Below are 51,525 nucleotides of genomic sequence, written 5' to 3' on the forward strand. Positions count from 1 at the left end.
GCGATGCTCCCCGGGTCAGTGGTGTCGATCTGGACGGTGTGGATGCCGGGATGCTCGGCCGCGATCCGTTCGAGCAGTTCGGCGCGCCGGCCGCCGACGATGACGGTGTTCCCCCTGGCCCGCAGCTCAAGGGCGAGCGCGAGACCGATGCCGCTGGTGGAGCCGGGGATGAAGATGGTGTTTCCGGAGATGTGCATGTACCGATCGTTGCCGAACCGTCGAGGCGCATGCAGAGATGGCTCATCGGGGGATCGGCGATCCCTGCCTCGCCCGACGACCGCGCACCATAATCGGTCATATGGACCGTGCAGCACTGGCCGACTTCCTGCGCCGCCGCCGCGAGGCGCTCCAGCCCGGGGACGTCGGCCTTCCCGAGGGCGCGCGCCGGCGAGCCCCCGGGCTGCGGCGCGAGGAGGTCGCCTCCCTCGCCGTCATGTCGACCGACTACTACACGAGGCTTGAGCAGCGGCGCGGCCCCCAGCCCAGCGAGCAGATGCTCGCCTCCCTCGCCCGCGCGCTGCGGCTGACCACCGACGAGCGCGACTACCTCTACCGGGTCGCCGGGCACAACGCGCCCGTGTCGCTGTCCGGCTCGACGCACGTCGCGCCCGCGCTGCTGCGGGTGCTCGACCGGCTCGACGACACCCCGGCGCTCGTCCTGTCCGACCTGGCCGAGACCCTGGTCCAGAACAGACTGGCCGCCGCCCTGTTCGGCGACGCCTCCAAGCACACCGGCCTCGCGCGCAGCGCGATCTACCGCTGGTTCACCGACCCCTCGGAGCGCACGCTCTACCCCGAGGCCGACCGCGACCGGCAGAGCCGGGCCCAGGTCGCGAACCTGCGCGTCGCGTACGGCCTGCGCGGAGCCCGGTCGCGCGCCGGTGAGCTCGTACGCGTCCTCGGCAAGGCGAGCGAGGAGTTCGCCGAGCTCTGGGCACGGCACGAGGTCGTCCGGCGGTTCGAGGACCACAAGACGCTCGTCCATCCCGAGGTCGGGGCGATCGAGCTGGACTGCCAGGCGCTGTTCACCGAGGACCAGTCCCAGACGCTGCTCGTGCTCACCGCCACGCCGCGCACCGAGGACTTCGAGAAGCTGCGACTGCTCGCCGTACTCGGCCACGGCCCCTTCGCGCAAGCGGAGCGCTGAGCCCCATACCCGTCACCGGGTCGGGCGGGTGCCGCTCGCTCCGGCTCGGCTTGATCTGATCGAGGATCGGCCGGTTCGGACCCGTGAGCTTCGGAAGGGGCCAGAATATGCCGATGACGATCTCCACTGACGACTCCGGTCGGGTCCGGATCGTGACGGCCGTTCTTCGCGACGGCGATCGGGTGTTGCTGTGTCACCGCAGCGCCGGACGCCGTTGGTATCCCGACGTGTGGGACCTGCCGGGCGGTCATGTCGAGGAGGGGGAGGATCCGAAGGAGAGCCTTGTACGCGAGCTTCGGGAGGAGTTGGGAATCACGGCATCGCAGCCGTCCGGCCCGCCGATGCACGAGATCGGGACCGCGACGTTCGACATGCAGATCTGGTTGGTCGACAGGTGGACGGGAACACCCGTCAACGCCGAGCCGGAGGAGCATGACGCTGTGGCGTGGTTCGAGACGTCCGACCTTGCCGGCCTGCGTCTCGCCCATGAGTCGTACCTCTCGATGCTCACCGCCGTGCTTGTCACGTGACGTCGCTCCGGAAGCCGGAGGAATCACAGCGAGATGCCCCGGAGAGCGAGAGCCGCTCCGCTTGCCCCAGTACTGTGGCTTCGCATGACCGGCACCGAGATCGAGATCACCGCAGGCCTGGTCCGCGACCTGCTGCAGGAGCAACATCCCGACCTTGCCGGACTGGCCATCCACGAGGTGGCGGGCGGCTGGGGCAACCAGATGTGGCGCCTCGGGGACGAGTTGGCCGTACGCATGCAACGCATGGACCCCACCCCGGAGCTCCAGCTCAAGGAACGGCGGTGGCTACCCGTACTGGCCCCGCGCCTGCCGCTCCCGGTGCCGACCCCCGTGCGATTCGGCGAACCGTCCGAGCGCTTCCCCAAGCACTGGACCGTGATGACGTGGGTTCCCGGCGAGCCGCTGGACCACGGCTCGATCAGCCGCGGCGCCCACGCGGCCGACACGCTGGCGGGCTTCCTCCGGGCGCTCCATGTGGAGGCGCCCGCCGAGGCCCCGGCCAGTTCGGACTTCGGCGCTCACCCCAAGAGGTGCACGGGTGGCTTCGAGCAGTTCTTGCAGGCCATCGACCCCGACGCCGTCGGCGATGTGCGCGCCGTCCGGGCCGTCTGGGCCGACGCCGTCGCGGCCCCCGAGTGGGAAGGCCCGCCGGTGTGGGTGCACGGTGACCTCCATCCCGCGAACGTCGTCGTCTCGGACGGGACGCTCTCGGGCGTGATCGATTTCGGTGACTTGTTCGCCGGCGATCCCGCGTGGGACCTCGCCGCCGCGTGGGTGCTGCTCCCTGCGGGCGAGGCCGCACGCTTCTTCGACGCGTACGCGCACGCGGACGAGGCGACGATCCGGCGCGCCCGCGGCCTGGCCGCCATGAAGAGCCTCTTCCTGATGCTCATGGGGCAGAACGGAGATCGGGGCCTTCCTGGCGGTAAGCCTCACTGGGAACCTGCAGGCCGGGCAGCACTCGATCGCGTTCTGAAGGGCATTTGACGCACACTTCCTGAACTTGCTCTCGATCTTGGCTGCGGCAGCCCCTCTCCTCGGCGCCGGCCAGGCTGGTGCCTGGAGTCCTTCAACCTCGCCGAGCCAGCCTTATAAGGGCGCTCGGATGGATCCTGAGGTCTCGCCGCCATCAAGTGGCGGTTCATCACGCGGCTTCTCATCGGCGGGGTCTCGCTCCTGGCAGGCGGGTCACAGCCGGATCAGGTCGGCGACCTCCTCGGGGAGGCCAGGTGAAGTCATGACATGGCCCATCCCCGGCACGATATGCAGTACCGCGCCAGGAATCGCGGCAGCCAGGGCCTCACCGTGACCGAGCGGAAAGACCGGATCCTGGTCACCGTGCACGATCGAGGTCGGCGCGGTGATCGACGACAGCGGGGCGAGCAGGTCAGGGGCCTCCATCCACGCGGCCCGGTCATGGTTGGCCGCGGCCGCCGGGTCGGTTGCCCGCGACAGCGCCAGCTCCAGCATCGCCCGGGCGGCCGGCTCGTCGAACGGCCGAACCGTCCCGTTGAAGACCCGGAACAAGGCCACGTCGGATTCCACACCCGGCGGCAGCCCGGCGGCCAGATGCGCGAGAAACTCTGGCGACGGCGGCGGCAGATCATCCGGGTCGGCCGGCTCCCCGGCCCTCGCCCGTGCCCACACCGGCCTCAGATCATGACCCATCGGCGAGCTGGACATCACCGTCAACGACCGGACCCGATCCCGCGCGTGCACACCCAGCCACTGCGCGATCACGCCACCCATGGAACACCCAGCTACATGAGCGGAACCCAGTCCATGACCGTCGAGCACGGCCAGGCAGTCGCGAGCCATGTCTCCGATCGTGTACGGATGCGTATCAAAGTCGACAACGCTGGACTGGCCGGTGTCCCGATGATCGAACCGGATCACCTGAACCCCACGCTCGACAAGCCGGCCGACCAGCGCATCAGGGCAACTGACACCCTGAGCAGCCGATCCCATGATCATCAAAACGGCGGGAAGCCCAGGATCCCCGACTCGCTCAGTCCAAATCCGCAGCGGCCCGGAGGCCACAAATCGCTCGTGCCTATTCAACATGGAGGCACGGTAGCGGCTGTCTACTGCCGAACGCCGACATTTACCGGTGCGGCCGAGGTGTCGCAACCGATAGAACCGGCCGTATCTCAGTAGCTGCCTCCGTGCCCGGGCCGCCCGACGTCTGCTGCGGCCTGCCTCCGCTCCAGTGGCGCGGTCGTGCCGATGCCTCGACTCTTCTGGCAGTGCCTCGACTTGGCCGGCTGACGACAGCGGGCACGCCAACTCTCACGAGACCGCGCCAAGTCCCACGAGATCGGGCACCAGCTGTCCTGTCCCTTTTGAGTTGGCGTGCCGGACGGAATGTCCAAACGACCTGGCGTGTGATCATGGAATGGTGTCGTTCATGCTCGTGAGCCGGCCAGGAGGAGGAACAGGGGGACGCGCCGGCGACGCGCATATTCGGCCATGTCGCCGTCGAAGCGATCGTGACGAGGAGCGCACTCGCGCAGTGCGGTGATGGCGAACTGCGCTCGTGTCAGGGCGGCGACGTAGTCCTCAACGGTCCGGTGATACCAGGTGACGGTGTTGCCCATCCAGTTGCGCTGGCGTGCGCCGGTGTCGAAGTAGTCGTCGACGACCCAGTTGGTGCGCGCCTCGTTCGTGCTCTGGCGCGCTTCATGGGAGGTGATGACGGGGTGAACGACCGTGATCAGCAGCCGCCCGCTCGGCGACAGAGAGCGCCGGCAGGCCGACAGAACAGAGTCGAGATCGTCAACGTAGTGCAGCGCCAAGCGGGAGATGATCAGATCGAAGGTGTGCGGTGGGGCGGAGAACTGCTCGATGTCCATCCTGTCCACGCGGCCCGAGGTTCCTGCGAGGGTGGCGTTGGCCGCTCGCGTCATCTCGGTCGAGCCGTCGATGCCGAGGTAACTGCGGCAGCCGGCGGCGAGTAAGGTGCGGCCGATGGCGGCGTCCCCGCAACCGAGGTCCAGCACGCGGAGGCCGGCGACCGGCCCCAGTTCGTCAAGGAATGCCGGTTCTTCCATGACGTGGTTGGGGCTGTGCACCCCGCTGTGGCGGTGCTGCAGGTAGCGGTCCAACACCTGTGGCGCGTCGTAGAAGGCGCCTCCTCGAATGGGCCCAGGCTCCTCAGCCGTATGCGATGTGATCACATTGCGGAAGGATATGCCGGATCAACCAAACCACCTGGTGCGTGATCATAGAGCGCGCGCCGACTAGGCCAGACCGTCACCATCTTCCTTACGCGGCGCCTAGCTGGCTTCGAGAACGAAGAACAAGAAGCAGAGGAACCTCGTGCGAGTGGGCTCGATCTTGCGGAGTTCCTCGGGGAACAGTTCGCGGGCTTCCGGCACGAACGGCGGTTCGCTGATGACGCTGATGCGAAAGCCCGCCGCGGTGAAGGCTTCGGTCATCGCGTGCAGCGGCCGGTCCCAGAACCGCATCTGGACGGTCTGTCCGCCCTTGGTCCATTCGTCGGTCCGGCTGCGGGTCTCGAAGTACTTGGGCTTCTCCCCGGCCAAGTGCTGAAAGAGAGCGACGCTGAAAGGATGGTCGACCGAGACGAGGAGTCTGCCACCAGGCTTCAGCACGCGTCGCAGCTCGGCCAGCGTCGGTCCCCAGTCTTCCAGGTAGTGCAGCACCAGGGACGCGACGACGTCGTCGAACGCCTCGTCGGGGAAGGGCAGTGGGCCGGCCAGGTCGGCGACCTGCAGATCCGCGTCGGCGCCCAGCCGCTGCCGGGCCTGCTCCAGCATCCCGGCGCTCGCGTCGATGCCGGTCACGATGGCACCTCGATGGCGCAGTTCGGAGAACAGAGGGCCTGCGCCGCAGCCGGCGTCGAGGATGCGTCTTCCGGCCACCTTCCCGGCAAGCTCCAGCATCGCGGGCCGCTCGTAGTACGCGTTCAGGAGGCTCGTCTCGTTCTCGGCCGCGTAGCCCTCAGCCATCCTGTCGTAGTCGTTGATGGGGGAGGGCTGTGCGGTCTCAGCGTGATCTGCGGGCATGGTAGACATGCGGGCCATTTTGGCCCAGCACTCTCGGCGGCACAGACATACGGCAGATCTTGATCAAACACGACACCGGCATGTCATCCCTCTCGCCAGCGAACGCAGCAGATCGAGCCGGCCCGAAGTAGTCTCTCCACGCTGCTCGTATGCGCGGAACTCCGCAGTTCAAGCGCACATCCGCCAACTGAAGCGCTCAGTCACCCCTGCCTGGCGGACACGCGGGGCCAACTGTCGCCCCCATGGGCCAAGTAGCGCTCCCAACGTCAGCAACTCCGATGGCCCACCGGCAGGTCCGCTTCCAGATGACGTGATGGACCGTCATCTTCAAAGCCGTCAGACAGACACCTCGTGTTTGGACCCAGCGAAAATGACAGTGGGACCGGCTCCCGACCTGGGCACCGTCACAGTCATCGAAGATGACCGTAATCAGCCGAAGATCACGTGCTGTGACCTTGGGCGACTCAGGTAGAGGCCATGGCTCCAGGGTTCGGGATTGTTCTGGTCCGGGATGCCAGCGGAGCCTTCACGTGGTCGGAACGTCGTGCGCCTGGAGCTGAGAGATGATCACCGCTCGGAGCGCCTCGACCTTCTGGCACCAAGATCGGCTCAGCGGGCGCTCCGCTTGGTGAAGTCGGTCCGGGGCGCGGTTCCGGTCTTTCGAACGGCCATCCCTCCGGATCGACTTCACCACGGACTTGGGGACAAACCTGAAGAGATCCGCTTGGCTGGCAGGCGGGCTAGGAGGCGGTGGGCGGGGTGTCGGTCGGGCCGCTGGTCAGGACAGCGGTGTAGCCAGTACGTGTGCCGCCGGGGCGTTCGTACGACTCCAAGGCGAGCGACTGCCCGGTCTCGGGATCGAGGATGATGCGGCTGGTGCCCATACCGCCGTCCAGCCCGTCCGCGGTGCGGGTGAAGGCCTGGCCCTGACGGCCCTTGGGGTCGGTGGCCTGGCCGAGCGACTGTACCCCTGGCAGGTCGGCCAGCATCCGGTAGACGGCCGCGCGGACCGTCGGGGAGAGCGGGCCCTCCGGCTGGAAGAGTCCCCGGTGACCTGCGGCCAGGTCCGACATTGTCTGGACGCAGCGAAGATGACAGTGGAAGCTGCTCCCGACCTGGACGCTGTCATTTCGATGGACGTCGAAATATCGGCGCTCGTGTCATCGGCCGACCGGCGCCATCATGATCAGAAACGTCAATACACTATTGACATGCCGAAACGCGCGGAGCCGATTGTCACTAAAACCGCAGGTCAGAGGGCCATTGAGGACATTGTAGAGCGACGCCGCAAGGTACACGATCCCGATCTGGAGGTGCTGCTGCGCGACGATCCGGCCGATCATCCGCTCACCGTGATCCGCTACGTCCTGACCCGGCGGCGGGTGCCGGACTGGGTGCTCGTCGGTGACGTGATCGACGGTCTGTGGGTGCTGGCCTACGTCCGGCGATACTGCCCGCACCTGCCGGACGAAGCAGACCGCTTGGAACATGAGCTCCTCGAGCTGGGCTGTACCAAGCAGATCGCCATGATCCGGATGGCGCCCCCGCTCAACGTACGCAGCAGGCAGGCCGTGGAGCACCGCATCCTGCGCCATCGCGCCGCCAAACTGGGGCTGGCCCGTAACGAACGAGCGGAACGAGCACACCGGCGCTCCCCCACCCCTTCCGCCACGAGCTCGGCGGAGGCGACGTGGTACGACCGTCACGCGCTGCCGTTGTGGGAGGCGGCAGGAGAACTGGTGGCCTGTCGTGCGCGACTCGACCATCTGCTGGACGACGAGCTGGCCGAGAACCTGATCGGCCTGCGCCGTGCCGTCAGAGAGATGCAGTGGCCGCTGACGCCGGCCCAGTATCCGACGCTGCGCGAGATCGGCTGGTGGCTGGAGGAGATCCTCGACGCGCTGCCAGCGGAGCGCTATGCCGCCTTTCGGGAGCAACTGTCGGATCTCCTCCCCCGGCTCACCTTGCTCGCCGAGCAGCAGCACGAGGCACGCTTCGGCAGCTGACCTCGTACTGGCTCGCCGGCTCGCGAAGTCGCCGCTCCTGTTGGCGGCGTTGGTTGGCAGGAGGACCCCTCAGCCAGGCGGGCCCTTACATGGGTAGGAGGCGCATCAGGGCATTGCGCGGGCCTGTCAAGCGATCGGCCCCGGCCAGGCGGGTCATCCACCGGGACGCGGTGACGATCCGCTGGGTTGCCGGACGCCGCTTGGCGTCGTACGCGCGCAGCGCCTGCTCGACGTCGCCCGGGTGGTCGCGCAGGCAGGCGGCGAGCTCGATCGCGTCGAGCAGGGCCTGGCAAGCGCCCTGTCCCAGGGCGGGCGTCATCGCGTGGGCCGCGTCCCCGATCAGCGCGACGTTCCCGGTGACGTAGGAGGCCAGCGGCGGCGCCAGGTCGTGGACCTCGTGCCGCAGCACGGTGCCTTCGTCGGCCGCGGCCAGCACCCGGGGGATGGGGTCGTGCCAGCCGGCGAAGCGGGCGCGCAGGTCGTCGAGCGTCTCGCGAATGCCGGCAGGGGTGCGCACCGGGGCGTACCAGTTGGTGACGCCCGGCGCCTGCGGGGTCATGCCGAACATCTGCCCGCGCCCCCAGGTCTCACCGTACTCCTGCGGCTCGAAGCCCTCGACGACGCCGCGCCAGGCGACGATGCCCGCGTAGCGGGGTCGCGTGCCGGGACCGAAGAACGCCTGCCGCACCGCGCTGCGGACCCCGTCGGCACCGATCACCAAGTCATGTTCCGCCCGCAGGCCGGCGGGATCGGTGATCTCCACGCCGGTGCTGATCGTCTCCGGGTCCACCTCCTCCAACAGCAGCTCGATCAGCGAGACCCGCGACAGCATGCGGACGGGCTCCCCGCCGCGCCGTTCGATGCGGCCCAGCGGCAGGTCAGCCAGACGCCTGCCGCCGGGGGTACGGATCTGCGCCCACCGGTAGGGGACGGTGCGCTCGCGCAGCCGTTCGCCCAGTTTCAGTGCGGCCAGGCCGGCTTGGGCGTCCGGGCGCAGGCCCAGCGCGGTGCCCTCGGCGACGACCCGTGGCCACCGCTCGAAGATCGAAACCTTCCAGCCGATGGCACGCAGCGCGATCGCGGCGGTCAGCCCGCCGACACCGGCGCCCACGATGAGGGCACTTCTCATTCCAATCACCACACCTGAGGTACCACAGATGTGGTGGTCATGTCGAGTGGAAACATAGAGACCCATGGCGGAGAACAGTGACCGGCGCGACCGGTTGCGCGACGCGGCGATCGAGGTGCTGGCGGCCGAGGGCGGCCGGGGCCTCACGCACCGGGCGACGGACCGGGTCGCCGGGCTGCCGGAAGGCACGGCGAAGAACTACTTCCCGACCCGCGGCAGCCTCCTGCAGGCCGCCGCGGAGCGGTGCGTGGATCGCTACTTCGACGACCTCCAGCAGGCCGAGGTCCACACCGTCGACCAACTGCTCACGCTGCTGCGCCGACTGGTCGACAAAGCACTGACGGACAACAGGTCACGCGTCCTGGCCTACCTCGAACTGAACGCGGAGGCCGCCAGGAACGCACAGGTGCGGCAGACCATGGCCCGGCTCGCGCGCGCCGACCTCGACCTGCACCTGGTCCTGCAGCAGGCGGCCGGCCTCCCCGCCACCCGGGACGGCGCCGCCCTGGTCACCCTGGCCATCAACGGCGCGCTGGCCCACCTGCTCTCCCAGCCGCCCGACGTGCTGGCCTCCTACGGCCTCGACGACATCGACGCCTTCCTGCACCGCCTCATCGCCGCCACCTACCCCGCCTGGACGGCCTGACCGGCGGGCCGGCAGTACCGGTCACCGCGCTATCTCCGCATCCCCGCACGCTTCCAGGGCCTCCTCATAATTCCCGTGTATTGCCGCCCGGCGCCAGCCGACGTCTTCGTTATTTTGCGTATGGCATGCATGAGATGAGGGAGTAGTCGGCAGCGCACTCCCGGCCGCGCTGTGCAGGGCGAGCCAGGAGACCTTCCTTAAGGGCTCACGACCGGTCCTGAGTTTCACATGTCGGCGCGCCATCGGGCTCGCCACCCCCGTCGGGGAGATCACATCACCCCAGGTCGGATCGAGTAATAGGTGTGCAGACAGGTCTGTCGAAAGGTATAGAGACAGGCTTGCAGCTATCTGCATCAGAAGTACCAGGGATAGTGATATGAATAGTGTCTCCGAATGGCCTGAAGATATTCACATCGATAGTGGATGCGGCAGGCAGAGTGCAAGGGAGGCCGAAATGACAGGAGACAGTGCTGTAAAGCGTCTTGGCAGATGTTCTGCAGAAAGTCCTATCACGTCATAGGTCAATCGGTGATGCGAGCACCGTGCCGACAGCCGAGCAGACTGATGACCAGATCGGGTGTGACAGCAGATGGAGGAGCCGTATGTGATCAGGGCAGAAGGTCAGGCCGTGACGAGGCCAGCGGATGCACTCGTCGGCGGATAGCGCGGGTGAGCGATCCTTCGTCGAAGTGACTGCCGGGTGGCCGCATCAGGTCACCGAGCGGGCGACGGGCGGAGGGGGCAGCGGAAGGGGAGGCCCGTTGAGGGATTGCCCAGGGGAGCGGGAGAACGAGCGCGGCGACACGCCGGAGCTGAAGATGACGTTCAAGGGATTCATCTGTTAAGAAAGGGACGGAAGTTCCATCAGCTTCGTCACGTTACCGGGAGCTTGCGCCTCTGCAGGAACAAGGGACCTTCCGTCCAGTCCTAGGAATGCACAGGAGAGTAGATCCATGAGCTTCCCCCTCTCTGCCACTCAGGCCCGTGGGATGACCACGCAGGAGATCATCGAACAGATCCGCCCCAAGCTGCGGCGGGTACTCATCGTGTTGAACAACAAGGGGGGCGCCGGGAAGACCACCACCACGGCCAACATCTCGGCCCAGCTGGCAGCCGCGCTCCACCAAGCGGGATCGTCCAAGCGGGTCCTCGCCCTGGACCTCGACCCTCAGGGCAACCTGGGGCTGGATCTGGGCTACCAGGGCAGGCCCGGGGACGACGAGGGGCAGAGCGTCATCAACGTGGTGGAGGGCACCGGGCCGTTGCACATCGTGCGCGACGTACGGCCTCAGCTCGACGTCGTTCCTGGCGGCAAGGTGCTCAAGCGAACGACCGCGTCGATCATCGGCACCAGGTCCATCGATCCCCGCAGGGAGATCCTGCTGAGTCTGGCCCAGGCACTGGCGGACGTGTCGGACGAATACGAGTGGATCCTCATCGACTGCCCGCCCAACATCGCCGACCTCCAGCACCTGGCTGCCGTCGCCGCCGAGTACGTGCTCATCCCGGTCTGTTTCGACCAGGGTGCAATCCAGGGCCTTGAGGGCGTCAGCGAAGTCTTCGACGTCGCATCTCCGCTCAATCCGGCGCTGACGCCGCTCGGCGTGCTGCTGTTCGGCTTCGACCGCCAGCATCTGCGCAAGGTCAAGGACGAAGAGGGGGAGGTGGTGGGTGTGAAGGAGATCGGCTTCCTGGCAAAGAAGCGGCGCGAGATCGAAGGCGTGCTCGGCGACTCGGGGATTCCCATCTTCCAGACCGTCATCACGCGGGCCGTCAACGTCGCCGACCAGTGCCGCAAGCACGGCCGGGTGTTCGCCGAACTGGCGGATCTGACCGCCGGCGCGGACTGGAAGAAGCACGCCCGGCAACACCAGCTGTCTCTCAGCTCGGAGTCGGCCGAGACCTCCGCCATCGAGATGGAAGAGGCCACCATGGAGATCATCGCTCGGGCGCTGGAACTGGAAGCGGAGGCGTACGCATGACGAGCGAGTTCTTCGACGACAAGCCGCCGCAGCCTCGCCTCAGCGGGATGACCCGGGCGCGCGGCAAGCGAGGACAGAGCGGCTTGGCGACGCTGGTCGGCAAGCCGGCCGAGGGGGAGCGGAAACAGCCTGCTCCGGAGGCTCCGGCGGCCGCCTCAACCACAGCCACAGCCACGGCAGCGCCGGCTCCTGCGCCGGCTCCTGCGCCGGCCGCCACGCCTGCCTCTGCACCGGCCGCGGCGGCGGCCTCTGCACCGGCGCCACCTGCTCCCGCTCCGGCTCCTCACGCAGAGCCGGTGGCGGAGCCGGTCGCAGCCGAGCCTGCGGCGGCAGCACCGGTCGCAGCAGAGCCCGCCGAGGTCGAAGCTCCGGCGCCACCGGTCGCTCCCCCGCCCGTGGCTCAGGAGGCGGAGAGCGCCTCCGCCGGGCTCGCCGTCGAGACGGCCACGCCGCAGACGCCCGCGAAGCCCGTAAGCGCGGTCGTTCCACTCACGGACACGGACGCGGACGCCCGGCCAGAGCCGTCGGGATCGTCCGGCAGCTCCGCAGGCTCGCCCCTCGCGGCCCCTGAGGCGGCTCCACAAGCCCGTACGGCGGACGACGCGCCGTCGATGTCGCCGCCGCGTCCTTCTACGCCTCACGCGACCAAGCCGCGCCGCCAGGCCGCTCGTCCCGCGCAGGCCGCCGCCCGCCGCGCGCCCGTTCCGGTCGACGAGCCCTCGCCGACCAGTGCGTACCAGACGCCTGAGCAGGTCAGCATCTATGTGACGCCCAAGGTGAAAGAGCGGGCGCGCGAGATGAGCCGGGCCGAGGGCATCGAGTACGCCCAGCTGGCGATGGACGCCATCGACCACTACCTGACCGAAGGCGTACTGGGGGTCCTGGTGCAGGCACGCCTGGAAGTGAGCCGGCCCAACGGCTCGCGATTCCCACCTCGAAGGAACCTGCGGTCACGGTCGAAGGCGGGCATCCGCCGGGTGCTGTGGCCGGTGCAGTTCCGCCCGGCCGAGCTCGACATCCTGACCGAGCTCGTCGAGGAGACCGGTGCCGAGCACCTGTCCACGCTGGTCTCCGTCGCGGTGGAGGCATATCTGCTCGACGACGACGAGGACGGCGCGCTCACCGGGGCGTCCGGCGTCAGGGCTCTTCCCGCCACCTGAGAGCCGCGTGAGAGCACGTGAGAAGGGTGGCCCGGTGCCCTGTCGGTCAGGTCGAGCTCGACCGCCGCGGCGCCGGACTCCTCTTCCAGGTGCTCACAGCGGGTGCATCCAGAGCTGACCGGCGAGCGATGAGTTCGCCGGTCCTCGGCGGTCCGGTCGTACCGAAACCGAGCTCGAACGCGTCGAGGTCGGCGAGGGTGAAGACGTCACACCGCTCCTCCTGGCAGACAGGCGGGCGACGACGGGGTGTGACGAATCAGTGTCGGCGGCAGATGTCATACATGTGAGCATTGTCGCGACGATCGAGATGACGCGTCAGCGGACCTGCGTGACCTGCACGCGTGGTTGACCGAGGATCAGGAGCTACGGGCCTGGGTGGAGCTGGTGGAGAGCCCGCCGCCGGAGGGCACGCTGGGACCCGTGGCCGATCTGGTGCAGATCGCCGTGGAGTCGCCGGAGGTCGTGGCAGGGGTCACCAGCGTGATCATCGCCTGGCTGCGTTTTCGGCGGAGCGACGTGAAGATCAAGATCAGGAACACCAGGTCCACCAGTCAGGTGGACGTGAGCGTGACCCGGGTGAAAGGGCTCGACGGCGCGCAGCTGGGCGAGCTTACCGGGCAGATCAAGCGGGCGATCAGCGGAGAGCCTCCCAACGAGATCCCTCCTGACGGCGGGGCCGGTGGATGAGCCGCAGCCGCAGCAACCACCACAGCGCCCGCAGCCCCCGCTGCCGCCGCTGCCGCCGCTGCCGCCGCTGCTGCTGTCGGCGGCCGGCGCCCGGGCACTGCTGGTCGGCACCGCCCACCACCATCCGGCGTCCAAGCTGGGCGAGGTGCCCGCGGTGGCGCGGACGGTCGCGGACCTGTCGGCCGCGCTGGTCGAACGGGCCGGGCTGGCTCCGGAGGCGATCACCGAGCTGATCGACCCGGGCAGCCCGGGCGAGCTGGCCGGTGCGATCGACCGGTTCGGCCAGGGCCGGCCGGACGTCCTGTTCTTCTACTACGTCGGCCACGGGCTCATCGGACCGCAGGGCAAGCTCTACCTGGCCACCGGAGAGACCGTTGACCTCACCCGCGGAGCGGCGGCCTACCAGGCACTGCCCTACCAGGAGGTCCACCGGCTGCTGTCGCAGAGCCGCGCCCGGCTGGCCGTCGTGGTGCTCGACTGCTGCCACGCCGGCCTGGCGGAGGCGTGGCGGGGGAGCTATCTGCTCACCGCGACCGGCAGGGAGGAGCAGGCCTGGGCGGTGCCGGGGGAGGAGCACACGGCGTTCGGCGGGGCCTTGATCCGGGTGCTGCGCGACGGCGATCCTGCCGCGCCGCCCGTGCTCACCGTCGAGGACGTCTACCGCTGTCTGACCCGCGCTCTCGACGGGCGTCCCCGGCCGCGCCGCGTCGCGGCCGACCACGGCGCCCGCCTGCCCTTCGCGCTCAACGCCGCCCGGCCGCGTGAGGAGCGGGCGCTGCCCGCCGTCGCCTCCCGCGGGGACGAGCACTGCCCCTATCCGGGGGTGCGTCCGTTCGGTATGGACGAGAAGGCGTTCTTCTTCGGCCGTGACGAGCTGACCGCACGGCTGATCGACCGGCTGGAGCGGCGGGACGGCGTGCCGCTGCTGGTGGTCGGGCCGTCGGGGGCCGGGAAGTCGTCGGTGTTACGGGCGGGGCTGCTCAACGCATGGGGCGCACGACCGTACATGATCATGAAGCCGGGAGCGGAGCCGCGCGTTCCCGGCGGCGTCCCGGACGGCGGGCTGCTGGTCGTCGACCAGTTCGAGGAGGTCTTCACCCTCTGCGCGGACGAGTCGCGCCGGCGTGGCTTCGTCGCGGAGCTGGTGCGGCTCTGCGACCGCGCTCATGTCGTGCTCGGGCTGCGCGCCGACTTCTTCAGTCACTGTACGGACCTCCCCGAGCTCGTCCCGGCCCTGCGCCGCCCCGAACCGGTCACCGCGATGACCGAGGACCAGCTGAGGGACGTCATCGCCAAACCCGCCCTGGCCACCGGGCTCACCCTGGAGGACGGCCTGGTCGAGCTGCTTCTGGAGGATGTGGCCTCCGCCGGGATCTCCCTGCCGCTGCTCTCGCACGCCCTCTTCGCCACCTGGCTGCGCAGCGCCGACGGCGTGCTCACCCTGCGGGCCTACCGGGCGACCGGCGGCATCGCCGGCTCCCTGGCCCAGGCCGCCGACCGGGTGCTGGACTCGTTCGGCGAGGCGGACCTGGCTACCGCCCGCACCATCCTGCTCCGGCTGGTACGGCTCGGCACGAGCACCGAGGACACCCGCAGGCGGGTGCCCATCGGCGAGCTCCCCGGCCGCCACGTGCTCGACGTCCTGGCCAAGGCCCGCCTGGTGATCGTGGACGAGGAGAACGCCGAGCTCGTCCACGACGCGCTCATCCGCGGCTGGCCCCGGCTGCGCGGCTGGATCGAGGCCGACCGCGCCGACCTCACCGTCCAGCACCGGCTGGCCGACGACGCCGCCCAGTGGGACGCCGCGGGACGCCAGGCCGGCTACCTCTACTCCGCGCCCAGGCTGGCCGCCGTCGAACCCGTACGCGACCGCCTCGCCGACGAGACCGCCCTGAGCGCGACCACGCTGGCCTTCCTGCGCGCCTGTGACCGGGCGGTCGCGCGGGCGGCCAGGATCCGGCGTACGGTCATCGGCACGCTCGCGGGGCTGACCGTGCTGTCCCTGGTGGCGGGGGTCATCGCCGTCGTGTCGGCGAACACGGTGGCCGCCGAGCGGGACAACACCCTCTCCCGGCAGTTCGCCCAGACGAGCGTCGACCTGATCCGGACCGAACCGGAGTCGGCCCGCTGGCTCGCCGCCGAAGCCTGGCACCTCGCGCACACCCCGGAGGCCCGGCACAGCCTGTTCAACGCGCTGGCCCACCCGATCAGGATCGCGCTCAACCCCGGCGTACGTACCGACGCCGCGGTCTTCAGTCCCGACGGGCGACTGGTGGCCATCGGGACCGATGCCGGCGCCGTCGAGTTCTGGGACACCCGTACGTACGAGCAGGTGGGGGAGACCATCAAGGCCCACGACCGGCCGGTGAACGCGCTGGCCTTCCGCCCGGACGGCCGGGCGGTGGTCAGCGCCGGGGGTGACGGGGTGGTCCGGCGCTGGTCGGTGCCCGGCGGCGAGCCTGTGGGCGATCCGATCGACGTCGGTACGGGCCCGATCTTCGACGTGGCCTTCGGTCCTCAGGTGCTGGCCACGGCGGGGGAGGACGGAGCCGTACGCCTGTGGGACGACCGTACGGGTGCGCCGTCGGACGCCCCGTTCGTCGGCGGAAGTCCCGTCACCGCGCTGGCCTTCAGCGGGACCGTGCTGGCCGGCGGCGACCAGAACGGCGTCCTGAGGCTCTGGGACGTGGCCGCGCACAAGGCCGTCGGGCGGCCTCTCCCGACGAAGGGAGGCCCGGTCACCGACCTCGCCTTCCGCGGCCGCGAGCTGCTGTCCGCGCACACCGACGGAAACCTCCGGACGTGGGACACGCCCCGCCTTCGCCCGATCGGGCAGGCGCGGCCGGTCGGAGCTGTCAGGTTCAGCGCGGACGGCCGAAGTGTCGCCATGCCGTCGGAGCAGCTCATCGCGATCCGGGACGAGCTCTGGCGCACGCCGGCCACGCTCCCGGCGAGCGCCCACGATCTGCTGGCGTTCGATGCCAGTCCCGACGGCCGGACGCTGGTCACCGCGAGCGTCGGCGGCAGCGCCCTGTGGCGCGTCGGCACGCATCATCCTCGGGGCGTCCCGCTCCCCGGCGGTGACCAGGAGATCACGGCGACGGCGTTCAGCCCCGACGGGCGTCTTCTGGCGGCGGCCGGTTCCGACGTCCGCCTCTGGGACACCGCCACGTGGCAGGAGGCCGGCCGGCTGACCGGCCACACGAGGCAGGTGACCGGGCTCGCCTTCACCGCCGACGGCCGCCAGCTGGCGACCGTCGGCGACGACAGCACCGCCCGCCTCTGGGACGTGTCCACGCGCCGGCAGATCGGCGAGCCCTTCCTGGGACACACCGGGTCGATCAACGCCGTGGCGGTGAGCCCTGACCAGCGGACGCTCGTGACCGTGGGCGCCGACGACTCGGTCCGCCTCTGGAGCACGGCCACCCATCGGGCGGCGGGTCCGGGCATCATCGGGTCCCGCGAGTCGTACAACGACGTCGTCTTCAGCCCCGACGGACGCAGGCTCGTCGTCGCGGGAAAGAGGGTCCGCGTGTTCGACGTACGCACCTTCGACCTGCTCCTCACGATCGACGCCCGCTCGTTCCCCGTGATCAGAGCGGCCTTCGCCGCCGACGGCAGCCGCCTGGTGACCGCCGGCGGCGACGGGACCGCCCGGATCTGGTCGGTGGAGGAGTCCGGCCTGGTGGCGGAGGGTGAACCGCTGACCGGCCACACCGGGCCGGTGCTGTCGGCGGTCTTCGGCCGGAGTGGCCAGGTGGTGGTGACCTCGGGGAGCGACGGCACCACGCGGGTGTGGGACGTGGCCACACACCGCCAGATCGGCGCGTCCCTGACCGGCCTCCCCGGGGAGGCACAGACGGTGGCCGTCGACCCCGGCGAGACGACGGTCGTCACCGGGGACACCAAGGGAACCATCCACCGGTGGGAGGTCGGCCGCCCGGCTGACCCGTTCGCCGACGTCTGCCGGATCAGCCGCCGGTCGGTCCTCGACGGGCGGGTGGACGATCGCCGGCTCGACATGACATTCGGAGAGGTCTGCCCCGATGAAGCCACTTCTCAGCCCTCTCGCGGCGTCGCTCTTGTTGATCGTGGCCGGATGCTCGGCGCCGCCGGCCACGCCGCCCGTCACGCCGGCCCCTGCGTCTCCCAGCTCGGTGGAGAGCGCGCCGGCCGCCCTGTCGGGACAGGTGCGCTCCGTCGGCGCCCTCTTCCGGGTCTCGGAGGGCGACGCCGTGCACTGCGCCGCGACCGCCGTACAGTCCCGTGAGCAAAACCTGATCATGACCTCGGCCCGCTGCCTGGTCGACCCGCGTACCCGCAAGGGGTACAAGGGCCTGGTCTTCATCCCGCAGTACCACGACAAGACCGCTCCGCAGGGCGTCTACCTGCTGAAAGACCTGTTCGTCCCGCCAGGTTTCCTCGACGACACCAGCGACCCCGCCTACGACTACGGCTTCGCCACCGTCTACAACGGCGCCGGCTCTCATCCGTCCGGCCGGGCCGTGGACGTCGGCCCGCTCGGCGCCAACGTGCCCACCCAGGGCCTCGAGTGGAACCGGCGCGTCAGCAACCGCTACCACGCCTTCGGTTACCCCAGGACGCCCACCGGGGAGCCCCGCCTGTTCCCTGGCAGCGCCCTGCAGTGGTGTGAGGGCACCTCCGGCCGGATGTCCGGCCACGAGGCACTCACGATCGAGTGCCGCATCGACCGCATGGCCCCCGGCGGTCCGGTGATCGACGCCTTCGACCAGCGCAAGGGGCTCGGCTACGTGGTCGGCGTCGTCAGCGGCCTTCTCGGCGACACCCCCGGCGAACGCCCGGGCGGCGTCGCGTTCGCCTACTTCAACTCCCTGTTCGCCGACATCTACGCGAAGGCCTCCACCCACACGACCGGACAACCCGACCTGGCCGCCATGAAACCCGTCCTCTATGAGCTGAACCTGAAGACGGACTAGAAGATCCAGGCCGGGCTGAGGCCGACGCCGCGTCAGGCGAGCTTGCGGTAGATCCGGGACGGGATCGCCTGGGCCGCGCCCTCCCGGCCGAACTCCTGGTAGACCTTCGACGTGATCTCCATGGCCTTGGGGGCGTAGGCGGGGTAGAAGTCCTCACCGCACCGCAGGTCCTTCAACGCCGTCTTGATCTCCTTGTCCAGGTACGGCCTGGCCTGGGCGGGCTTGAGGGTGGGCCGGAAGATGACGGTCCTGCCCTTGGGCGCCTCGGGCAGCTCGCCCTTCCACGCCTTCTTGGCGACGTCCGATGCCTGCCGCACGATCCTGGCGTGGCTGAGCCCGTCCAGTGCGGTCGGCTCGCTCCGGCTGACGCCCAGGCACGCGGCGAACTTCTTGCCCAGCTGGACGAGCTGCTTGTCCTGGTCGAGAACGCTCAACGACTTCCGCACCGCCGCTTCGAGCCGGTCGTGGTAGTCCTCCTGCGAGGTGACGGTCTTGCCCAGCACCTGCTTGACCGCCTCGGAGAAGCAGGACTCGTCGGCGGCGCGCCACTTCTTCAGCCGGTCGGCCGAGAGCGACATCAGCATCTTGTCGTTGGGGTTCTCGTGCTGGACGGGGTTGACGGCGGCGTCCTTGGGATAGACGTTCGCGGACCAGACGCCGAAGCCGTACTTGGCCCGGTACGCCCGCAGCGCCTCCACGTCGCCCGCGAGCCGCTCCCGCTCGCCGGGCTGCCACGTGTGCCGGGGCTCCGGCGAGGCCACATAGTCCAGGCCCCGCTCCTTCATGCAGGCGACGCGCTCGGCCTCCAGCCGGGTCTGCTTCTCGTACGCGGCGGCGTCCCCCGGCAGCGGGGAGGTGAGGCCGCCGAACGCGCCGGCGAGCATGGTGGCCGCGACGGCCTTGGCGATGAACATCGATGTTCTCCTTCTTCTTTGAGGGCATGCGAAACAGAACTCACGGCCACGGAAGGCCGGAGCAGGTGGGGGAGAAGTCTCAGCAGGGGATCTTCATGCGGGACGCCTTGGGCGACGCCTCGGGCAGGCCGGGGGTGAGTTCGACGGCGAGCACCGCGGTGCCGTTGATCGCGCCCTTCTTCTCGGTGTACTCGCGGCCGGGGGACACCTTCACCCTGCGGTCCCTGGTGTTCACCGTGCGCTCGCCCAGGTAGCGGTAGGTCGTCCGATCGAAGATCAGCTCGGATCGGGTGCCGTCGCCCTCGTCCATGGCGACGGCCAGGCCGGGGCGGCCGGCCGCGTCGACGGCGTCGCCGATGAGCACGATGCCGTCCAGTCCGGCGGCGACCTGGTAGAGCGAGGCTCCCAGGCTGGGGCGGACGACGGACTCGCGGATCAGGCTCTGGAGTGAGCGCCAGATGCGCAGCGGCTGCTCGCCCGTGTCGGCCACGATCTTCGCGCGTACCTGGGCGGGGTCCGTCGGCCAGGCACCCAGCCGCGCGTACGCCGGTTGGCCTGGGCAGGCGCCCGGCTCGGACACGATGTCCTCGACGCCGTGGTCCCAGTACTTGCGGGGCGCCGGTCCCGTGGCCGACAGGTTCTGGCGACGGCTCAGCCAGGGCTTGCCCACGTCTGCGGCTTCCCAGCGCTCCTCGCTGACCAGCACCTTGGTGTAGAGAGTCCGGCCCGAGTCGTCCTTGGTGTAGAGGCTGTGCTGGGCCAGCGTCCTGGTGTGGACGTACTGGTCGCGGGCCGGAACCGTGTCGGGGCGGCCCGCGGCGGCCGACGCGGCCAGGGTGAGCAGCGTCCTGGCGTCGGCCGGAGGGGCGGCGATCAGGTGTCCAGGGGCACGCGGGTCGGAGCCGCCCAGACTCACCTGGGTGACGACGATGCCGCCGGTGAGCGTCACCGCCATGGCGCCGACCAGGGCGACGCGCCGGATCGGCCGCATGGCCGGCCGGCTGCGGCGCGCACGGTCCACCCGCGCCGCCTGTGCCTGGCGGGTCAGCCGGAGGAGGCGGTCACGTCCCTTGGCCGCCGCCTCCGGCGTGGGCTCAGGCTCCGTGAACGCGGCCTCGATCAGCTTCAACTCGTCCATCACCACTCCCCGATCGGGTTGACGTCGCCCAGGGCCTTGCGCAGCTTCTTGCGCGCCCTGTTGATCCGGGACCCGACGGTCCCCACCGGTATGTCCAGGGCCGTGGCGATCTCCTCGTAGCCGAGCCGGCCGAACACGAGCAGGAACACCACGTCGCGATCGCCCTTCGCCAGGCCCTTCAGCCCCCGTACGAGCTCGGGCCGGCTGGCCTGCGCCGCGAGCTGCGAGGTCACCCGGTCCTCGGGCCCGTCGGCGCACTCCTCGGCCGCGACCTTGCTGAGCGCGTTCAGCCGGCGGCCCTCTCTGCGGCGGTGACGGGCCACGACGTTCGTGGCGATGCCGAACAACCACGACCGCACGGTGCCCCGATCCGGGTCGAAGCCGCGCCTGCCGTCGAACGCGAGCAGGAAGGCGTCCGCGACCAGGTCCTCGGCCTGCTCACTGCCGAGCCGGGCGGCCAGATAGCGGTAGACCTCCTGGAAGTACCGGTCGTACAGGAGGGCGAAAAGCTCGGGATCGTCCAGCGACCGCTCGACCACGGTGACGTCTTCCATGACATCGCGGGCGTCGGGTGGTGCAGTCATGGCGTCCTTCCGAAGGCAACTGTCGCCCAGTGTTCGCCGCTCGGCAGGTTTTCTTCACGCCGGGGGCCGGCACCCCGGCACCGGGCCGAGCGATCGAAGCGACTCAAGCGACTGAAGACCGGCATGCGACGCTGCTCGGCGCACGATCTGAGGGGCGGGGACGGGGCGGGGTTTCCGGTCGCTGCCGTGATCGTCCGGCCCTCGGGGGCGCAGAGACTGAGCGTCAGTCGCTTGGGTGCTGGGAGCGACCCAAGCGACCGGGGACTGGCCCGGTCTCTTCAGTCGCTCCCTCTCCGGGCCGAGGCTCAAACAATCCCAAAAGCCGCGTGGCCCGTGGGGCGGAGGGGGAGCGAGGGACTGACGGTGCTTCGGTCGCTGGTGCTGAGTAGCTGACAAAGCCGCAGGTCAGCGCGATGAGGGAGGATGGGCAGCGACCAAAGCGACTCCTCCTCCGGTATATGTCGTCGTAGAACGCAAGGTTGTGTTGGCGTCATAAGTGCTCAGTAGAGTCGCTTCAGTCGCTACTCCAGGCGGTCCGGCGCCCATAGCCCCGGCCGCGCCCGGCCTCGCGGGGCCATCGCGAAGCCGCGTCGCATTTCTTCCGCCACGCGGTTGCCATCCCCCACAGCCGCCCCAAGGTCCGCTAATCTGTCGTGCCATGTTCAAGGCTCGGTCGCTTCAGTCGCTCAGCCTCCCTCACGGGCGGCGACGGGCAAGCAGGCCGAACCGGCGACACACCCTCTGCCCGGACCACGAGAAGGGATGACGTGACTCTGCACGCCCCTCTCGACGACGTCACCCCCAGCCCTCCTCAGCTCTCCAGGCCGATCGACATCGCCCGCTGGTGCGCCGCCCAGGGCTGGCCCGTCCACCCCCTCGCCGCCGGCCGGAAGACCCCGGCGCGCAACTGTCCCGCCTGCCAGGCCGCCGGGCACGACCCCGCCGGATGCGCCTGCCTGCGGCAGGGACGGTGGTGCCACGGCTTCCATGCCGCCACCGTCGATCCGGAGCTGATCGACAGCTGGTGGGGCGCCCACCCGGCGTTCGGCGTCGGTGTCGCCTGCGGTCCCGCCCGGCTCGTCGTCATCGATGTGGACGCCCACCCCACCCCGGTGCCCGACCGCAACCGCCTGCTGCCCGGCATCCCCATCGACCCCAGGGTGGACCTGGCGGGCCTAGCGACCGGCTTCGACACCCTGGCGCTGCTGGCGGCCCTGCGCCGCGCCGCCGACCCGGCGGCCGACGCCTCGACGCTGCGGGTCCGTACGCCCTCCGGAGGCCTGCACATCTGGTATCGCGCCGAGCCCGGTCAGACGTTCCTCTGCTCCACCGGCTCCAGCTCCTCCCGTGCCCTGGCCTGGCAGGTCGACGTACGCGCCCACGGCGGCTACATCATCGCGCCCGGGACGCGCACCCAGGACGGCGCCTACACGGTGGTGGGGGAGTGCCGCGTGCCCGCGCCCCTGCCGCGCTGGCTCGCCCAGGAGCTCTCGCGCACCGGGCACGTCCCCGTCCCCGCCGCCAGGCCCCCTCAGCAGACCCACCCGATCCCGCCCCGCGCCCGCCAGGCCGTCGTCGGCGCCGGCGGCCGGGACGGAAAAGCCGAACGCCTGCTGCACCGCCTGCTGGCCGACATCGAGGCGTGCGCGTCCGTCCCGCAGGGGGCGGGCTTCACCGCCAAGCTCAACCGGGCGGCGTACACCGCAGGCGGCCTCGTCGCGGGAGGATATCTGTCCGTGCACGACGCCGAGACGATGCTGACGGAGGCCGCCCATCACGCGCGTCCTGGACAGGAGGGCCGCTCCGACAAGATCATCAGCAGCGGTTTGACCCGAGGCTCCACCCGGCCGCTCTACCTCCAGGAACGCTCATGACGCCCGGCACCCCGTCCGGGGGCTTCAACGCGGAAGCCGCCGCCCAGCAGATGCTCGAACTGGCCGAGCTCCCGCCGGCCGCTGCTCCGCCGCCGGCCGCGCCGCCCGTCCAGGCCCCCGCGACCAGCGACGGGCTGCTGCCCGAGTCGCTGAGCGACCGGGGCAACGCCAAGCTGTTCGTGCACCTGTACGGGCGCGACTTCAAGCACGTGCCCGGCCTCGGCTGGTACCGATGGGCGGAGTACCGCTGGATCCCCGACGAGAGCGACGCCGTGCTCTGGGCGGCGGGGGAGATGGCCGACCAGCTCGCCGTCTTCGACCGCCACCACCGGCACACCGCCAGCGACCTGCGGCGGCACAAGAAGCGAGCCCTGTCGACCGCCGGCATCCACGCCATGCTCGTACAGGCCAAGGCGGCTCCCGGCATGGCGCTCAACGCGGCCCTGCTGGACGCCGACCCCTACGCCCTGTGCACCCCCGCCGGGGTGGTGGACCTGCGTACCGGCCTGATCACCGCTCCCGACCCCGAGCAGCACCTGCACTCGCGCTCCACCACCCTGGCCCCCGAGCCGGGCCCCATCCCGCGCTGGGAGCGGTTCCTCGCCGACACCTTCGGCGACGACGCCGAAGGCAAGGAGACCGTCGACTTCCTGCACCTGCTGCTGGGCTACTCCATCTCCGGGGACGTCGGCGCCCAGGTCCTGCCGTTCCTGTTCGGCGCCGGCAAGAACGGCAAGTCCGTGCTGCTGGAGGTCATGCTGCAGCTGCTCGGCGACTACGCCGACGCGGCTCCGCCCGGCTTCCTCATGGCCAAGTCGTTCGACGGCCACCCCACCGACCTGGCCGAGCTGCACGGCCGCCGGGTCATCGTCTGCTCCGAGCTCAAGCCCGGCGATCGTTTCGACGAGGCGCGGGTGAAGCTGCTGACGGGCGGCGACAAGATCAAGGCGCGGCGGATGCGTCAGGACTTCTTCAGCTTCGACCCGACTCACCACCTGTGGTTGCTGGGCAACCACCGCCCAGAGGTGAGCACGGGCGGGTTCGCCTTCTGGCGGCGGCTGCGCCTGATCCCCTTTGAGCGGGTGGTGTCCGAAGAACATAAGATTGACAACCTCGCACGCATCCTGGTGGATGAGGAGGGACCGGGAATTTTGTCCTGGTTGGTCGATGGAGCCCGCCGCTACCTGGCGGGCGAGAAAGACTTGTCAGGGCCGCAACGGGTACGTCTAGCGACAGATGCCTACGAAGCGACGGAGGATGTAGTGGGGCGGTTCATCGGAGACGCCTGCATACTCGAAGCGGGCCTGCGTGCCGAACAGACGAGTCTGTACGCGGCCTACACCCGCTGGTGCAGCTCAGAGGGCGCCACCCCCGTCTCGGCCCGTAACTTCGCCGCACGCATTCGCGACACACTGAGAATGACGTCGCCAAAGGATATGATCCTGTCCAACTCGCGCAAGTTCTATCCGGGTATCGGCCTCAGCTCCGAGTTCCACGGTGAGGAGGCCCGGCGATGAGCCTGATCAACGAATCGAGTTTGTGCCACGAGGTCGAGCTGGTGTGGCTGGAGGACACCGAGGGGCTCGACTACGTTCGCCAGAGCCTGGACAGGCTGCCCACCCGTCGCGGCAAGCCCGCCTACCACCGCGACGGTCGCATGGTGGGTTACGCCGTGCTCGGGCGGACGGCCAAGGCCGCCCCCGCGTCCGGCACCTTCCACCGCCGGGTCTTCTGGCTGGCCCCCCACGACCGCGACACCCTCCCGGACGGCGAATACAGCACCGGCGCCCCGCTGGAGTCGGTCGACCCGCGGACGCTGGCCCCCGGCAAGCCCGGCCACAAGACCGAGCGCTCCGAGGGCGGGCCTCCCTCGCCCGCCATGGTCGCCTTGGGGATCACCCTTCCGAAGGCCTGATCAGCCGCGAGCCGCCATCGAACGGGTGGCTCGGGCAACTGTCGTGCTCACCCGCCCCGCGTGCCCGAGATGCTGATCGGCGGATGCGTGGTGTCGGGAACGCGACCATGTGATCCCCGCCGCCCGCCGCCTGGTGACACCAGCGACGGACGGAGCCGACGCCCAGGCACCCCGAGTCGCTGGCGTTTGCCCTGCTCAGGAGGGCTGGTCGAGTCGGCGAGCGACTGAAGCGACCGGCGGGAGGGGCTTGATGACCTGTCCCTGCTCCCCGCGTGGATGTGCGTCACAGAGCGCAGCCCTCGGTCGCTTCGGTCGCTCGCGTGCTCTGAAGAAGGCCCCTGACCAGCAGCAGCGTGCAGCGACCGACGAGAGCGACTCAAGCGAGCGGGCTCCTGCCTCACTGACGGCAGCGACCGAGGGCAAGGGGCGGGGTGGTCCGCTAGTTCTCACGGTCCATCGGCGACGGCCAGTCGCTCGAGTCGCTCTCAGGACAAGAGAACCGGGCTGACCGGTTCATCCCCTCGCGACCCGCTCCGCCTTCCAGCCGCCCGACTGGTGAGACGACCTTCCGGGACGTCATTCGGTGATCTCGACCACGTCGAGTGTCCAGGGCAGCAGATCCTGAATCGGCTCCCACCGTTTGAGGTTCACGGTGAGGATCGGCTCGTCGAGATGACGGGCGGTGGCCACGGTGTGCGCTGCCGCCAGGTCGAGCCGCTCCGTCAGGTAGGCGGAGACGGCTGACAGGCGGAGCACGTCCTCGGTGGTGGTCAGGGGCTCAAGCCGGACCTGGCGCAGCCGGTGGATCATGCCGTGGATCGCGTCGATCTGGTCGGCGTGCAATCCACGGTGGGCGTCGGCCAGGGCCAGGGCCGGGACGCTGATGCGGACGGCGTGGCTGTCCAGGGCCGCCACGACGTTGACGACGGTGAAGTCGCCTCGGCCGAGTTCGTGCAGGGTGAGGTCGTCGAGGACGTAGCCGGTGCTCACGTGGCGCTGCCGCCGCTGCGACGCTGCAGGAACGTCAGGGCGCGTTGTACGGCCCGCTCGGCCTTGGCCGTGGCCTCCTGATCGGCCTGGGCGCGCTGCAGCAGGGTGTCGAAGGCGATCAGCTGACGGGTGCGGATGCTGTGGTGTTCCTCCAGCAGTTGCTGCAGGACGTCGGCCAACGTGGTCCCCCGGCCGCCTTCGTCCGCCAAGACGTTGAGCTTGTCCCGGAGCGCCTTGGGAACTTTGATGGTCGTCATATTCGAGGTCATACTGGGAGTATACCGAGTAGGCTCAGAATATCCGCGCACTTGTCCATCAGCCGACCCCGCATCTTCCAGAACTCCTGCTTCAAGGAGTGAGGACGAGGCGGCCACGGAGACCGCCTTCGGCAAGACGCCGGTGGGCGGCGGCGACCTGGTCGAGCGGTCTGCTCTCGGCCACGCGCAGGGCGAGGGAACCCGCTTCGACCAGGGCGGCGAGCTCTGAGAGGAGGGCGCCGTCAGCGCGGATCCAGTGGTTGAAGACCCGGATGCCACGCAGCGGAGGCGGCGCCCCTCCCGCCACCAGCGCGGCGAATGCTCCCCCCGACCGGACCGCGTCGAGGGCGGCCACTCCGACCACGGCGGCGTCCAGCGCCGCGTGCGCACCGCCCGGGACAAGGCGACGGACGGCCTCGCCCAGCCGGGCCGTGCGCGGCACGAACAGGTCGGCCCCCAGCCCGCGGACGAGCGGTTCGTCGTCGGCCCCGGCGACCGCGATCACCTGGAGCCCGCGCGCGACAGCCAGCTGGACCGCGAAGCCGCCGACGGCGCCGGCCGCCCCGGTCACCAGCAGCGTCTGCCCGTGATCCAGGTCGAGCCCGTCGAGCGCCTGTGCGGCGGTGAGGCCGTTCAGAGGCAGTGTGGCGGCCTGTACGGGAGAGACGCCCGCCGGCGCGGCGGCGACCGCGTCCGCGTCGAGGACGACGTATTCGGCCTGAGCCCCGAGCGGCACGTCCAGCCGGTCGGACAGGCCGATCACCCGGTCCCCGCGCCGGAAGCCGGTCACCCCTGGGCCGGTCTGTTCGACGGTTCCGGCGACGTCCCATCCGATGCCGATCACGTCCCGCGTCGGCAGCAGGCCCGCCTCGGTGAGCGCACCGGTCCGAGTCGCCAGGTCGACCGGGTTGACCGTCGCGGCCTCGACCCGGATCAGGACCTGTCCCTCTCCCGCGAGCGGCATCGGTACGTCGGCGAGCTCGAGAACCTCCGGTCCGCCGAACGTACGGATGACAACTGCACGCATGAAGCCTCCTCGTCGTCCACCTTCAGGATTCGAGGACGACCGTAGGGAAACCCGCTCTCTCTGAGGAAGTAAGCACCTCGAAGTGCGTATCGCACCTGCAGGAGCGTGAGGGCCACCCATCGCCATCTAGGGCGAGTCCACCCCGGGTTCGCCGATGATCTGGGCGCGGGGCAGGAGGGAGAGCGTCTGCAGCGCGCGCAGGAAGCCCTGCCGGTCGGCCTCGGGCAGCCGGGCGAGCAGGCGCTCCTCGTTGGCCTGGATCTCGGCGCCTACCACTCGGCGTGTCGCACGGCCCTCGTCGGTGATCGCGAGGATGCGGGCGCGGCGGTCGCGCGGGTCCGGTTCGCGGGTGATGAGCCCGTCCGCCTGCAGTTTGTCGAGGGTGGTGATGATGCGGGTCTTGTCGGCGCCGATCGTCTCGGCCAGGGCGGCCTGGGTGCGAACGGCGCCATCGTCCAGGGCGCCGAGCACGATGTAGCCCCACATGGAGAGGCCGTGCTTCGCCAGCACCGGGAGTTCGGCTGCGATGAGCGACTGCAGGAGGGGCTGCAGCATCGCGGCCAGGTCGCGGCGACTCGTCACGGGTTCATACTAGCCATTGACAGATAATAAGCAGATATAGATTATATGCAAATGCTTATGAATGATGAGAAGATCGACCTTGTCGCCCTTGACGCGCAGGCCGTGCGGGCCAGCGTCGAGCTGACCTCCCGCGTGCGGCCCGCGGACCTGTCCCGTCCGACGCCCTGTCTCGGCTGGACCGTGTACGGCCTGCTCGCGCACATGGCCACCCAGCATTACGGTTTCGCCGCGGCGGCCAGGGGCGACGGGGGCCTCGCCCAGTGGCGGTTGCGCTCTCTGGGCGACGACGTCGTGGCGAGCTACCGGGACGCGGCCGAGCATGTCCTGGAGGCATTCGCCGCCGACGGCGTGCTGGAGCGGAGCTTCCCCCTGCCCGAGATCGCCAGCGGGATCGCCTTTCCCGGCAGGCAGGCCCTCAGCTTTCACTTCATCGACTACGTCGTCCACTCGTGGGACCTCGCCAAAGCGCTGGGCGTTGACGTCGAGTTCCCGCCGGACCTGCTGGAGGTCGCCCTGGACGTGGCCCGGGCCGTTCCTGACGGCGAGACCCGCCGCGCTCCCGGAACGGCCTTCGCGCCGGCGCTCGCCTGGACGGGGGAGTCCCGCCTGGACCAGATCGTCGCCATCCTGGGCCGATCGCCGCGCTGGCCCGGCTCGACGGCCTCCAGCCGACGCTGACACCGCATCTCGCGCACGACCGCGGCCACGTTCTTCCAGGGGTAGACCAGTCTCAGCAGGTCAACGGCACGATCGTGTCATGAGAACGTCGACTCCTTCGGCGCCGGGTCGTGGGTCCAGCCCATTCGCCCGATCACGTACGCCGAGGACCCGTCACCCTCCTGTATGGCGAGCAGGTTCCCGCTGTCCCGATCGATGATGATCTGCTGACGGCCGTAGGTCAGCGCGACCCCGGTCCGGCCCTCGATGTCGGTCACGTCGTTCTCGACCCGCACACCGGGCAGACCGGCGAGCACCCGGTAGAGCGCGGCCCTGGTGGCAGGGGTGCTCTCGGCGTCGAGAAGGAGCCACTTGCTCACCCCCCACAACCACGCCTCAGGGGCCTCCCGGTCGTTGGCCCGCAGCAGTTCGGCCCTGAGCGCGCCAGGTTCGGTCGGCAGCTCCGTCACGGGCTTGGTCGTCAGCTTCAGCGGCGTGAAGTACGTCTTCCCCGACTGGCAGCCGGTGCACAGGTCGGGCGAGCCTGCGGCCTTCCACGCCTGTTCGTCGGCGGGCGTGAGCGGCTTGGCGGAGACGGGCCCGCGCTGGGTGCGATACCCGACCGCGCGATCCCTGCTCGCCCACAGCACGTCGCTGACCCGCTGCTCGACGGTGTAGGTCGCGGTCTTCATTCGCGCCACCTGCACCATCTCCCGCCGCCACCACGCCCCGGTCCCCGGAGGCCGGGCGGCCAGCCGGTCGGCCGCCGCGGCGAGCACCGCGCCCGCGTCCGGCATCGCGGCCGTCTGGACGCTCGTCCGGTCCAGGAGGGGAACCGCCACGAAGCCCCCGGCCATCACCGCGCTGGCCGCCACGGCCGCGAGCGCCACCCTGGGCCAGACCGGCCGGTGCCGCCGCCGGGCGGCGCCGAGCATCCGGGCGCGGGCGGCCGTCAGCGTGGCGTGGTCGGCGGGCGGCGCCTGCGGCATCACCTCGTCGATGAGCTGGAATTCCTTCATCACACCTCAACTCCCAACGTGTCACGAAGCTTGGTTCTGGCCCGGCTGAGCCGGGAGGCGACGGTGCCGTAGGCGATGCCGAGCGCCGCCGCGACCTCGTCGTAGGTCAGCTCGCCGTAGGCGACGAGCAGCACCACGTCGCGCTCACCGCGCGACAGCCCGGCCAGCGCGGCCGCGAGTCGCTGGACGGTCACCCGCGCCGCGACCCGATCCACCACCCGCTGGTCATGGCCGTCCTCGTCGGGAGGCGGTCCCGACCTGGCCAGTGCCCGGTATCGCCGCAGCTCGGCTCGCCGGTGCCGGCCGATGAGCTTGGTGGCGATGCCGTACAACCAGGGCTTGACGCCGCCTTTGGTGGCGTCGAAGCCGTCACGTCGGCGGAAGGCGATCAGGAAGGTCTCGGCGGCGAGGTCCTCGGCGATGTCGAGGTCGAGGCGGCGGCTGATGTAGCCGCGTATCTCCTCGTAGTGGGCATCGAAGAGGGCGGAGAATCGCTCGGGATCGGCGACCGCTCCGTCGAGGAACGTTGTCATGCACGGGTCTCTCTCGCCGGGGATGTCGGACACTACTGATTGCCCGGTCGCCGTGGACCCTTCCGTACGAGTTGCCACCGTCACGCCCTCGCCGGCGAAGACGTCGTCGGACGCCACAGTTGAACTTGATATCTTGGCCGCGGACGAGGAAGCGGAACGAGCCGATCCGCCTTTCGAGGTTCATGAGCAGGTTGCGGGCTTGCTGAGCCTATGGAGCTCGAATACTCGCATGATCAAGGACAGACGCCATCAGATCACGAACCAGCCGACACCGCGCGAGTCAACCAGCAGGGTCGTACAGGACTGGATTCGTTGGATCAGCTCATCGAGCGCCGTCAGCCCGGCGATCAACCACACGGCGGATCCCAGCCCTATGTCTCTGCGGATGGTCGCGGTGATCAGCGGTGGGGCGAAGATCGCCCACGTCTGCCAATCCGAACGAACCACCAGCGAATAAGCTCCGCGACTTCACCGCCGAGCGGCCGGGTGTCAAGCTGGTCGGCGACAGCACCTACATCCGCATCTGGGGGGCCATTGCTCTCCAAGGAGCGATCGGTGAAGACGTCACATGCGCGATTCTTGGCTGTGTTGTCGCTGCTCTATTTGTATGGCCTGTCCACGACTGGAGGAGCACAAACTCTGTCTACTGGTGCTGTGGGGGGCGACGGCCTCCTGGGGGCCACGGCGCTCGCGGTCGGGGACGACGCGTTCGGCTTCTGACCGGCGCTGGTTCTGCGGGGTCGAACACTCATGAGTACGGGGTGGGAGCGCGCTCCTACGGCGTCGAGGAACCCGGGGGCTCGACGGGCTGACACCGCGGCGGGGATCCGCCTAGTCGGCGGAGCGCAAGAGCATCGCCTCCACCTCAGGGCCGGCATCGGCCGTGCAGACGTACGTGGATCGTCCGGTCACCGGATCGACGTAGTAAAGGGTCGCACGCTTGCCGCATCTTGAGCACCAGGCGTCAGACCCGCCACCGAGTTCGGCCAGGCCGACCTTGATCTCTGGGATAACAAAAGCCATGCGGGAAGCGTAGATCGGCATGGTCAAGACTTCCGTGGTGACAGCGCGTTTTGCGGGATATATGCCCGTAGATTGTTTGACACGGGAGGTGGCGGGTCCGGCGGCAGCGAGGAAGTACGGCCGGGTTCAGATGAGCGCTGCGGGCGGTGGCGACCGGCACGCCGGTCTGGAGAGCCGGCGGGCGGGCACCGCCGCGACCGCCGTACGGCGGGTCCCGGCCCCGGATGCGCGGCACCACCGCTGCCGATAGAGTCGTCGTGATCATCGACGCCGCCCAGCGACGCGGCCAGTGGTTCAGGGCGCGTGACAGGGGGGCGAGTGGCCAGCCAGAGCAGGGGACGGCCGGGCTGGCTGCACGTGGGAGCGCTCGAGGATCGGCTGACCCGGGCGTGGGAGGCCGGCGCGTTCCCGCCCGCCGAGGTGCTGCTGGCCATCATGACGCTGTCCGCGGTGCCCCGAGCATTAGGCACCCGCCTGGCCGCGCACCTGGACGGCGGCATCGTGGTGGGGCCCGGCGCCGTGCCTGACCTGCCGGGGTTCGAGGCGCTTCGCGGCGTCGCGCTGCCGGTGCAGCAGGGGGACTGGGAACGCAGCGCCGGTGTCTACGACCCCGTCCGGCGCCGGGTGGGGGTCGGCAGCGTGCCGTCCCCGTCGGTCAGCGTCGCCGGGCACGAGCTGGGGCACGCTACCGACCACCTGGACGGCATGCCGTCGCGCGGCCCGTTCTGGTCGCGGCTGCACGCGCTGCGCGCACGGCACCTGGCGCCTCCCTACCGGCAGGACGCCGCCGAGCTCTACGCCGAAGCCTTCGCCTGCGTCCTGGTCCGGCGGGCGAGACGGCTGATCGACCTGTTCGGCGACGAGGACGCGGCCCGGCACGCCTACTTATGGTTTTCTGGCCGGTACGGCATCGGCTGAGCAGAAATGTCTCCTTCCCTGGAGAGTCAGGCGCGCTATCCTGGGAAGGACAGGTGACTGATGAGACGGAAGGGGCGCAGCTCATGACCGCTGTCATGCTGGCCGGCGGCGTCCTGCGCATCCCCGAGTCGACCGTGCTGGCCGACGGCACCCGTGTCGACGGCACCCGCGACATCCCGCCCGACGCCCCCGACTACGAGACCTGGCTGCCGCACGCGATGCCCGAAGAGGCGGCCTGGCACGGCGACGCCGACGACCTGAGGATCCTGGCCCGCTGGCGGGCCGCCGCGAGCGCCTGACCGTCAGGACCCTGGCCCGGTGTCGTCGCACCGGGTCTCGTGCAGGTGCAGCCATCGCCATCCGGCCGGCCCGTCCTGGAGGACGACGGTGGCCAGCCGCCCCTCGTCGTCCTGCCATTCCTCGTAGCGGGCCACGACCAGGCCGGGAGTCGTGATCACCACGGTAACGGCCCGGATCTCGATCCGTGCGTCCGGGCGGACCCCGTAGGCGGACTCCACCTCGGCGAGCACGTCACCGCGCGACAGCAGCCGCCCGTCCGGGGCCACCATCGTGAAGCCGGGCGCGTGCGCGGCGGCGAACCGGCCGAAGGACGCCCGCGACGCCCTTCCGGCCAGCCACTGCTCGATCACCTGGTGGTGGCGTACGACCTCGGCGCGTACCTCCTCCGTCCTCGTCACCGCTGCCACCTCCACGCCTGGCCGGCCGCCCAGTCGGCCGGCGAGGTCACCTCGATGCCGAGCCGCTTCGCGCCCCCGGGCGAAGCGGCGTACAGCTCCCGTCCCGGCCCGGCGACCCACCGGTACGTCCCGGCCACCCCCGCGGCCACGTCCGGCCCGAGCGCCGCGGCCATCCCCGCCGCGAACACCTCCACGTCCACCGCCTTGTAGCGTGCCCCGAACGCGGCCGCCAGCTCCGGCCCCGTCATCGGCTCCCCGCCGAGATCCAGCGTGGCGCCCGCCAGGTCGTCGCCGGTGAGCGCGGCCAGCGTGGCGGCGGCCAGGTCGGCGTGGCTGAGCCAGGCCACCGGCACGCTCGCCGGCACGGGGTAGCGCAGCACACCCTCGCCGGCCAGCCCTCGCCGCACCCATGGCGCCGCCAGGTTCTCCAGGTAGATCGGCGGGCAGAGCACCACCGCCGGCACGGGCGAGTCCAGCACCGCCCGGGCCGCCGCCCGCCGCGTGTCGAACGCCGCCGCGCCGGTGTCGGCCCGCGGCAGCCGGTTGCCCGGGTTGAACACCAGCCGCGCCACCCCGGCCGCCGCCGCCTCCGCCAGCACGTTGCGCGTGTACGCCGCCACCCGGCCCGGGTCGTACTCCAGCGGCAGCACCATCGAGACGCGCGTGACACCGGCGAACGCCTCCCGGAGCCGCCCCCGGTCCCCCAGGTCGGCCCTGACCGGCTCCACCCCCTCCGGCACCGCCCCGGTACGGGACACGCCCCGCACCGCCAGCCCCTCCTCCACCAGCCGCCGGGCCACCGCCCCGCCCTGGGCGCCACCCGCGCCGAACACCAGAACCGTCATGCCCCCCAACCTCCCAGCCGCGACCAGTACGATCCATAAAGGAAAATCCTCGACGCTTTAAGGAACGTCCGTGGCAGACGACCTGCTGAGCGAACTCCTCGCTCCGCTCCGGCTGGAAGGCGTCTTCCACAGCCGCTGGACGGCCCGCGCGCCCTGGGGTGTCGCCGGCGAGGCGGAGGACTGCGCCCTGCTCCACTACGTGCAGGCGGGGGCGTGCACGGTCGAGCTGCCCGGCCACGACCCGGTGCGGCTGGCGGCCGGCGACCTCGCGGTGTTCCCGCACGGCACCGCCCACCGGCTCGCCGACGCCCCCGGCCGCGCCACCGTGCCGCTGGCGAGCCTGCTGCCCGCCCGGCCGCCGGGCGCGGCCCGCACGGTGCGCATCGACGGTCCCGGCGCGGCGACCACGATGTTGTGCGGCGGCCTGCACTACGACCCGGCCGCGGCCGCGCCCCTGTACCGGGCGTTGCCGCCGGTGCTCGTGCTGGAGCGGGCCGCGCTGCGGCGGCAGCCGCTGCTGGCCGGCACGCTGGACGGTCTGGCGCGGGAGTGGGACGAGGACGCGCCGGGTCAGACGCTGGTGGCGCTGCGCGCCTTCGAGCTGGCGTTCGTGCTGGCGCTGCGGGCGGCGTTGGGCGCTCTGGCGGACGGCGAGCCGATCCTGCGGGCGCTGCGCCATCCGGCCGTGGGGCCCGCGCTGCTGGCGGTGCACCGCAGGTTCGCCGAGCCGTGGACGGTGGACCGGCTCGCCGCCGAGGCCGGGATGTCGCGTTCGGCGTTCGCGGCGGCGTTCCGCGAGCTGGTCGGCGTGGCGCCGATGCGGCACCTGACGGCGCGGCGGCTGCAGGAGGCCGCCCGGCTCCTGGCCGGGACCGCGCTGCCGCACCACGCCGTCGCGCGGCGCGTCGGCTACCGGTCCGAGGTCGGGTTCCACCTGGCGTTCAGACGGGAGTACGGCCTCACCCCCGGCGACTACCGGCGGGCCACGGCGCCGGGCCTGCCTCAGGCGACGGCGCGGACAGCGACTGAAGCGACTCAAGACGCGAACTAGCATCCCGGCCGCGTTCCGATCCGGTAGTCCGCCTGCTCAGGTGTCGGTGGGGGAGGAGCTGACGAGACCGTGCTCGTAGGCGAGGATGACCAACTGCACGCGGTCACGGACTCCCAGCTTGGTGATGGCCCTGGTGATGTGGGTCTTCACGGTCAGCGGGCTGATCACCAGCGCGGCGGCGATCTCGTCGTTGGACAGGCCCGTCGCGACCAGCCTCACCACCTCGCTCTCGCGCGTGGTGAGCGCGTGCAGCGACGCGGCGGGCCGCGGGCGGTGAGCGAAGCGCTCGACGACGCGGCGCGTGACGCTCGGCGACAGCAGGGCTTCGCCCGCCGCCACGACCTCGACCGCCCGGCGCAGCTCGGCCAGGTCGACCTCCTTGGTGAGGAAGCCGCTCGCCCCTGCCCGCAGGGCGTCGAACACGTTCTCGTCGGTGTCGAACGTGGTCAGGATGATCACCTTGGTCGCCGGCAGCCGTCTCAGGATGTGGCGGGTGGCGTCGATGCCGTTCATGCCCGGCATCCTGATGTCCATCAGCACGACATCCGGCCGCAGCTGGACGGCCTGGCTCACCGCTTCCTCGCCCGAGGCGGCCTCACCGACGACGGCGAGGGTCTTGGCACGGGACAGAAGGGCGCGAAACCCCGCCCGCAGGAGCGCCTGATCATCGACGAGCAGCACGCTGATCGTCATGACGCCAAGCCGCTCAGCTGAGCCGTCAGGGGCAGGACGGCCTGGACCTCGAAGCCGCGGCCGGCATCGACGCGCAATGTCCCCCCGAGGGCCACGACCCTCTCCCGCATTCCCGTCAGGCCATGACCTGCGGTGAAGTCCGCCGCCGCGCTCCCGTTGTCGGCCACCCTCACCCGCAGGTCCCGGCTCGCGGCCTGGAGCTCGATCGTGAGGGAGTCGGCGTCGGAGTGGCGCAACGTGTTGACGACCGCCTCCTGGACGACCCGGTAGGCGGTGAGCGCCTGGGCCGCCGGTACGGCGCCGAGGTCACCCTCCGGCTCGTAGCGCACCTTCAGCCCGGCGGACCGAGCCTGCGCGACCAGGTCGGCGACGGACTCCAACCCCTGCTGCGGGGTGTCGCGAAGCTCGCCCACGAACGCTTTCAGGTCTCTCGTGGCCTGGTTGCGTACGGCGAGCGCGGTACGCAGCGCGGCCCGCGCCTCCTCGGGCGAATCGTCCAGGGCCGCGACGGCGACGTTCAGATGAACGCCGACGACGGCCAAGGTGTGGGCGACCACGTCATGAACCTCTCGGGAGATGTGCAGGCGCTGCTCGGCCAGCCGCGTCTGTTCCAACTGCAGGAGACGGGCCTGGTGTTCGGCCCTCCACCGGCCGTACTGGCGCACGGCACTCGCCGCGGCCAGCATCACGGCCAGCCAGAGCAGTTCGACGCCACCGCGAGCGAACGCTTCGGCGGCGTCCAGCCCGTCCCAGCTCACGCCGTACGCCAAGGTGAGGACGCCGACGCCCGCCGTCCAGCCGGGCCGGGTGAGCGAGGCGGTGAACAGGGCGGCCGACAACGGCCAGATCCAGCCGCCCTCGAACAGGCCGGAGCTCTGGTAGCCGATGAGCACGACGGCGGACAGGACGAGCACGAGCAGGGGACGGGACCGGCGAGCCGGCAGCAGTCCCCCCAGCAGAACGCCCAGGGCGGGCGCGCCGTGCCACAGCAGCGGCGCGCCCATCATGGCCGGCCCGAGGCCGACGCCCACGGCCGTCAGCAGGGCCAGCGCCAGATCCACCAGCCGGGCCCTACGCGACCCGGTCCTGCCTGTGCTCACGCCCTGTCGCCCGCCGTCACGGGGCCTTCGGAGCCCGCGGCCAGGGGCCGGATCCTCGCCGGGCCGGTGGCGGCCAGGGCGAGCCACAGCAGGTACAGACCGAGCAGCACCCGCTCGGCCAGGCCCAGCGGAGCCGTGTGCGTGAAGGCCATCGCGTCCGCCATCGCCACCACGAACAGCACGAACGCCACCGACGACGCCCAAGCCAGGACGGTTAGCCCCCGCGCCTTCGACGCCCACGCGGGCTCGCGCCGCCAGCGCAGGGTGAGCCCTGCGATCGCGATCGCCAGCGCGAGAAGCCCCACCCAGGCGGCCACCCCGTGCACACTCTCCGCCAGGGAGGGGTTGGACCAGTTACCAGGCGGATCGGCCGGGAAGATCGCCGCGACCAGGGCGCACCCGGCCCACAACCACAACAGCCCCCGCCCCCACCCGCTGCCCGCGGTCCGCGTGGCCAGTGCCGCGGTCCCGGCCGCGAACCCCAGCAGGCCGACGGTCACCAGCCAGCCGTGAGGCAGGTTGACGTACCTGCTGATCGTCTCGTCCACCGGGTCGTAACCCTGGTTGACCATGTCGGACACCACGAAGGAGAGGATAGCGATCGTGAAACCAGTCAAAGAGAATGTTCTGCTCATAGCTCCCAACGGTAGGTTTCGGTGACGTTCGGCCACATCGTCCTCGTGCGTCACTTGAGTCTGCGCCATCGGCGTATCCGGCTACACCAATCGATGTACGGCGGCGTAGTCGTCGACGGTCATGGAATTGTGGAGGCGTGCGCTCTTCGTGGTGAGGCGGAGGAAGGCGCGGCCGAGCCCTGGAGGCAGCACGGAGATCAGGCGCGCGCCCTCGGCCAGTCCCCGCACGCCGAGGCGTGAGGTGGGGACCAGGGTCTTCGCCACGCTCAGCGCGACCGCGCGGCTGCCGCGCACGTGCTCCGCCATCGCGCGCTCGTACGCGGGGAAGGCCCGCTCGTGGTCGCCGCCCGCCCGCGCCAGCTCCCCGGCGAGCACGTACGCGCCGACGACGGCCAGACTCGTGCTGCCGCCGACGGCCGCGCCGGGGCAGTAGCCCGCGTCGCCGACGAGCGTCACCCTCCCTCGCGACCAGGTGTCCATCCGGAGCTGGCTGATCGAGTCGAAGTAGAACGCCGGGGTACGGTCGAGCTCGCCCAGCCAGCGGTCCACGTCGGGATGCATGCCCTGGAACGCGCCGCGCAGCAGCTCCTTCTGCCGGTGCACGTCGCGGTGGTGCCAGTCGAGCTCGCGCTCGCTGCGGAACAGGAACAACGCCCGCGCCTCGCCGAGGTGCCGCGCGCCGTACATGCCGGCGGTACGCCCGACGCCGGCGTGCATGAGCAGCTCGCCGTCGAGGCCGGGGGAGTGGGGCAGGGTCAGCACCCCGAGGTAGGCGCCGATGAAGGCGCTGAAGCGGGACTCGTCGCCGAAGACGAGACGGCGCACGTTGGAGTGCAGCCCGTCCGCGCCGACGACGAGGTCGAAGCGGCGCGGCGCGGCGTTCTCGAACCGCACCTCGCCGCCGGGGGAGATGGCGGTGATCGAGTCGCCGAAGACGTACTCGACGTCGTCGCGCCCGGCGTCGTGGTAGATCTCGCTCAGGTCGTCGCGCATGATCTCGACATGCCGGTCGGAGGCGGCGCCGAAGATCCTGGAGAGGTCCACCCGGACGGGACGCCGTGCGCCCTCCGGGTAGAGGGCCATCCGGGTCACGCCGGTGGCCCGCTCCTCGATGCGGGGGAGCACGCCCATCTTCTCCGAGATGTGCATCGCGGGCCGGAACAGGTCCACCGCGTGCCCGCCCGTCCTGCGCGGCGCGGGGGCTCGTTCCACGACAGTGACCTCGAAGCCGTGCCGCGTGAGCCAGTAGGCCAGCACCGGACCGGCGACGCCGGCGCCGGAGACGAGAATTCGCATGGCACTCCTTGTTGTGGGGAGACCACTGTCGCCGCCGGTGCGGGCCGCCGTATTGGACGGATGTTCCCCAGCCGGCCGGTCGGTCGGGGGAGAAAAGTCCGTGGGGAAACAGGAGATCATTCCGCTACCATGAGCAACTGAGCGGACACGTTCCGCGACAACTCCTTCTCCTGGAGCTCCCCATGCGCACCTCTTCCAAGCTGCTCACCTGCCTGGCGATCGCCGGCGCCGCGCTGGCTCCCGCCGGGGCCGCCGCCGCCGCCGACGACGACGGGCCCGACGCCAAGCGCTACATCGCCTCCTACCACTCCGAGGCCGGATGCCAGGCGGCCGGCCGCGAGGGCGTGAGGAAGCGACACTGGACCAACCCCACCTGCGTGAAGTCCATCCGCATCCAGCTCGGCACGTGGGACCTTTGGGTGGACTGACGCCGGATCCCGCCACCGCCGCCCGGTGGCACACCCGCGGCGCGCACCTGGCCGGGATGGCCTCGGCGCTGCTGCTGGCCGTCCTGGTGGCGAGGTTCGCGGTGACGCTCCCCGACTGGGGGCGGGCCGGGCCGTCGCCGCCCGGCCCGGCCCGGGTGACCGCCGAGGTGACCCGGCTGGTGGTGGGGCTGCCGGTGTGCGTGGTCGCGGTGCTGCTGCTGGCCGACCGGTACGCCTTCCGCAGGGGCCGGCTGGTGCTGGCCGCCGGGGGAGCGTGGATCGTGCTGCCGGCCGTGTCCGACGTGCTCGCGCACCTGCGCGGCCCGGCGGCCCCCGTGGCCGCCGCCGCGCTCCTGATGGGCGCGGCCGGGGCCGTCTGCCAGCCGCTGACCGTGCTGCTGTTCCCGCTGTGCCTGCTGCCCGGCTCGGCCTCGCGCTGCTGGCGGCGCACGGTGGTGCTGGTGGCCGCCGCCGCCAGCGTCCAGTACGCGGTGATCTGGACCCTCGGCACCCCGGGCCTGCCCGGATTCGCCAGCCCGTGGCCCGAGACGGCGGCGGGGGAGTGGGCCGCGGACCTGCTGCACGACAGTCACGCTCTCCTCGACTGGGTGACCCTGGCCGTGACCGTGGCGATGACGGCCGATCTGGCGCGTGGCGCGTGGCGGGCGCCCGCCGGCGAGGGGCGCGGGGTCCGGGGGCTGATCGCGACGGCGTACCCGCTCTACGTCTGCCTGCTGCTGTCCGACCTGTGGGGAGAGACCTGGACGGTCGTGGCGCGGGCGGCCGGTGTCACGCTGTGGGGTGCCATGATCTGCCTGGCCGCCTCCCGGGGCGGCATGTGGCGGCTGGAGCGCGTCACCAGCCATCGCATGGCCCGCGCGTTCGTGCTGGCCGTGCTGGTCATCGCCGCGACGTGCGCCGCCACCGGGGCATGGGCCGTCTTCCCCGCCACCCGCACCGCGGCCACCGTGATCGCGGCCTGCTGCGCGCTGGTGGCGGGCTGGGTCGCCCGGCCGGTCGTGCGGCACGCCGTCCTGGCCATCGAGCGGGCCTTCTACGGCCCGCGCGCCCGCCCGCACGAAGCCGTACGCGCGCTGGCGGTGCGCCTCCAGCAGGCCCCCCACCCCGGTTCGGTGCCCGAGCAGATCTGCCGCAGCGTCGTGGAGGACCTGGGCCTGTCCGGGGCGCGGATCGGCGTCGAGACCCGGGCCGGCCCCCGGATGCTGGCCGCCGCCGGCTCGCCGGTCAGCGGGCCGGGGCAGGTCTTCCCGCTGCGCCACCACGGGCAGGTGGTGGGCCGCCTGGAGGTGGCCCGCGACGGCGCGAGCACGCCGGCCGAACGCGACACCGAGCTCCTGTCGCTGCTGGCCGACCAGGCCAGCCCGGCGCTGGCCGCGCTGCGGCTGGCCGAGGACGCGCGGGCCGCCCGCGAACGCCTGGTGCTCGCCCGCGAGGAGGAACGCAGGCGGCTGCGCCGCGAGATCCACGACGGCCTCGGGCCCCAGCTCGCCGCGGTCCGGCTCCGGCTGGGCGTCGCCCAGGTGTGCGGCCTGCCGTCCGCCGCCGACGCCCACCTGCGCGAGGCCGTCGAGGTCCTGGGCGAGGCGCTGGCCGAGGTGCGCAGGATCACGGCCGGGCTGACCCCCGCCACCCTGGTCGACCGGGGGCTGCTCGACGCGACCAGGATCCTGGCGCACCGCCTCACCACCGACGCCGTACGCGTCACGGTGACCGACCCGGCCACCCCGCTGCCCACCCTGCCCCCGGCCGTGGAGACCGCCGCCTACCGCATCACCGCCGAGGCCGTCACCAACGCCGTACGCCACGCCGGGGCACGCGGCGTCGAAGTGACCTTCACCGCGCGCCCCGGCGCGCTCACCGTCACCGTCACCGACGACGGCACCGGCTTCGACGCCGGCGCCGTGCCCGGCACCGGCCTGTCGTCGATCGCCGAACGCGCCGAGGAGATCGGCGGCGCGGCCACGATCGACACCGCCCCCGGCGGCACCACCGTGACCGCCACCCTTCCCACCACCCTCGGAGACCCTCATGAGTGAGACCGGGCCACGCGTCTGGCGGGTGCTGCTCGTCGACGACCACCCCCTGTTCAGGGAGGGGCTGGCCGCCGCGGTCGGCATGGACGACGAGTTCGACGTGGTGGCGCAGGCGGCCACCGGCGAGGAGGCCCTGGCCGAGACCGCCCGCACCGCCCCCGACCTCGTCGTCATGGACCTCAACCTGCCGGGACAGTCGGGCATCGAGGCCACGCGCGACCTGCTGCGCGCCCACCCCGGCATCCGGGTGCTGGTCATGACGATGTCCGAGGACGACGACAACCTGCTGGCGGCGATCCGCGCCGGGGCCCGCGGCTATCTCCTCAAGGGCGCGGTACGTGAGGAGATCCTGCTGGCCCTGCGTACGGTCTGCCGGGGCGGAGCGGTGTTCAGCCCGCACATGGCCGAACGGCTGACCCGGCTCTTCGCCGCCTTCTCCGCGGCCCCCGCCAAGGAGGCGTTTCCCACCCTGACCGCCCGGGAACGCGAGATCCTCGACCTGCTGGCCCAGGGACTCGGCTACCGGCAGATCGCCCAGCGGTTGTTCGTCACCGACAAGACCGTGCGCAACCACGTCGGCTCGATCTTCGCCAAGCTACGGGTACCCGACCGGGCGGCGGCCATCGTACGGGCCCGCGACGCCGGGCTGGGCTCGGGATGACCGGAGGAGGCAGGACCTCCCGAGCCCGCCGTCACCCGGCCGTCAGCGATCGGTCCACAGGTTCCACATCCAGCCCTCCGCGCACTGGTACTGCGACCAGTGACCGCGGTCGACTCCCTGCTGACCGGCCGTGATGCAGTCGCTGTGGAACCAGAACTTGCCCCGGTGCACCGGCAGGTCGGCGGGCGCCGCGGCCGACGCCACGGCGCCCGGCTGGTGGGCCGTGGTGGTCTCCGCGGCGGCGACCTGGGCGAAGCCGACCAGAGCGAACACGAACCCTGCGGCGGCGAGCATGCGCTTCATGAGCGATTCCCTTTCTCGGGGCTTTCGAGCCGGCGCTTCCGGCTCTTCGAACACCTGAAGCTTCGGCCGCCCGGTGTCCCGGGCACATGGGGCACACGCCACGTCCCCGCCCTGCCGCCCGCCCGGCCACGAGGCCCGTGGGGCCGGCTCGCTCTGGGCGGCCACCACGCCGCCACGCGGAGCCCGACGACTTTCCTCTGCCGCCCGGCGCCTCGCGCCGCCGACGTCAGGGGCGAGGGCGGCGTCGAGCACGACCTGGTCGGGGGAGCGGGGCTCCCGCGCCCTGCCTCACTGGGGGACACTGTCGGCGAAGTAGACGAGCAAAGAAACGGCCCCGTGATCACAGGAGTGATCACGGGGGGTTGTCAAGTGGAAAGAGCGTTCAGGCGTGGGGGTCGGTGGGTCGGCGTCTGCGCCACGCATTGCCTGAGGCTGGTCCGACTCCCCACCGGCGCTGCTGCGCGCGGACGTGCCAGGCGTCGGTTCCTGACCGGCCGCCTTCAAAGAATGAGGGCGATCTTTCCTGCCAACTGGCCCCGGAGGAAGCGCTCGTGCGCTTCTTGCACGTTTTGCAGGCTGTATTCGGAGTCAACTCGTACCTTGACCTGGCCCGCATCCACAATCCTGGCCAGTTCGGCGAGCCCTGCGCCGTCCTCGCGCACCTGGTTGACCGTGGTCCGGACCGCTCGGCGGGACAGATCCGGCACGGGTCCGGCTTGGGTGGCGATGGAGGCATAGCGGCCTTCATCGGCCACGGCTTCGGTGACGAAAGCGCCGAAGGTGTCGAAGACGGCGTCATAAGCGGCCACGGGGAGCGTGGCGCGCTCCGTTGTGGCCCATTCGGCCCCCAGCTCCTTGGCTACCTCGACCTGGGCTGGTCTGGAAACCAGCGCGTCTACCCGGGCGCCGCGCGCTCGGGCCAGTTGTACGGCAAGACCTCCTACCGCGCCGACCGCTCCTGCCACCAGAAGACGTTCTCCTGCGCGGATGTCCAGCCAGTCCAGCGTCTGCAAGGCGGTGAGCCCAGGCAACGGCAGTGTCGCCGCCTCTACCAGGCTGATCCTCGAGGGGGCGGCGGCAAGCGAGCCGACCGGTAGGGCCACGAGATCGGCCCAGGTTCCTCGTCCGGTTCCAAGCTGGTGAGACATCCCGAAGACCCGTTCACCCACAGGCAGTCGACTGGTCGGGCTGTCCACGACGATGCCCGCCACCTCCCAGCCCAAGGTCATCGGCAGGGGTGGGGTGCCCTCTCCGATGGCCCCCTGACGGGTCTTGTCATCGACGGGGTTGATGGCGGAGGCAACAACGCGTACCAGCACCTCGCCCTCCAACCGGCGAGGTGCTGGCGCCTCAGCAATGGTTAGGACGTCAGGGTCGCCAAAGCGGTCGATCCGTACTGTGCGCACGTTCAACTCCCTTGAAGTTCGATCGGAGTCCAACAATAGGGAAGACTCTTCCACGCGCTCCTCGGAGGTGGTCTTTTCGCACTCCCTGAAGATCGGCGAAGCCGCTCTGTCCGCCGGTTCCGAAACGAACCCAGGAACGTCGAAGGACCGCCGCCGCCACTGTCACCGCCGCGAGGAGACCGCCGGCGGCGAGCAGAGTCGTCCCGTCGGGGTGGACGAGCGCCTGGCCGCGCTGCGCCTGCCAGACCAGCAGCCCGGTGAGACCGGCGTAACCGGACGCGGCCACGATCACCAGCGGCACCCGGCGCACCCACAGCGCGATCAGCGGCAGCACCTGCAGCGCGTGCAGTCCGACGAAGTGGGCCACCCGCAGGTCGCCGCCACCGGTCGCCCAGCCGAGCAGCGGCATCCCCGCGCCGCCGTCGGGCGCGCCGACCGTGTGCGCGCCGATCGTGATCAGCTCGGCGCCGCCGGCCAGCGCGTGCGCCTGCTCCGGCGTCGGCGCGGTCATCAGGTAGCCGACCGACATGCCCGCCAGCGAGATCGCCACCCCCAGCGGGATCGCCCACGCCATCGCCCGGTCCACCCGCCGCTGCAGAACCAGGAAGATCCCCAGCGCCAGCGTCAGCGCCCAGCCCAGGTAGGCGGCCCCTCCCATCACCATGAACACCGACTTGTCGAGCGTGGTGGCGAAGTTGAAGTGACTGCGCACCCCGCGTACCGCCTGGAAGGTGATCGCCGCGATCTCCGGCAGCACGAACAGCGCCACCGTCACCGTGCCCAGCCACCACAGGGTCCGCCGCCACCGCTCCACCTGGCTGATCATCCAGGCGAGCGTGAGCGCGTACAGGCAGAAGGAGGCGGCGAACTTGAACGGCTTGAGCCACACCCCTTCGCCCATGACGGTCCGCCCGTCGACCACCAGGCCGGCGGCGCTCACCGACATGAGCACCGCCATCGCGACGGCGCAGCTGACGAGCGGGCCGTGCCAGGTTCTCCAGCGCAGGGCAACCATGACGTCTCCTTCAGATCGACTGGAGACAACACTGCTGGCCAGGCGCGACACGAACCAGAGACATGATCATCAGCTCACCATGACATCATCATGAATCGGGCAAACGGCTCACGAAGGCCGTTCACCCGGTCACAGGCCGATGTTGGCCTTGGCGCCCATGTAGGAACCGGCGCCGGGCCATCCCTCCCGCGCCGGCTCGGCGAAGCGCGGGGAGAAGCCGAGCGAGGGCAGGTCGGCCAGATCGACGAAGCGGACATCGCGGATCGGGGTCGAGTCGGCGCCTTCCGCGACCGCCCCGACTGTGCCACCGGCCCGGGTGACCTCGAACGTCAGAGGCACGACATGCGTGTCGCCGCCGGGCAGGTGGTCGCAGACGTACAGCAGCCGGCCGTCCTCGATGAGCACGCCGGTGACCCGTACCTTCACCGGGGCACCCTACTGCCCTCCGGTTCGCCTCTCGTGGGCGGCGGCCAGGTGGAGGTAGGCGGCGGCCGTCCAGGTGTAGGCGCGATCGCGCAGGCCCTGGCCGGTGCGGGCGTCGAAGTTCTCGGCGAACCCCGACCTCTCGCACAGGGCGCGGAAGCGGGTGCTGATCTCGTCGGCCAGGTCCGGGTATCCGGCGCGGCGCAGCCCGTCCTCGATCAGTACGGTCGAGGGCGCCCAGATGGGGCCGCGCCAGTAGCCGTCGTCCAGGTAGTGGGGCGAGTCCGGCAGCTCGGTCGCGAGCCCGTACGCGGTCAGGTGCCGCTCGATCGCGGCGGCCAGCGCCGCGCGGACGGGACGCGGCAGCTCCTCTCCCAGCACGATCGGCATGAGGTCGAGCAGGCTGGAGCTGGACCAGGTACGTCCCGACAGCACGCCACGGGCGACGAACCGTTCGCCGTCCCACAGCTCGGCGAGCAGCGCGTCGCGCATCCGGTCGGCCTGCGCGCTCCACCGGGCGGCGGCGTCCGGGCCGGGGGCCAGGCGGGCCAGTTCGCGCAGTTGGAGGATGAGGAAGGCGGCCAGGTCGGCGCTCTGCACGACGCGTTCGGGGTCGAAGGTGGTGGCGTTGTCCCAGCCGCTGTCGTTGCCGTGCTGGTAGTGCGGCAGCTCGTGACCGGGGACGCGGCGGGCGGTGAGCCAGAAGGTGGTCCAGCGTTCCAGCAGCGGGTAGACGTCCGGCGCGGCGGGAAGGTGCCGCAGGGCCCAGCCGTGGATGGGGGGTTTGACGAAGTTGTAGAGGATCTCGGAGTGGGTGATGGAGTCGGGGAGCGCGCCGGAGGCGTCCTGGTGGTCGAAGGGGAGGCGGTACTGGTCCCAGGCCAGGCCGGGCAGGCCTCCGGCGACGGCGATGGCGTTGAAGCAGTGGTCCCAGCTCCACACCTTGTCCATCCAGTGCTTGGACATCAGCACCGCCGGGCGGGTGACGAACCCGGCCGGGCGCACGGTGGCCGACCACAGCACGTAGGCGGCCAGTTCGGCGGCGGGCGTCCGGTCGCCGCGCCACGGCGCGACGGCCTGCGCGAACGCCTCGAACTCCGCCCGTGCCGCCTTGACCACCTGGTCGAAGGGGTCCTTGGCGGTGTAGGGGGCGCGGGCGGTCTCGTACTCCTCGATGGCGATCTCCCACTCGCCGCTCAGGCGGATGCCCCGCTCGGCGGCGCCGAGCGCCTGCGTGCCCAGGTGCTCGGCCCGCCCGCCGAGGAGGGTGATCCGGTAGCGGCGGCCGGTCTGGTAGAGGGTGAAGACGTACGAGCCGTCCACGGGGTCCTGGTAGAAGTACGGGCCGCTGAACGGCGTCAGGACCGGGTCCGCGGCCAGCACGCGCAGCCCGGCGCCCCGGCCGCGGACCCGCACCGTGTCCATGCTCTCGTAGGCGAGGTCGATCAGGCCGTCGTGCCAGGTGAGCCGGTGCGGGGTGGCCGTGATCGTGGCGGCGGTCTCGGGAATCAGCTTCATGACCGCGTGCATGCCGGTCTGGTGCGAGACCAGGTGCACCTCCTCCGCATAGGTCCCTTCCGCCACCACGGGCGAGAAGCCGAACCACGATCCGTGGTAGCTGAACGGGATCTCCCACAGGGAGAACACCGGGCCTGAGGCGGCGACGGTCATGGAGCCGAGATCCCTTCTGCGTTCACGTGAGTCGGGGGCGGATCAGCGGAGACGGGCAGGAAGAGGCGCATGCTGGACGGCCCGCGCCGCGCCCACCCGTGGTAGGGCGCCAGCCGCACGTCGAACCACTCGCCGGTGGCGGCCCCTGCCGGATCCGCGCGGTAGGGCCAGGCACTGCCGGCGAGGTCGGGCACCCGGCCACGGACCACCGCGCCACCGGGAACGGCCCGTGGAACGGCACGGGGATCGACGACCAGGGAGTCGAGCGCGCCGGGATCGGGCAGGTCGCGGGACTCCAGGCACAGCACCTCGGGCCCGCGTTCCACCGCCACGCACCCCCGTACGGCGTCGATGCGCGGGTCGGGCCAGGTGAAGCGGGGCTCCATGGGCAGGTCGAGGACGATCTCGTCGCCGGCGCGGAAGGCCCGCCGCACGCTCACCAGGCCGGGTTCGGCCGGGCGGGTCCGGCCGCCCTCGGTCAGCGTGGCCCCCTCGGCCCAGGCGGGGACGCGCAGGGTGAGCGTCCAGGGCGCGTCGGCGTCGGCCGCGATCCTGACGCGAACGGTCCCGCTCTCGGGATAGGCGGTCTCGACGTCCACGGACGCCGGCCGCCCGTCCGGCAGCTCGGCGCGGATCTCGCAGGGCGCGTACTGGTGGATCCGCAGGCCGTCGTCGTCGCTGGTGGCCAGGTAGCCGTGCAGGCTGGCCAGGGTGCGGGCGACGTTCGTCGGACAGCAGGAGACGTCGAACCAGGCGGCCCGCGCACCCCCCTCGGCGCGCGGGCTCACCTCGTCAGGATCGGCCGGCCTGCCGGCGACCCGCTGGTGGAGGGGGTTGGCGTAGAAGAAGGCCCGGCCGTCGGCGCTGGGGGAGGTCGCGATGACGTTGTAGAGCGTGCGCTCGATGAGGTCGGTGTAGCGCACGTCGCCGGTGGCGAGGTGCAGCCGCCAGGAGACCATGATGGAGGCGACTCCGGCGCAGGTCTCGCAGTAGGCCCGGTCGGGAGGCAGCTCCCAGTCCTCGCCGAAGCCTTCGTCCTGGTGGCGCGAGCCCATGCCGCCGGTGAGGTAGGTGCGGCGGGCGACGGAGCGCTCCCACTGGCGTTCCACGGCGCGCAGCAGCTCGTCGTCGCCGCGCTCGACCGCGACGTCGACCGCCGCGGCGGCGAGGTAGAGCGCGCGGACGGCGTGGCCGCGCCACACGTCCGCCTGCCTGATCGGGAGGTCGTCCTGGAAGTACGCCCGCCCCAGCGGGATGTCCCTCAGCCTGCCGTGACCGCGGCGGTCGAGGAACAGGCGGGCCTGCTCGACGTAGCGCTCGTCTCCCAGGGCCCGGCCGAACTCGGCCAGGCCGACCTCGATCTCCGGATGGCCGCAGATCCCGTCGATCCCGCCGGGGCCGAAGGCGCGGCACACGTGGTCGGCGGCCCGCCGCGCGATCCGTACCAGGTCGTCCTCGCCGTGGGTGCGCAGCCGGGCGACGGCGGCCTGGAGCAGATGCCCGGTGTTGTACAGCTCGTGGCCCATCTCCAGGTCGCTGTAGCGCGGCGGCTGGTCACCGTGGCCGAAGCAGGTGTTGAGGTAGCCGTCCGGGTCCTGGGCGCGGGCGACGCGGGCGGTGAGCCGCTTGATCGCCGCCTCCGGCTCCGGGTCGCCGGTCCTGGCGCTCTCCCAGGCGAGGGCCTCCAGCAGCTTGTAGACCTCGGAGTCGGAGAACGACCAGCCGGGACGGTCGGGCCCGGTGGTCCCGTCGGCGACCCGGTCGAAGTTGGCCAGCCAGCCGAGGCGCTCCATCCACGCTTCGCAGTGGGCGAGCGTCGCCGTGGCGTTCACGGCCTGCCGGTCGCCCCAGAACCCGCCGGTGAGCGTGATCTGCGCGAGCGCGAGGGGGCGTGCCTGGCCGTGTGACGGCAGCACGGGGCTGGTCATGTGGTGAGAACCCTTTCTTTCAGTCCTTGACGGCGCCCGCGGTGACCCCGGCGGCGATGTAGCGCTGCGCGAGGACGAGAAGGAAGGCCGCGGGAAGCGACGCGATCACGGCGGTCGCCATGATCGAGTTCCATTGCGTGGTGTTGTTGCCGATGTAGCGGAAGATGCCGAGCGTGATCGGGATGACGTCGCTGTTGCGGTTGAGCGTCGAGGCGAAGATGAAGTCCGACCACGCCCACAGGAAGGCGAACAGCGACACGGTGATCACGGAGTTGCGGCTGAGCGGCAGCACGATCGACACGAACGTCCGCCAGGTGCTCGCCCCGTCGATCTGCGCCGCCGCCATGACCTCGGCGGGGATGCTCGCCATGAACGCCCTGAACAGCAGCACCCCGAACGGCACGGCCAGCGTCGAGTCGGCCACGATCAGGCCGGGAACGGTGTTGAGCAGCCCCAGCCTGATGTAGATCGCGTAGAAGCCCATGGCCATGACGACGCCGGGGATCATCTGCGCGACCAGCAGCAGGAAGTCGATCGTCCGCCCGCCGCGCGGGCGCAGCTTGGCCAGGGCGAACCCCGCGGGCAGGGACACCGCGAGCGTGAGCGCGACCGTGCCGAGGCCGATGAAGAGGCTGGTGGCCAGGGCGGGCAGCTGCTGACCGAACGCGGCGGCGTACCCCTCGAACGTGGGGTCCCACGGGAACCAGTGCGGCGGGTCGGCCCGCATGTCACTGGTCTTGGTGAGCGAGACGTTGAACATCCAGTAGACGGGAAAGAGCATCACGCCCACCAGGACGACGCCCACGACGGTTCTCCACGCTCTCATGCCGACTCCTTCTGCAGGCGCACGTGGGCGAGCCCGGCGGCGAAGGCGATGAGGATGAGCAGGTTGCCGACGGCCGCCGCCGGGGAGAAGTCGGGCTGGCCGGTGCCGAACGCCTCGCGGTACGACCAGATGGCCAGCGTCGTGGAGGCGTCCGCGGGACCGCCCCTGGTCATGATCCAGATGATGTCCACGACCTTGAGCGTGTAGATCAGCCCGAGCAGCAGCGTGATCATCGACACCGGCCGCAGCAGCGGGAACGTGATGTGACGGAACCGCTGCCATGCCCCGGCCCCGTCCAGCCCGGCCGCCTCGTACAGGTCGGCGGGGATGTTCTGCAGCCCGGCGTACAGGATCACCAGGTTGAACGGGACGCCGAGCCAGATGTTGGCGATGGTGACCGCCAGCAGCGAGGTGTCCGGGGAGGTCAGCCAGTTGATCTGCCCGATGCCGAAGGCCCGCAGCGCGGCGTTGACGATGCCGTTCTCGCTGTTGAGCATCCACGACCAGGTGGACGCGGACACGATCAGCGGCAGCAGCCACGGCACGAGGAACATCGCGCGCAGCGCCGCCGAGAGGCGGAAGCTCCGGTGGAAGAAGACCGCGAGCGCCAGCCCGATGGCGTACTGGGCGGCGATGGAGCCCAGCGTGAACAGCGCCGTGTTGCGAAGCGCGCTCAGGAACGCGTCGTCGGAGAGGATCTTGAGGTAGTTCTCCAGGCCGGTGAACTCCGGGTTGCCCTGGATGAAGGCGCGCGGCGTGTAGTCGTGCACGCTCAGTTCGATGTTGCGGTAGAGCGGATAGGCGTAGAAGAGGAGCAGGTAGACGATGAGCGGGGCGAGGAAGGCAACGGCCGTCCACCGCTGTGCCCGCCCGCGCCGTGCCCGCCCGCGCGGGGGAGCCGCCCGCACGGCTCCCCTCGCCGCGACCGTCCCGGTGCGAAGTGAGGTCATGGGATCAGTTGCCGGTGGCCTGCTTCGCCTGGGCCTGCGCCGCCTTGAGCGCGTCGGCGGGGCTCGCCGAGCCGCTCAGCGCCTTCTGCACGCCGATCCACAGCGCTTCGGAGATCTTCGGGTAGTCGGTGCCGAGGTTGTCACTGGTACGGCCCTTGGCGCTGCGCACGGCCTCCACCCACGGCTTGAGCGCGGCCTCCTTGGCGAGGATGGCCTCCTGGCCGGCAGCCGTCGAGGGGATGTAGTACGCGAACGTGGTCCCGGTCTCCACCAGGCCCTCGGGCGTCGTCATGCATTCGAGGACCTTCTTGGTGACGGCGTACCTGGCGGTGTCCTTCTGCACGGGGACGGTGATGAACTCGCCGCCCGTGGGCGTGGGGGCGACGCCGCCGTCCTTGCCGGGGATCTGCACGACGCCGGTCGGGAAGTCGGCCTTCGCGGCGCTGTTGATCTGCCAGGTGCCGTTCTCGGCGAAGGCGAACTCGCCGGTCAGGAACTCCTCCCACGTGGTGTTCTGCGAGTTGCTGATGACCGAGTTGGGCGCGATGCCGTCCTTGACCCACGAGGTCCACAACGTCAGCGCCTCGACCGCCTGGGGCGAGTCGAGCTGGGTGAGCTGCGCGCCGGCGCCCCAGAACCACGGCAGGAACTGGAAGGAGCCCTCCTCCGTGCCGATGGCCGCGAAGGTGATCGGCTTCTTGCCCGCCGCCTTGACCTTCTTCAGCGCCGCGTCGAACGAGGCCCAGTCCTTGATCGAGGCCGGGTCGACGCCCGCCTCGTCCAGGATCTTCTTGTTGTAGTAGAGGGCGAGGGTGTTGGCGCCGATGGGGATGCCGTACGTCTTGCCGTCCAGTTCGCCGGCGGCGATGAGGTTCTTGTCGAACCTGGAGGTGTCGAGGCCGAAGTCGGCCATCGCGGTGAGCATCCCGGCGTCGGCCAGCGTCGAGACGGCCGGGTTGTCCAGGAGGATGACGTCGGGCGCGTTGCCTTCCTGACCGGCCAGGAGCGCCTGGTTGGTGAGGGCGGTCGTGTCGTAGGCGGTGCGCTGGATGGTGACGCCCGCCTGCCCGGCGCAGGTCTGGACCCGCTTGGCCCAGGCGGAGTTCGCGTCGTGCTGCGGGTACGGGTCCCACCAGGTGTACGCGCCGCTCGTGGCGGCGGTGGCGGTGCCGGAGGAGGAGCCGCTCTGCGGCGGCGTGGAGGCACAGGCGGCCAGGGCCAGGACGGCGGTTCCGAAGACCGCCGCCCTCGTGGACACCGACGGACGGTTCATCGATTCCTCCATTGTTAACGCTCCCATTGCGAGCGTGCTGTACGTGTGGGGGGTCAGGGGCCTGGTACTAGCGGGAGTGCGGCCTCGGGGGAGCGGTGCTGCCCCGATCGGCCAGTTCGGGCGAGATGAAGCGCACCACGAACGGCTCTTTCCTGGCCGACGTGGACTCCACGCGGCGCACGAGCTGCCGCACGGCCATGGAGCCGAGGCGGTCGGGTGCGCTCTCGACGAACGAATACGGCAGGGAGAAGGTCGCGGCGAAGTCGGCGGAGTAGCGGCCGATGACCGACAGGTCCTCGGGCACCCGCTGCCCCCGCTCGTAGGTGACCGACGGCAGCGCCGCGGCGGCCGCCTCGTTGTTGATCAGCAGGCCGGTCGCCGCCGGGTAGGCGTCGAGCAGCCTGTGGAGCAGGCGGCCCACGGCGGGTTGCCGGGACTCGCCGTACACGGCGTGCAGGGTGAGGCCGAGCCGGCGGGCGCGGTCGAGCGCGGCGTCGCGCAGCCGCCACACGTACGCGCCGCCCCGCTCGACCACGTGCTCCGGATGCGAGATCAGGATCAGCTC

At 70.8% G+C, this 51,525-nt stretch carries 53 protein-coding genes (1 of these 53 only partly in view); 20 read left to right on the forward strand and 33 right to left on the reverse strand.

Annotated elements, in window-relative coordinates:
- On the reverse strand, positions 1-197 hold the start of the coding sequence (locus BMW85_RS31905; protein ID WP_091088869.1) for an SDR family oxidoreductase. It extends 568 nt beyond the left edge of the window; the window shows 197 of its 765 coding nt (coding positions 1-197); its start codon is at positions 195-197; its stop codon lies beyond the left edge, outside the window.
- A gap of 101 nt (positions 198-298) precedes the next feature.
- Here BMW85_RS31905 and BMW85_RS31910 point away from each other — a divergent pair, with 101 nt between their 5' ends.
- The 3 genes from BMW85_RS31910 to BMW85_RS31920 all read left to right on the forward strand — a co-directional run bounded on the left by BMW85_RS31910 (position 299) and on the right by BMW85_RS31920 (position 2,664).
- Positions 299-1,147: a helix-turn-helix transcriptional regulator gene (locus BMW85_RS31910; RefSeq protein ID WP_177240987.1), complete on the forward strand. Its 849-nt coding sequence runs from the start codon at positions 299-301 to the stop codon at positions 1,145-1,147.
- Positions 1,148-1,260: 113 nt separating this feature from the next.
- The gene (locus BMW85_RS31915; RefSeq protein ID WP_091089031.1) at positions 1,261-1,677 is read left to right on the forward strand and encodes an NUDIX domain-containing protein; all 417 of its coding nucleotides are present in this window, start codon (positions 1,261-1,263) and stop codon (positions 1,675-1,677) included.
- A gap of 84 nt (positions 1,678-1,761) precedes the next feature.
- Positions 1,762-2,664 carry an aminoglycoside phosphotransferase family protein gene (locus tag BMW85_RS31920; protein ID WP_091088871.1) on the forward strand — a complete coding sequence of 301 codons (903 nt, stop codon included), beginning with the start codon at positions 1,762-1,764 and terminating at the stop codon, positions 2,662-2,664.
- 201 nt (positions 2,665-2,865) lie between these two features.
- On the opposite strand, the gene BMW85_RS31925 is transcribed toward BMW85_RS31920, so the two are convergent.
- The 4 genes from BMW85_RS31925 to BMW85_RS31940 all read right to left on the reverse strand — a co-directional run bounded on the left by BMW85_RS31925 (position 2,866) and on the right by BMW85_RS31940 (position 6,778).
- A complete protein-coding gene (locus BMW85_RS31925; protein ID WP_218156007.1) occupies positions 2,866-3,651 on the reverse strand; it encodes an alpha/beta fold hydrolase in 786 nt (261 codons plus the stop codon).
- Between the two features lie 431 nt (positions 3,652-4,082).
- Positions 4,083-4,781, reverse strand: a complete 699-nt coding sequence (locus BMW85_RS31930) for a class I SAM-dependent methyltransferase (protein ID WP_091088875.1) — start codon at positions 4,779-4,781, stop codon at positions 4,083-4,085.
- A gap of 171 nt (positions 4,782-4,952) precedes the next feature.
- Positions 4,953-5,723, reverse strand: a complete 771-nt coding sequence (locus BMW85_RS31935; RefSeq protein ID WP_218156008.1) for a class I SAM-dependent methyltransferase — start codon at positions 5,721-5,723, stop codon at positions 4,953-4,955.
- A gap of 722 nt (positions 5,724-6,445) precedes the next feature.
- Positions 6,446-6,778: a hypothetical protein gene (locus BMW85_RS31940; RefSeq protein ID WP_091088877.1), complete on the reverse strand. Its 333-nt coding sequence runs from the start codon at positions 6,776-6,778 to the stop codon at positions 6,446-6,448.
- A gap of 60 nt (positions 6,779-6,838) precedes the next feature.
- Here BMW85_RS31940 and BMW85_RS31950 point away from each other — a divergent pair, with 60 nt between their 5' ends.
- Positions 6,839-7,711 (forward strand): hypothetical protein, encoded by an 873-nt coding sequence (locus BMW85_RS31950; RefSeq protein WP_177240988.1) that lies wholly within the window; start codon positions 6,839-6,841, stop codon positions 7,709-7,711.
- 85 nt (positions 7,712-7,796) lie between these two features.
- Here the strand turns inward: BMW85_RS31950 and BMW85_RS31955 are convergent, their stop codons facing one another.
- Positions 7,797-8,840 carry an FAD-dependent monooxygenase gene (locus BMW85_RS31955; protein WP_177240989.1) on the reverse strand — a complete coding sequence of 348 codons (1,044 nt, stop codon included), beginning with the start codon at positions 8,838-8,840 and terminating at the stop codon, positions 7,797-7,799.
- A gap of 64 nt (positions 8,841-8,904) precedes the next feature.
- Here BMW85_RS31955 and BMW85_RS31960 point away from each other — a divergent pair, with 64 nt between their 5' ends.
- From BMW85_RS31960 to BMW85_RS31995, 6 genes are all read left to right on the forward strand, one after another.
- Positions 8,905-9,486: a TetR/AcrR family transcriptional regulator gene (locus BMW85_RS31960; RefSeq protein WP_091088884.1), complete on the forward strand. Its 582-nt coding sequence runs from the start codon at positions 8,905-8,907 to the stop codon at positions 9,484-9,486.
- A gap of 953 nt (positions 9,487-10,439) precedes the next feature.
- Positions 10,440-11,468, forward strand: a complete 1,029-nt coding sequence (locus BMW85_RS31970) for a ParA family protein (RefSeq protein WP_091088890.1) — start codon at positions 10,440-10,442, stop codon at positions 11,466-11,468.
- Between the two features lie 395 nt (positions 11,469-11,863).
- Positions 11,864-12,628, forward strand: a complete 765-nt coding sequence (locus BMW85_RS48720) for a hypothetical protein (protein ID WP_177240990.1) — start codon at positions 11,864-11,866, stop codon at positions 12,626-12,628.
- 255 nt (positions 12,629-12,883) lie between these two features.
- A complete protein-coding gene (locus tag BMW85_RS31985) occupies positions 12,884-13,315 on the forward strand; it encodes an effector-associated constant component EACC1 (RefSeq protein WP_281249628.1) in 432 nt (143 codons plus the stop codon).
- Entirely contained in the window at positions 13,308-17,585 is a 4,278-nt protein-coding gene (locus BMW85_RS31990) for a caspase, EACC1-associated type (protein ID WP_091088898.1), read from the forward strand. Before BMW85_RS31985 ends, BMW85_RS31990 begins: the two co-directional genes overlap by 8 nt.
- A 13-nt stretch (positions 17,586-17,598) precedes the next feature.
- A complete protein-coding gene (locus BMW85_RS31995; protein ID WP_143082471.1) occupies positions 17,599-18,273 on the forward strand; it encodes a hypothetical protein in 675 nt (224 codons plus the stop codon).
- A gap of 32 nt (positions 18,274-18,305) precedes the next feature.
- Here BMW85_RS31995 and BMW85_RS32000 read toward each other — a convergent pair whose 3' ends face one another.
- The 3 genes from BMW85_RS32000 to BMW85_RS32010 form a co-directional block, all read right to left on the reverse strand.
- Positions 18,306-19,187: a hypothetical protein gene (locus BMW85_RS32000; RefSeq protein WP_091088902.1), complete on the reverse strand. Its 882-nt coding sequence runs from the start codon at positions 19,185-19,187 to the stop codon at positions 18,306-18,308.
- A gap of 79 nt (positions 19,188-19,266) precedes the next feature.
- On the reverse strand, positions 19,267-20,325 hold the full coding sequence (locus tag BMW85_RS32005) for a CU044_5270 family protein (protein ID WP_091088905.1): 1,059 nt from the start codon (positions 20,323-20,325) through the stop codon (positions 19,267-19,269).
- On the reverse strand, positions 20,325-20,909 hold the full coding sequence (locus BMW85_RS32010; RefSeq protein ID WP_091088908.1) for an RNA polymerase sigma factor: 585 nt from the start codon (positions 20,907-20,909) through the stop codon (positions 20,325-20,327). Before BMW85_RS32010 ends, BMW85_RS32005 begins: the two co-directional genes overlap by 1 nt.
- A 767-nt stretch (positions 20,910-21,676) precedes the next feature.
- Here BMW85_RS32010 and BMW85_RS32015 point away from each other — a divergent pair.
- Genes BMW85_RS32015 through BMW85_RS32025 form a run of 3 tightly spaced genes read left to right on the forward strand, consistent with a single transcriptional unit; the run spans position 21,677 to position 24,698 of the window.
- A complete protein-coding gene (locus BMW85_RS32015) occupies positions 21,677-22,783 on the forward strand; it encodes a bifunctional DNA primase/polymerase (RefSeq protein WP_218156009.1) in 1,107 nt (368 codons plus the stop codon).
- A complete protein-coding gene (locus BMW85_RS32020; RefSeq protein ID WP_091088910.1) occupies positions 22,780-24,300 on the forward strand; it encodes a DNA primase family protein in 1,521 nt (506 codons plus the stop codon). The genes BMW85_RS32015 and BMW85_RS32020 overlap by 4 nt, the downstream gene beginning before the upstream one ends.
- A complete protein-coding gene (locus tag BMW85_RS32025; RefSeq protein WP_091088912.1) occupies positions 24,297-24,698 on the forward strand; it encodes a DUF6009 family protein in 402 nt (133 codons plus the stop codon). Before BMW85_RS32020 ends, BMW85_RS32025 begins: the two co-directional genes overlap by 4 nt.
- A 576-nt stretch (positions 24,699-25,274) precedes the next feature.
- On the opposite strand, the gene BMW85_RS32030 is transcribed toward BMW85_RS32025, so the two are convergent.
- The 4 genes from BMW85_RS32030 to BMW85_RS32045 form a co-directional block, all read right to left on the reverse strand.
- Positions 25,275-25,688 carry a hypothetical protein gene (locus BMW85_RS32030; protein ID WP_091088915.1) on the reverse strand — a complete coding sequence of 138 codons (414 nt, stop codon included), beginning with the start codon at positions 25,686-25,688 and terminating at the stop codon, positions 25,275-25,277.
- Positions 25,685-25,945 carry a hypothetical protein gene (locus BMW85_RS32035; RefSeq protein WP_091088917.1) on the reverse strand — a complete coding sequence of 87 codons (261 nt, stop codon included), beginning with the start codon at positions 25,943-25,945 and terminating at the stop codon, positions 25,685-25,687. Before BMW85_RS32035 ends, BMW85_RS32030 begins: the two co-directional genes overlap by 4 nt.
- Before the next feature lie 91 nt (positions 25,946-26,036).
- Entirely contained in the window at positions 26,037-26,972 is a 936-nt protein-coding gene (locus BMW85_RS32040; RefSeq protein ID WP_091088919.1) for an NADP-dependent oxidoreductase, read from the reverse strand.
- 126 nt (positions 26,973-27,098) lie between these two features.
- Complete coding sequence (locus tag BMW85_RS32045) at positions 27,099-27,554, reverse strand: MarR family winged helix-turn-helix transcriptional regulator (protein ID WP_218156010.1); 456 nt, start codon at positions 27,552-27,554, stop codon at positions 27,099-27,101.
- Between the two features lie 57 nt (positions 27,555-27,611).
- On the opposite strand from BMW85_RS32045, the gene BMW85_RS32050 reads away from it, so the two are divergent.
- Positions 27,612-28,232, forward strand: a complete 621-nt coding sequence (locus BMW85_RS32050) for a TIGR03086 family metal-binding protein (RefSeq protein ID WP_245775186.1) — start codon at positions 27,612-27,614, stop codon at positions 28,230-28,232.
- A gap of 77 nt (positions 28,233-28,309) precedes the next feature.
- Here BMW85_RS32050 and BMW85_RS32055 read toward each other — a convergent pair whose 3' ends face one another.
- The 4 genes from BMW85_RS32055 to BMW85_RS32070 form a co-directional block, all read right to left on the reverse strand.
- Complete coding sequence (locus tag BMW85_RS32055) at positions 28,310-29,230, reverse strand: CU044_5270 family protein (protein WP_091088927.1); 921 nt, start codon at positions 29,228-29,230, stop codon at positions 28,310-28,312.
- Entirely contained in the window at positions 29,230-29,763 is a 534-nt protein-coding gene (locus BMW85_RS32060) for an RNA polymerase sigma factor (RefSeq protein WP_091088929.1), read from the reverse strand. The genes BMW85_RS32055 and BMW85_RS32060 overlap by 1 nt, the downstream gene beginning before the upstream one ends.
- A gap of 249 nt (positions 29,764-30,012) precedes the next feature.
- The gene (locus tag BMW85_RS32065; protein ID WP_091088931.1) at positions 30,013-30,210 is read right to left on the reverse strand and encodes a hypothetical protein; all 198 of its coding nucleotides are present in this window, start codon (positions 30,208-30,210) and stop codon (positions 30,013-30,015) included.
- 384 nt (positions 30,211-30,594) lie between these two features.
- Positions 30,595-30,813 (reverse strand): hypothetical protein, encoded by a 219-nt coding sequence (locus BMW85_RS32070; protein ID WP_143082472.1) that lies wholly within the window; start codon positions 30,811-30,813, stop codon positions 30,595-30,597.
- Positions 30,814-31,104: 291 nt separating this feature from the next.
- Here BMW85_RS32070 and BMW85_RS32075 point away from each other — a divergent pair, with 291 nt between their 5' ends.
- Together BMW85_RS32075 and BMW85_RS32080 are read left to right on the forward strand one after the other, a co-directional pair.
- Positions 31,105-31,704, forward strand: coding sequence for a hypothetical protein (locus BMW85_RS32075; RefSeq protein ID WP_091088935.1), 600 nt, complete (start codon positions 31,105-31,107; stop codon positions 31,702-31,704).
- A gap of 53 nt (positions 31,705-31,757) precedes the next feature.
- Positions 31,758-32,003 carry a hypothetical protein gene (locus BMW85_RS32080; RefSeq protein ID WP_143082473.1) on the forward strand — a complete coding sequence of 82 codons (246 nt, stop codon included), beginning with the start codon at positions 31,758-31,760 and terminating at the stop codon, positions 32,001-32,003.
- 3 nt (positions 32,004-32,006) lie between these two features.
- Here the strand turns inward: BMW85_RS32080 and BMW85_RS32085 are convergent, their stop codons facing one another.
- Both BMW85_RS32085 and BMW85_RS32090 read right to left on the reverse strand, forming a co-directional pair.
- Positions 32,007-32,402, reverse strand: a complete 396-nt coding sequence (locus BMW85_RS32085; protein WP_091088940.1) for a DUF4440 domain-containing protein — start codon at positions 32,400-32,402, stop codon at positions 32,007-32,009.
- Positions 32,399-33,247 carry an SDR family oxidoreductase gene (locus tag BMW85_RS32090; protein WP_091088943.1) on the reverse strand — a complete coding sequence of 283 codons (849 nt, stop codon included), beginning with the start codon at positions 33,245-33,247 and terminating at the stop codon, positions 32,399-32,401. The genes BMW85_RS32085 and BMW85_RS32090 overlap by 4 nt, the downstream gene beginning before the upstream one ends.
- Positions 33,248-33,317: 70 nt before the next feature.
- On the opposite strand from BMW85_RS32090, the gene BMW85_RS32095 reads away from it, so the two are divergent.
- Positions 33,318-34,298, forward strand: coding sequence for an AraC family transcriptional regulator (locus tag BMW85_RS32095; protein ID WP_091088944.1), 981 nt, complete (start codon positions 33,318-33,320; stop codon positions 34,296-34,298).
- 36 nt (positions 34,299-34,334) lie between these two features.
- Here BMW85_RS32095 and BMW85_RS32100 read toward each other — a convergent pair whose 3' ends face one another.
- Genes BMW85_RS32100 through BMW85_RS32115 form a run of 4 tightly spaced genes read right to left on the reverse strand, consistent with a single transcriptional unit; the run spans position 34,335 to position 38,022 of the window.
- On the reverse strand, positions 34,335-34,991 hold the full coding sequence (locus BMW85_RS32100; protein WP_091088947.1) for a response regulator: 657 nt from the start codon (positions 34,989-34,991) through the stop codon (positions 34,335-34,337).
- Positions 34,988-36,052, reverse strand: a complete 1,065-nt coding sequence (locus BMW85_RS32105; protein ID WP_091088949.1) for a sensor histidine kinase — start codon at positions 36,050-36,052, stop codon at positions 34,988-34,990. Before BMW85_RS32105 ends, BMW85_RS32100 begins: the two co-directional genes overlap by 4 nt.
- Positions 36,053-36,087: 35 nt before the next feature.
- Positions 36,088-36,795 carry a DUF998 domain-containing protein gene (locus BMW85_RS32110; protein ID WP_091088952.1) on the reverse strand — a complete coding sequence of 236 codons (708 nt, stop codon included), beginning with the start codon at positions 36,793-36,795 and terminating at the stop codon, positions 36,088-36,090.
- 12 nt (positions 36,796-36,807) lie between these two features.
- Complete coding sequence (locus BMW85_RS32115; protein WP_091088954.1) at positions 36,808-38,022, reverse strand: FAD-dependent monooxygenase; 1,215 nt, start codon at positions 38,020-38,022, stop codon at positions 36,808-36,810.
- A gap of 182 nt (positions 38,023-38,204) precedes the next feature.
- Between BMW85_RS32115 and BMW85_RS32120 the strand changes: the two genes are divergently transcribed.
- Genes BMW85_RS32120 through BMW85_RS32130 form a run of 3 tightly spaced genes read left to right on the forward strand, consistent with a single transcriptional unit; the run spans position 38,205 to position 41,165 of the window.
- Complete coding sequence (locus BMW85_RS32120; RefSeq protein ID WP_091088957.1) at positions 38,205-38,450, forward strand: hypothetical protein; 246 nt, start codon at positions 38,205-38,207, stop codon at positions 38,448-38,450.
- A complete protein-coding gene (locus BMW85_RS32125) occupies positions 38,429-40,507 on the forward strand; it encodes a sensor histidine kinase (protein ID WP_245775187.1) in 2,079 nt (692 codons plus the stop codon). The genes BMW85_RS32120 and BMW85_RS32125 overlap by 22 nt, the downstream gene beginning before the upstream one ends.
- On the forward strand, positions 40,500-41,165 hold the full coding sequence (locus BMW85_RS32130; RefSeq protein ID WP_091088963.1) for a response regulator: 666 nt from the start codon (positions 40,500-40,502) through the stop codon (positions 41,163-41,165). Before BMW85_RS32125 ends, BMW85_RS32130 begins: the two co-directional genes overlap by 8 nt.
- Positions 41,166-41,207: 42 nt before the next feature.
- Here BMW85_RS32130 and BMW85_RS32135 read toward each other — a convergent pair whose 3' ends face one another.
- From BMW85_RS32135 to BMW85_RS32180, 10 genes are all read right to left on the reverse strand, one after another.
- Positions 41,208-41,468 carry a hypothetical protein gene (locus BMW85_RS32135; protein WP_091088965.1) on the reverse strand — a complete coding sequence of 87 codons (261 nt, stop codon included), beginning with the start codon at positions 41,466-41,468 and terminating at the stop codon, positions 41,208-41,210.
- Between the two features lie 500 nt (positions 41,469-41,968).
- Positions 41,969-42,874, reverse strand: a complete 906-nt coding sequence (locus tag BMW85_RS32140) for an NADP-dependent oxidoreductase (protein WP_091088968.1) — start codon at positions 42,872-42,874, stop codon at positions 41,969-41,971.
- Positions 42,837-43,889 (reverse strand): hypothetical protein, encoded by a 1,053-nt coding sequence (locus tag BMW85_RS32145; RefSeq protein WP_091088970.1) that lies wholly within the window; start codon positions 43,887-43,889, stop codon positions 42,837-42,839. Before BMW85_RS32145 ends, BMW85_RS32140 begins: the two co-directional genes overlap by 38 nt.
- 129 nt (positions 43,890-44,018) lie before the next feature.
- A complete protein-coding gene (locus tag BMW85_RS32150; protein ID WP_177240992.1) occupies positions 44,019-44,315 on the reverse strand; it encodes an NUDIX hydrolase in 297 nt (98 codons plus the stop codon).
- A gap of 9 nt (positions 44,316-44,324) precedes the next feature.
- Positions 44,325-45,983, reverse strand: coding sequence for an amylo-alpha-1,6-glucosidase (locus BMW85_RS32155; RefSeq protein ID WP_091088973.1), 1,659 nt, complete (start codon positions 45,981-45,983; stop codon positions 44,325-44,327).
- Positions 45,980-47,911: a glycoside hydrolase family 127 protein gene (locus BMW85_RS32160; protein WP_091088976.1), complete on the reverse strand. Its 1,932-nt coding sequence runs from the start codon at positions 47,909-47,911 to the stop codon at positions 45,980-45,982. Before BMW85_RS32160 ends, BMW85_RS32155 begins: the two co-directional genes overlap by 4 nt.
- Before the next feature lie 19 nt (positions 47,912-47,930).
- Entirely contained in the window at positions 47,931-48,737 is an 807-nt protein-coding gene (locus BMW85_RS32165; protein WP_091088978.1) for a carbohydrate ABC transporter permease, read from the reverse strand.
- Positions 48,734-49,687 (reverse strand): carbohydrate ABC transporter permease, encoded by a 954-nt coding sequence (locus tag BMW85_RS32170; RefSeq protein WP_091088980.1) that lies wholly within the window; start codon positions 49,685-49,687, stop codon positions 48,734-48,736. The genes BMW85_RS32165 and BMW85_RS32170 overlap by 4 nt, the downstream gene beginning before the upstream one ends.
- A 4-nt stretch (positions 49,688-49,691) precedes the next feature.
- A complete protein-coding gene (locus BMW85_RS32175; protein WP_091088983.1) occupies positions 49,692-50,960 on the reverse strand; it encodes a sugar ABC transporter substrate-binding protein in 1,269 nt (422 codons plus the stop codon).
- Positions 50,961-51,027: 67 nt separating this feature from the next.
- Positions 51,028-51,525 (reverse strand): substrate-binding domain-containing protein (locus tag BMW85_RS32180; RefSeq protein WP_177240993.1); only part of this gene is annotated, 498 nt, incomplete at its 5' end.

The organism is Nonomuraea wenchangensis, from assembly GCF_900111685.1.
Taxonomy (GTDB): Bacteria; Actinomycetota; Actinomycetes; order Streptosporangiales; family Streptosporangiaceae; genus Nonomuraea; species Nonomuraea wenchangensis.

Bases quoted from the DNA above. Each gene is read 5' to 3' on its own strand.
- BMW85_RS31910 (WP_177240987.1), top strand. From the start codon at position 299: ATGGACCGTGCAGCACTGGCCGACTTCCTGCGCCGCCGCCGCGAGGCG.
- BMW85_RS31915 (WP_091089031.1), top strand. From the start codon at position 1,261: ATGACGATCTCCACTGACGACTCCGGTCGGGTCCGGATCGTGACGGCC.
- BMW85_RS31920 (WP_091088871.1), top strand. From the start codon at position 1,762: ATGACCGGCACCGAGATCGAGATCACCGCAGGCCTGGTCCGCGACCTG.
- BMW85_RS31925 (WP_218156007.1), bottom strand. From the start codon at position 3,651: ATGATCATGGGATCGGCTGCTCAGGGTGTCAGTTGCCCTGATGCGCTG.
- BMW85_RS31935 (WP_218156008.1), bottom strand. From the start codon at position 5,723: ATGGCCCGCATGTCTACCATGCCCGCAGATCACGCTGAGACCGCACAG.
- BMW85_RS31940 (WP_091088877.1), bottom strand. From the start codon at position 6,778: ATGTCGGACCTGGCCGCAGGTCACCGGGGACTCTTCCAGCCGGAGGGC.
- BMW85_RS31950 (WP_177240988.1), top strand. From the start codon at position 6,839: ATGGACGTCGAAATATCGGCGCTCGTGTCATCGGCCGACCGGCGCCAT.
- BMW85_RS31955 (WP_177240989.1), bottom strand. From the start codon at position 8,840: ATGAGAAGTGCCCTCATCGTGGGCGCCGGTGTCGGCGGGCTGACCGCC.
- BMW85_RS31960 (WP_091088884.1), top strand. From the start codon at position 8,905: ATGGCGGAGAACAGTGACCGGCGCGACCGGTTGCGCGACGCGGCGATC.
- BMW85_RS31970 (WP_091088890.1), top strand. From the start codon at position 10,440: ATGAGCTTCCCCCTCTCTGCCACTCAGGCCCGTGGGATGACCACGCAG.
- BMW85_RS31995 (WP_143082471.1), top strand. From the start codon at position 17,599: ATGACCTCGGCCCGCTGCCTGGTCGACCCGCGTACCCGCAAGGGGTAC.
- BMW85_RS32000 (WP_091088902.1), bottom strand. From the start codon at position 19,187: ATGTTCATCGCCAAGGCCGTCGCGGCCACCATGCTCGCCGGCGCGTTC.
- BMW85_RS32005 (WP_091088905.1), bottom strand. From the start codon at position 20,325: ATGGACGAGTTGAAGCTGATCGAGGCCGCGTTCACGGAGCCTGAGCCC.
- BMW85_RS32010 (WP_091088908.1), bottom strand. From the start codon at position 20,909: ATGACTGCACCACCCGACGCCCGCGATGTCATGGAAGACGTCACCGTG.
- BMW85_RS32020 (WP_091088910.1), top strand. From the start codon at position 22,780: ATGACGCCCGGCACCCCGTCCGGGGGCTTCAACGCGGAAGCCGCCGCC.
- BMW85_RS32025 (WP_091088912.1), top strand. From the start codon at position 24,297: ATGAGCCTGATCAACGAATCGAGTTTGTGCCACGAGGTCGAGCTGGTG.
- BMW85_RS32035 (WP_091088917.1), bottom strand. From the start codon at position 25,945: ATGACGACCATCAAAGTTCCCAAGGCGCTCCGGGACAAGCTCAACGTC.
- BMW85_RS32040 (WP_091088919.1), bottom strand. From the start codon at position 26,972: ATGCGTGCAGTTGTCATCCGTACGTTCGGCGGACCGGAGGTTCTCGAG.
- BMW85_RS32050 (WP_245775186.1), top strand. From the start codon at position 27,612: ATGAATGATGAGAAGATCGACCTTGTCGCCCTTGACGCGCAGGCCGTG.
- BMW85_RS32055 (WP_091088927.1), bottom strand. From the start codon at position 29,230: ATGAAGGAATTCCAGCTCATCGACGAGGTGATGCCGCAGGCGCCGCCC.
- BMW85_RS32060 (WP_091088929.1), bottom strand. From the start codon at position 29,763: ATGACAACGTTCCTCGACGGAGCGGTCGCCGATCCCGAGCGATTCTCC.
- BMW85_RS32090 (WP_091088943.1), bottom strand. From the start codon at position 33,247: ATGACGGTTCTGGTGTTCGGCGCGGGTGGCGCCCAGGGCGGGGCGGTG.
- BMW85_RS32100 (WP_091088947.1), bottom strand. From the start codon at position 34,991: ATGACGATCAGCGTGCTGCTCGTCGATGATCAGGCGCTCCTGCGGGCG.
- BMW85_RS32110 (WP_091088952.1), bottom strand. From the start codon at position 36,795: ATGGCGCAGACTCAAGTGACGCACGAGGACGATGTGGCCGAACGTCAC.
- BMW85_RS32115 (WP_091088954.1), bottom strand. From the start codon at position 38,022: ATGCGAATTCTCGTCTCCGGCGCCGGCGTCGCCGGTCCGGTGCTGGCC.
- BMW85_RS32120 (WP_091088957.1), top strand. From the start codon at position 38,205: ATGCGCACCTCTTCCAAGCTGCTCACCTGCCTGGCGATCGCCGGCGCC.
- BMW85_RS32130 (WP_091088963.1), top strand. From the start codon at position 40,500: ATGAGTGAGACCGGGCCACGCGTCTGGCGGGTGCTGCTCGTCGACGAC.
- BMW85_RS32135 (WP_091088965.1), bottom strand. From the start codon at position 41,468: ATGAAGCGCATGCTCGCCGCCGCAGGGTTCGTGTTCGCTCTGGTCGGC.
- BMW85_RS32145 (WP_091088970.1), bottom strand. From the start codon at position 43,889: ATGGTTGCCCTGCGCTGGAGAACCTGGCACGGCCCGCTCGTCAGCTGC.
- BMW85_RS32155 (WP_091088973.1), bottom strand. From the start codon at position 45,983: ATGACCGTCGCCGCCTCAGGCCCGGTGTTCTCCCTGTGGGAGATCCCG.
- BMW85_RS32160 (WP_091088976.1), bottom strand. From the start codon at position 47,911: ATGACCAGCCCCGTGCTGCCGTCACACGGCCAGGCACGCCCCCTCGCG.
- BMW85_RS32165 (WP_091088978.1), bottom strand. From the start codon at position 48,737: ATGAGAGCGTGGAGAACCGTCGTGGGCGTCGTCCTGGTGGGCGTGATG.
- BMW85_RS32170 (WP_091088980.1), bottom strand. From the start codon at position 49,687: ATGACCTCACTTCGCACCGGGACGGTCGCGGCGAGGGGAGCCGTGCGG.
- BMW85_RS32175 (WP_091088983.1), bottom strand. From the start codon at position 50,960: ATGAACCGTCCGTCGGTGTCCACGAGGGCGGCGGTCTTCGGAACCGCC.